At 69.1% G+C, this 56,284-nt stretch carries 52 protein-coding genes and 1 pseudogene (1 of these 53 cut by a window edge); 27 read left to right on the forward strand and 26 right to left on the reverse strand.

Annotation, left to right across the window (positions count from 1 at the left end; all coding sequences use genetic code 11):
- Positions 1–183: 183 nt before the first annotated feature.
- Both sepH and serC read right to left on the reverse strand, forming a co-directional pair.
- Positions 184–1,221 carry a septation protein SepH gene (gene sepH / locus ACL03I_RS05555; RefSeq protein WP_412805270.1) on the reverse strand — a complete coding sequence of 346 codons (1,038 nt, stop codon included), beginning with the start codon at positions 1,219–1,221 and terminating at the stop codon, positions 184–186.
- A gap of 210 nt (positions 1,222–1,431) precedes the next feature.
- Positions 1,432–2,556 carry a phosphoserine transaminase gene (gene serC / locus ACL03I_RS05560; RefSeq protein ID WP_355074939.1) on the reverse strand — a complete coding sequence of 375 codons (1,125 nt, stop codon included), beginning with the start codon at positions 2,554–2,556 and terminating at the stop codon, positions 1,432–1,434.
- Positions 2,557–2,620: 64 nt separating this feature from the next.
- On the opposite strand from serC, the gene ACL03I_RS05565 reads away from it, so the two are divergent.
- Positions 2,621–3,259: a hypothetical protein gene (locus ACL03I_RS05565; protein ID WP_355074937.1), complete on the forward strand. Its 639-nt coding sequence runs from the start codon at positions 2,621–2,623 to the stop codon at positions 3,257–3,259.
- A gap of 25 nt (positions 3,260–3,284) precedes the next feature.
- On the opposite strand, the gene ACL03I_RS05570 is transcribed toward ACL03I_RS05565, so the two are convergent.
- Together ACL03I_RS05570 and ACL03I_RS05575 are read right to left on the reverse strand one after the other, a co-directional pair.
- A complete protein-coding gene (locus ACL03I_RS05570) occupies positions 3,285–4,157 on the reverse strand; it encodes a polysaccharide deacetylase family protein (protein ID WP_364424979.1) in 873 nt (290 codons plus the stop codon).
- Between the two features lie 110 nt (positions 4,158–4,267).
- Positions 4,268–5,416, reverse strand: a complete 1,149-nt coding sequence (locus tag ACL03I_RS05575) for a citrate synthase 2 (RefSeq protein ID WP_356963710.1) — start codon at positions 5,414–5,416, stop codon at positions 4,268–4,270.
- A gap of 121 nt (positions 5,417–5,537) precedes the next feature.
- Between ACL03I_RS05575 and pdxH the strand changes: the two genes are divergently transcribed.
- From pdxH to ACL03I_RS05595, 4 genes are all read left to right on the forward strand, one after another.
- Complete coding sequence (pdxH, locus tag ACL03I_RS05580) at positions 5,538–6,230, forward strand: pyridoxamine 5'-phosphate oxidase (protein WP_355074932.1); 693 nt, start codon at positions 5,538–5,540, stop codon at positions 6,228–6,230.
- Positions 6,231–6,298: 68 nt separating this feature from the next.
- Positions 6,299–7,579, forward strand: a complete 1,281-nt coding sequence (locus ACL03I_RS05585; protein WP_412805271.1) for an MFS transporter — start codon at positions 6,299–6,301, stop codon at positions 7,577–7,579.
- Between the two features lie 191 nt (positions 7,580–7,770).
- Positions 7,771–9,084: a citrate synthase gene (locus ACL03I_RS05590; RefSeq protein ID WP_083880375.1), complete on the forward strand. Its 1,314-nt coding sequence runs from the start codon at positions 7,771–7,773 to the stop codon at positions 9,082–9,084.
- Positions 9,085–9,121: 37 nt separating this feature from the next.
- Positions 9,122–9,481 (forward strand): FKBP-type peptidyl-prolyl cis-trans isomerase, encoded by a 360-nt coding sequence (locus ACL03I_RS05595; RefSeq protein WP_355074928.1) that lies wholly within the window; start codon positions 9,122–9,124, stop codon positions 9,479–9,481.
- 82 nt (positions 9,482–9,563) lie between these two features.
- Here the strand turns inward: ACL03I_RS05595 and ACL03I_RS05600 are convergent, their stop codons facing one another.
- The 5 genes from ACL03I_RS05600 to ACL03I_RS05620 form a co-directional block, all read right to left on the reverse strand.
- A complete protein-coding gene (locus ACL03I_RS05600) occupies positions 9,564–10,733 on the reverse strand; it encodes a YhgE/Pip domain-containing protein (RefSeq protein ID WP_412805272.1) in 1,170 nt (389 codons plus the stop codon).
- Positions 10,734–10,790: 57 nt separating this feature from the next.
- Positions 10,791–12,167, reverse strand: a complete 1,377-nt coding sequence (locus ACL03I_RS05605; RefSeq protein ID WP_355074924.1) for a sensor histidine kinase — start codon at positions 12,165–12,167, stop codon at positions 10,791–10,793.
- Complete coding sequence (locus ACL03I_RS05610) at positions 12,164–12,877, reverse strand: response regulator transcription factor (RefSeq protein WP_355074922.1); 714 nt, start codon at positions 12,875–12,877, stop codon at positions 12,164–12,166. Before ACL03I_RS05610 ends, ACL03I_RS05605 begins: the two co-directional genes overlap by 4 nt.
- 122 nt (positions 12,878–12,999) lie before the next feature.
- Positions 13,000–13,386, reverse strand: coding sequence for a hemophore-related protein (locus tag ACL03I_RS05615; protein ID WP_412805273.1), 387 nt, complete (start codon positions 13,384–13,386; stop codon positions 13,000–13,002).
- A 118-nt stretch (positions 13,387–13,504) separates the two neighbouring features.
- Positions 13,505–15,565: an AMP-binding protein gene (locus tag ACL03I_RS05620; RefSeq protein WP_412805274.1), complete on the reverse strand. Its 2,061-nt coding sequence runs from the start codon at positions 15,563–15,565 to the stop codon at positions 13,505–13,507.
- 320 nt (positions 15,566–15,885) lie between these two features.
- Here ACL03I_RS05620 and ACL03I_RS05625 point away from each other — a divergent pair, with 320 nt between their 5' ends.
- The 6 genes from ACL03I_RS05625 to ACL03I_RS05650 all read left to right on the forward strand — a co-directional run bounded on the left by ACL03I_RS05625 (position 15,886) and on the right by ACL03I_RS05650 (position 23,803).
- The gene (locus ACL03I_RS05625) at positions 15,886–19,818 is read left to right on the forward strand and encodes a sensor histidine kinase (protein WP_412805275.1); all 3,933 of its coding nucleotides are present in this window, start codon (positions 15,886–15,888) and stop codon (positions 19,816–19,818) included.
- The gene (locus ACL03I_RS05630) at positions 19,815–20,228 is read left to right on the forward strand and encodes a roadblock/LC7 domain-containing protein (RefSeq protein WP_011207200.1); all 414 of its coding nucleotides are present in this window, start codon (positions 19,815–19,817) and stop codon (positions 20,226–20,228) included. Before ACL03I_RS05625 ends, ACL03I_RS05630 begins: the two co-directional genes overlap by 4 nt.
- A 7-nt stretch (positions 20,229–20,235) precedes the next feature.
- The gene (locus ACL03I_RS05635) at positions 20,236–20,610 is read left to right on the forward strand and encodes a DUF742 domain-containing protein (protein ID WP_039795171.1); all 375 of its coding nucleotides are present in this window, start codon (positions 20,236–20,238) and stop codon (positions 20,608–20,610) included.
- Positions 20,591–21,193, forward strand: a complete 603-nt coding sequence (locus ACL03I_RS05640; RefSeq protein ID WP_355074914.1) for a GTP-binding protein — start codon at positions 20,591–20,593, stop codon at positions 21,191–21,193. Before ACL03I_RS05635 ends, ACL03I_RS05640 begins: the two co-directional genes overlap by 20 nt.
- Positions 21,194–21,244: 51 nt before the next feature.
- Positions 21,245–22,831 carry a carboxyl transferase domain-containing protein gene (locus ACL03I_RS05645; RefSeq protein ID WP_412805276.1) on the forward strand — a complete coding sequence of 529 codons (1,587 nt, stop codon included), beginning with the start codon at positions 21,245–21,247 and terminating at the stop codon, positions 22,829–22,831.
- Between the two features lie 114 nt (positions 22,832–22,945).
- Positions 22,946–23,803, forward strand: coding sequence for an aldo/keto reductase (locus tag ACL03I_RS05650; protein ID WP_355074910.1), 858 nt, complete (start codon positions 22,946–22,948; stop codon positions 23,801–23,803).
- 22 nt (positions 23,804–23,825) lie between these two features.
- Here ACL03I_RS05650 and ACL03I_RS05655 read toward each other — a convergent pair whose 3' ends face one another.
- Positions 23,826–24,929 (reverse strand): NAD(P)-binding domain-containing protein, encoded by a 1,104-nt coding sequence (locus ACL03I_RS05655; RefSeq protein WP_364424960.1) that lies wholly within the window; start codon positions 24,927–24,929, stop codon positions 23,826–23,828.
- A gap of 89 nt (positions 24,930–25,018) precedes the next feature.
- On the opposite strand from ACL03I_RS05655, the gene ACL03I_RS05660 reads away from it, so the two are divergent.
- From ACL03I_RS05660 to ACL03I_RS05680, 5 genes are read left to right on the forward strand one after another with little or no spacing between them, the layout of a single operon-like run.
- The gene (locus ACL03I_RS05660; protein ID WP_355074906.1) at positions 25,019–25,747 is read left to right on the forward strand and encodes an enoyl-CoA hydratase; all 729 of its coding nucleotides are present in this window, start codon (positions 25,019–25,021) and stop codon (positions 25,745–25,747) included.
- Entirely contained in the window at positions 25,747–26,889 is a 1,143-nt protein-coding gene (locus tag ACL03I_RS05665) for an MBL fold metallo-hydrolase (protein ID WP_412805369.1), read from the forward strand. Before ACL03I_RS05660 ends, ACL03I_RS05665 begins: the two co-directional genes overlap by 1 nt.
- Before the next feature lie 38 nt (positions 26,890–26,927).
- Positions 26,928–27,134, forward strand: coding sequence for an antitoxin (locus tag ACL03I_RS05670; RefSeq protein ID WP_355074902.1), 207 nt, complete (start codon positions 26,928–26,930; stop codon positions 27,132–27,134).
- Between the two features lie 47 nt (positions 27,135–27,181).
- Positions 27,182–29,482: an ATP-dependent DNA ligase gene (locus ACL03I_RS05675; RefSeq protein WP_412805277.1), complete on the forward strand. Its 2,301-nt coding sequence runs from the start codon at positions 27,182–27,184 to the stop codon at positions 29,480–29,482.
- Positions 29,483–29,525: 43 nt separating this feature from the next.
- Positions 29,526–29,702 carry an antitoxin gene (locus ACL03I_RS05680; protein ID WP_355074898.1) on the forward strand — a complete coding sequence of 59 codons (177 nt, stop codon included), beginning with the start codon at positions 29,526–29,528 and terminating at the stop codon, positions 29,700–29,702.
- 42 nt (positions 29,703–29,744) lie between these two features.
- Here the strand turns inward: ACL03I_RS05680 and ACL03I_RS05685 are convergent, their stop codons facing one another.
- Positions 29,745–30,389: a cysteine hydrolase family protein gene (locus ACL03I_RS05685; RefSeq protein ID WP_412805278.1), complete on the reverse strand. Its 645-nt coding sequence runs from the start codon at positions 30,387–30,389 to the stop codon at positions 29,745–29,747.
- A 251-nt stretch (positions 30,390–30,640) separates the two neighbouring features.
- Between ACL03I_RS05685 and ACL03I_RS05690 the strand changes: the two genes are divergently transcribed.
- Entirely contained in the window at positions 30,641–31,909 is a 1,269-nt protein-coding gene (locus tag ACL03I_RS05690) for a lipase family protein (protein ID WP_397275032.1), read from the forward strand.
- A gap of 163 nt (positions 31,910–32,072) precedes the next feature.
- On the opposite strand, the gene ACL03I_RS05695 is transcribed toward ACL03I_RS05690, so the two are convergent.
- The 4 genes from ACL03I_RS05695 to ACL03I_RS05710 all read right to left on the reverse strand — a co-directional run bounded on the left by ACL03I_RS05695 (position 32,073) and on the right by ACL03I_RS05710 (position 37,801).
- The gene (locus ACL03I_RS05695) at positions 32,073–32,726 is read right to left on the reverse strand and encodes an ammonium transporter (protein WP_397074086.1); all 654 of its coding nucleotides are present in this window, start codon (positions 32,724–32,726) and stop codon (positions 32,073–32,075) included.
- Between the two features lie 666 nt (positions 32,727–33,392).
- Positions 33,393–34,130: an energy-coupling factor transporter transmembrane component T family protein gene (locus ACL03I_RS05700; protein ID WP_355074890.1), complete on the reverse strand. Its 738-nt coding sequence runs from the start codon at positions 34,128–34,130 to the stop codon at positions 33,393–33,395.
- Positions 34,130–36,256, reverse strand: a complete 2,127-nt coding sequence (locus tag ACL03I_RS05705; RefSeq protein ID WP_412805279.1) for an ATP-binding cassette domain-containing protein — start codon at positions 36,254–36,256, stop codon at positions 34,130–34,132. Before ACL03I_RS05705 ends, ACL03I_RS05700 begins: the two co-directional genes overlap by 1 nt.
- A 78-nt stretch (positions 36,257–36,334) precedes the next feature.
- Entirely contained in the window at positions 36,335–37,801 is a 1,467-nt protein-coding gene (locus ACL03I_RS05710) for a flavin-containing monooxygenase (RefSeq protein ID WP_356963725.1), read from the reverse strand.
- An 85-nt stretch (positions 37,802–37,886) separates the two neighbouring features.
- Here ACL03I_RS05710 and ACL03I_RS05715 point away from each other — a divergent pair, with 85 nt between their 5' ends.
- A complete protein-coding gene (locus tag ACL03I_RS05715) occupies positions 37,887–38,948 on the forward strand; it encodes an AraC family transcriptional regulator (protein ID WP_412805280.1) in 1,062 nt (353 codons plus the stop codon).
- On the opposite strand, the gene ACL03I_RS05720 is transcribed toward ACL03I_RS05715, so the two are convergent.
- The 3 genes from ACL03I_RS05720 to ACL03I_RS05730 all read right to left on the reverse strand — a co-directional run bounded on the left by ACL03I_RS05720 (position 38,945) and on the right by ACL03I_RS05730 (position 41,085).
- Entirely contained in the window at positions 38,945–39,625 is a 681-nt protein-coding gene (locus tag ACL03I_RS05720) for a phosphodiesterase (protein WP_412805281.1), read from the reverse strand. The genes ACL03I_RS05715 and ACL03I_RS05720 overlap by 4 nt on opposite strands.
- 66 nt (positions 39,626–39,691) lie before the next feature.
- Positions 39,692–40,477, reverse strand: coding sequence for a metallophosphoesterase (locus ACL03I_RS05725; protein WP_355074880.1), 786 nt, complete (start codon positions 40,475–40,477; stop codon positions 39,692–39,694).
- A gap of 170 nt (positions 40,478–40,647) precedes the next feature.
- The gene (locus ACL03I_RS05730; protein ID WP_412805282.1) at positions 40,648–41,085 is read right to left on the reverse strand and encodes a MarR family winged helix-turn-helix transcriptional regulator; all 438 of its coding nucleotides are present in this window, start codon (positions 41,083–41,085) and stop codon (positions 40,648–40,650) included.
- Between the two features lie 51 nt (positions 41,086–41,136).
- On the opposite strand from ACL03I_RS05730, the gene ACL03I_RS05735 reads away from it, so the two are divergent.
- The gene (locus tag ACL03I_RS05735) at positions 41,137–41,739 is read left to right on the forward strand and encodes a TIGR03086 family metal-binding protein (RefSeq protein WP_412805283.1); all 603 of its coding nucleotides are present in this window, start codon (positions 41,137–41,139) and stop codon (positions 41,737–41,739) included.
- Positions 41,740–42,105: 366 nt separating this feature from the next.
- Here ACL03I_RS05735 and ACL03I_RS05740 read toward each other — a convergent pair whose 3' ends face one another.
- The 3 genes from ACL03I_RS05740 to ACL03I_RS05750 form a co-directional block, all read right to left on the reverse strand.
- Positions 42,106–42,873: an RluA family pseudouridine synthase gene (locus tag ACL03I_RS05740; protein ID WP_412805284.1), complete on the reverse strand. Its 768-nt coding sequence runs from the start codon at positions 42,871–42,873 to the stop codon at positions 42,106–42,108.
- A gap of 44 nt (positions 42,874–42,917) precedes the next feature.
- Entirely contained in the window at positions 42,918–43,928 is a 1,011-nt protein-coding gene (locus tag ACL03I_RS05745; protein WP_364424945.1) for an adenylate/guanylate cyclase domain-containing protein, read from the reverse strand.
- 209 nt (positions 43,929–44,137) lie between these two features.
- Entirely contained in the window at positions 44,138–45,406 is a 1,269-nt protein-coding gene (locus ACL03I_RS05750; protein ID WP_412805285.1) for an epoxide hydrolase family protein, read from the reverse strand.
- Positions 45,407–45,544: 138 nt separating this feature from the next.
- Here ACL03I_RS05750 and ACL03I_RS05755 point away from each other — a divergent pair, with 138 nt between their 5' ends.
- A complete protein-coding gene (locus ACL03I_RS05755) occupies positions 45,545–46,363 on the forward strand; it encodes an alpha/beta fold hydrolase (RefSeq protein WP_355074868.1) in 819 nt (272 codons plus the stop codon).
- Between the two features lie 92 nt (positions 46,364–46,455).
- On the opposite strand, the gene ACL03I_RS05760 is transcribed toward ACL03I_RS05755, so the two are convergent.
- From ACL03I_RS05760 to ACL03I_RS05770, 3 genes are all read right to left on the reverse strand, one after another.
- Positions 46,456–47,400 carry a type IV toxin-antitoxin system AbiEi family antitoxin domain-containing protein gene (locus ACL03I_RS05760; protein ID WP_364424939.1) on the reverse strand — a complete coding sequence of 315 codons (945 nt, stop codon included), beginning with the start codon at positions 47,398–47,400 and terminating at the stop codon, positions 46,456–46,458.
- 89 nt (positions 47,401–47,489) lie between these two features.
- A complete protein-coding gene (locus tag ACL03I_RS05765; RefSeq protein ID WP_355074864.1) occupies positions 47,490–48,119 on the reverse strand; it encodes a TetR/AcrR family transcriptional regulator in 630 nt (209 codons plus the stop codon).
- Positions 48,119–48,475, reverse strand: a complete 357-nt coding sequence (locus ACL03I_RS05770) for an SPW repeat domain-containing protein (protein WP_379250569.1) — start codon at positions 48,473–48,475, stop codon at positions 48,119–48,121. The genes ACL03I_RS05765 and ACL03I_RS05770 overlap by 1 nt, the downstream gene beginning before the upstream one ends.
- 216 nt (positions 48,476–48,691) lie before the next feature.
- Here ACL03I_RS05770 and ACL03I_RS05775 point away from each other — a divergent pair, with 216 nt between their 5' ends.
- From ACL03I_RS05775 to ACL03I_RS05785, 3 genes are all read left to right on the forward strand, one after another.
- Positions 48,692–49,888: an NAD(P)/FAD-dependent oxidoreductase gene (locus tag ACL03I_RS05775; protein WP_356963734.1), complete on the forward strand. Its 1,197-nt coding sequence runs from the start codon at positions 48,692–48,694 to the stop codon at positions 49,886–49,888.
- Positions 49,889–50,067: 179 nt separating this feature from the next.
- The gene (locus ACL03I_RS05780; protein ID WP_412805286.1) at positions 50,068–50,829 is read left to right on the forward strand and encodes a glutamate racemase; all 762 of its coding nucleotides are present in this window, start codon (positions 50,068–50,070) and stop codon (positions 50,827–50,829) included.
- Positions 50,830–50,883: 54 nt separating this feature from the next.
- Positions 50,884–51,621, forward strand: a complete 738-nt coding sequence (locus ACL03I_RS05785; protein ID WP_412805287.1) for a DNA alkylation repair protein — start codon at positions 50,884–50,886, stop codon at positions 51,619–51,621.
- Positions 51,622–51,661: 40 nt separating this feature from the next.
- Here ACL03I_RS05785 and ACL03I_RS05790 read toward each other — a convergent pair whose 3' ends face one another.
- Positions 51,662–52,717, reverse strand: a complete 1,056-nt coding sequence (locus ACL03I_RS05790; protein WP_356963736.1) for a ferredoxin--NADP reductase — start codon at positions 52,715–52,717, stop codon at positions 51,662–51,664.
- Between the two features lie 61 nt (positions 52,718–52,778).
- Positions 52,779–53,402 carry a mycofactocin system transcriptional regulator MftR2 gene (mftR2, locus tag ACL03I_RS05795; protein WP_355074852.1) on the reverse strand — a complete coding sequence of 208 codons (624 nt, stop codon included), beginning with the start codon at positions 53,400–53,402 and terminating at the stop codon, positions 52,779–52,781.
- Positions 53,403–53,737: 335 nt separating this feature from the next.
- Between mftR2 and mftA the strand changes: the two genes are divergently transcribed.
- The 4 genes and pseudogenes from mftA to mftF form a co-directional block, all read left to right on the forward strand.
- A complete protein-coding gene (gene mftA / locus ACL03I_RS05800; RefSeq protein ID WP_157170973.1) occupies positions 53,738–53,836 on the forward strand; it encodes a mycofactocin precursor MftA in 99 nt (32 codons plus the stop codon).
- 16 nt (positions 53,837–53,852) lie between these two features.
- Positions 53,853–54,047 (forward strand): annotated as a pseudogene (gene mftB / locus ACL03I_RS05805) (mycofactocin biosynthesis chaperone MftB); the annotation flags it as partial.
- Positions 54,048–54,098: 51 nt separating this feature from the next.
- The gene (gene mftC / locus ACL03I_RS05810) at positions 54,099–55,409 is read left to right on the forward strand and encodes a mycofactocin radical SAM maturase (protein WP_364425208.1); all 1,311 of its coding nucleotides are present in this window, start codon (positions 54,099–54,101) and stop codon (positions 55,407–55,409) included.
- A gap of 231 nt (positions 55,410–55,640) precedes the next feature.
- Positions 55,641–56,284 carry the beginning of a mycofactocin biosynthesis glycosyltransferase MftF gene (gene mftF / locus ACL03I_RS05815; protein WP_355074850.1) on the forward strand. It continues 757 nt past the right edge of the window, so 644 of the gene's 1,401 nt are visible here — the first part of the coding sequence; it begins with the start codon at positions 55,641–55,643; its stop codon lies beyond the right edge, outside the window.

The raw sequence follows: 56,284 nt of genomic DNA on the forward strand, positions 1-56,284 counted from the left end.
TCGGCGCTCGTCGTCGACCACACCGAAATCTACTCGCACCGCGCCGGCCTCGGTGCGGCTTCGCACCGCGAACGCCGGTTCGTGACCACTGATTTCGCGCGCTTACGCGTCCCGCGATGGGTACCTGGAACCGCGCTGACGTGACTGATCGGTACGACGAAGACCCGCGGTGGCGGGCGGCGCTCAGTGACCCGAGCTGCGTACCCCGAGCAGTACGTCCTCCCAGGACGGCATCGGGGCCTTGCCGCGCTTGCTGCGCGTCGGCTTCGCCGGAGCCTTGGCCGCGGGCTTCGCGGGCTCTTCGGGCGCGGCGGGCGTCGGCGCGGGGGTGTCCACGGTGGCGGCCGGTGGCGCGGCGGCACCGGCGGTAGGCGTCGCGTTGGCGGCGGCCGCGGGAGGCGCGGGAGGCGTAGCCGCGGCGGGCGCCGTGGCGTTGCCCGGCGGGATCGCGGCGGCGCTGCCACCGGCCGCGACGGCCCGCTGTTCGTAGTACTCGTCCAGCGTCGGCTGGCTCTGTCGGCTCGCGGTGCGCGCGGGCGGTGCGGCCGGGGCGGGACGCTGTTCGGCCACCGGCTCCGGCTGCGGCGGCGCGGGCTCGGGTTCCGGAGGCACGATCGTGGCCAGTCCGCGCAGCGCGCGCCCGAAATCCGGATCGATCAGATCGGAGGCCGGGTCGTCGAGCGGAGAAACCGAACCCCCGTGCGCGTCGGGCTGGTAGCGCCAGTGCGCGGCGATCTCGGATCGTCCGTTCTGCCACTGCAACTGGGCGACCCAGTACCCCTTCTCGTCCTTCCAGGCATCCCATTCGGCGCCCTCGATGTTGTGCCCGCGCGCGGTGAACGCGGCGGTGACCACATCGATGAGGATGTCGACGGCGGGACCGTCGGGACGGACCGGGTGGGCCTTCTGGGCGAGTTCGGCGGCGCGGGCTCGCTCCAACAGCACCGGATAGGCGAATCGCTCGACGCGACTGGCCGGCATTCCGGATTCTTCGGTGACCTGTTCCACTGAGGCCCCTGCTCGAATACGGGCCTGGATATCGCGGGGACGCATAGTTGCTTCCATTTCGATCTCGATCTGGCCGAATCGGGCAAGGTCTCCGCGCGCGGCGGCTCGCAGTTTGTCGTCGGCGGGCAGCCGGAACTTCTGACCGGACTCGGTGTCGATACACACGATGTGCGTGGAGTCGGGCGTCACCCCGATCACTCGAAGTTCACGCACCGTTACCTCCTTATCGCGTCGACTCGCGACACCGCCCACTTTCCGAAACAGTAGTGCACATCTGAGATTCATGGGGCAGGACACGCGGCACGGAAATCTCCTCGGAGACGTCCGTGCCCCGCTAATCTGCTCTGTTCGTTCCGCTATGGCTAATTCCGCGGCGTGTCGATCCCGGGCGTGTTGCGCACTCCGGACCGAAATAGGCGGCGCTCAGCCGAGATTCTGCACGACCCAGTCGATGGCGCGGGTCAGCTGGCTGACGTCGTCCGGATCGATCGCCGGGAACATGCCGATACGCAGCTGGTTGCGGCCCAGCTTGCGGTAGGGCTCGGTGTCCACGATGCCGTTGGCGCGCAGGATCTTCGCGACCGCGGCCGCGTCGACCGAGTCGGCGAAGTCGATGGTGCCGACCACCTGCGAGCGGTGCGCCGGGTCCGTGACGTACGGGGTGGCGTATTCGCTCGACTCCGCCCAGGAGTACAGGCGCGAGGAGGAGTCGAGCGTGCGCTTGACCGCCCAGTCCAGGCCGCCGTTGTTGTTGAGCCACTCGATCTGGTCGGCGAACAGCAGCAGGGTGCCCAACGCGGGGGTGTTGTAGGTCTGATCCTTGGTGCTGTTGTCGATCGCGATCGGCAGCGACAGGAAATCGGGCGTCCAGCGGCCCGACGCCTTGATCTCCTCGACCCGCGCCAGCGCGGCGGGGCTCATCAGCGCGACCCACAGGCCACCGTCGGAGGCGAAGCACTTCTGCGGTGCGAAGTAGTAGACGTCGGCGTCGGTGATGGTCACCGGGAGGCCGCCCGCGCCGGAGGTGGCGTCGATGGCGATGAGCGCGTGGTCCGAGCCCGCGGGACGGCGCACCGGGATGGAGACGCCGGTGGAGGTCTCGTTGTGCGCCCAGCCGATCAGGTCCGCCGAAGGGTCCGACACCGGCTCCGGCGCGCTGCCCGGCTCCGCCGAGACCACGATCGGGTCACCGATGAACGGGTTGCCCTTGGTGACAGCGGCGAACTTCGAGCTGAACTCACCGTTGGTCAGGTGCAGCGAACGCTCCCGGACCAGGCCGAACGCCGCCGCGTCCCAGAAAGCGGTGGTGCCGCCGTTGCCGAGTACCACCTCGTAGCCGTCCGGCAGGCCGAACAGCTCGCGCAAGCCGGAGCGCACGCGCGCCACCACGTCCTTGACCGGCTTCTGCCGATGCGAGGTTCCGAACACCGAGGCGCCGACGTTCACCAGCGACTGCAGCTGCTCCGGGCGCACCTTGGAGGGGCCGCAGCCGAACCGTCCGTCGGCGGGCTTGAGGTCGTCGGGAATGGTCGGAAACGCAGAGGTCATGGCCAACAGGGTAGTCGGTGGTGTCGCTGTGGCGACGCCCACACTCCGGCTAACGTAAGCGCCCATGAGCATGCCGTCAGCTAACTCGGGGTGGCGCCTGCGCCGGCGGGCGCGGAATCTCCGCCTGCGCGGCGCGACGGTCTCGGACGCGATGCGGCGGGAGTTGTTGATCCGCGGGGAAGCGGGAACCGCGACGATCCTCGGCGTGCGTCCGCGCCGCACCGAACCGGGACACGTGTTCTGGGTCCGCGTGCAGCTGGCCGGCGAGTTCCCCTACGAGAGCCGGGTGCGGCAGCGAGTGCCGGACGCGGACCTGGAATGGATGCGGCCTGGTGACGTGGTGTGCTGCCGGGTGGACCCGCGCGACCGCGATCGCCTGGTCCTGTACGTGCCCGACCTCGAAGAAGCGGGCCGGGCGAGCATCGCGAAGATCCTCGCCGACGGCCGCCGCGCCGACGCCACCGTGCTCGCCGCCGCGCCGGTCGCGGCCGACTACTCCGGTCGTGACGACCCGGTGCTGCGGCTGGACCTCGAACTGCGCGCCTGGGACGAACCCAAGCCGTGGCGGGTACGGCTGGTCCAGCCGGTGCCGCTGCACGCCCTCCGGCTGGTCGACCTGGGCAGGCATCTGGAGGTCGCCTTCTTCGAAGTGGACCGCGGCGACACGGTCGCCGTCGACTGGGTCGCCTCGCTCGAGGAGTAAACCTCTGGCGAATACGGTCGAGCGGCTACAGGTGCACGAAGGTGAAACCCATGGCGCGAATCTTCGGCAGCGCCGCGATCATCCCCGCTCCGGTTCCGGAGCGCGGCCGATGCATATGGGCCAGTGAAATAGCGCCGGGCGCGGCCGCATTCATCGCCGATTGCACTTGGGTGGCCGACGCGGTCGCGCCGAAATCGGCGTTGATACTGAAACCGACCGGGGTTTCGCCCAATTCGTTGACGATGGACACCGCGACGTCGTCGTAATGCGCGGTGCCCGCGCGGAAGAAACGCGGCGGTTTGCCGGTGATCGTGGTGAGCAACTCATGGTTGGCCCACACTTCGTCGGCCGCCTCCCGCGCCGAAGCGGTTCCCGCGATGCCATAGGCTTCGCGGCCGTTCACCGACAGCGGTTTGTGCGCCACACCATGATTGGCCAGTTCGAAGAGCGGATTCGCCGCCAACTGCGCGGTACGCGCGCGGTTGGCATCGATCCAGCGTTTGTTGAGGAACAACGTCGCCGGAATTCGCTCGCTGATCAGGAAGTTCACCAGCGACTCGTCGATGTCGTTGTTGCCGGTCCCGCCGCAGGCGTCGAAAGTGAGCGCCATCTGTTTGCCCGCGGCGGTGAAAGCACTTGTGATTCCCGCCATCTCGACGCCCCACCGCTTCGGCGAGATCCCGGCGTGCCTGGCGGCGACGGCGACCGGTGTGCCCGCGTCCAGGGACGCGGAGACCGGAGCGGCCCGCATCCCGGTGGTGGCGCCGGGCGCGACCGACGCGCGCGCCTGCGTGAGAGCCGTGTTCTGTGTGGTGCCGCACCCGGTGGCGGCGAATCCTGCGGCCAGAGCGGCGCCGACGCCGAGCATCCGCCGCCTCGATATTCCTTCGTCCAGCATCCCTCTAGTCCTCTAGCTTCCCCTCCCGGATGCTACGCGAGCCGGACGTGACGGCGGGACAACAGCTTCCGCCGTCACGTCCGGCTCGCGGTCGTGACGCTGTGGTCGCGCTACGTGTGCGCGATCGTGGCCCAGCCCGCTACGTCCTCGGGCCTGCGCGGGGAGGGGCCGGTGTAGATGGCCGCCGGGCGGACCAGCTTGCCCAGCTGCTTCTGCTCCAGGATGTGCGCGCACCAGCCAGCGGTGCGGCCGCAGGTGAACATGGCGGGCATCATGTGCGCGGGCACCTCGGCGAAGTCCAGGATCACCGCGGCCCAGAACTCCACGTTGGTCTCGATGGCGCGGTCCGGACGGCGTTCGCGCAGCTCCGCCAGGGCGGCCTGCTCCAGTGCGGCGGCGACTTCGTAGCGCGGCGCGGCCAGGCGCTTCGCGGTGGCGCGCAGCACGCGGGCGCGCGGGTCCTCGGCCCGGTAGACCCGGTGACCGAAGCCCATCAGCTTCTCCTTGCGGTCCAGGATGCCCTTGACCAGCGCACGCGCGTCGCCGGTGCGCTCGACCTCTTCGATCATCGGCAGCACGCGCGCGGGCGCGCCGCCGTGCAGCGGGCCGGACATGGCGCCGATCGCGCCGGACAGCGCCGCCGCGACGTCGGCCCCGGTAGAAGCGATCACCCGGGCGGTGAAGGTGGAGGCGTTCATGCCGTGCTCGGCGGCGGAGACCCAGTAGGCGTCGATGGCCTCGGTGTGGCGCGGGTCCGGGTCACCCTTCCAGCGGGTCATGAAGCGCTCGGTGACGGTGGTGCACTCGTCGATCTTCTTCTGCGGGACCGCGGGCTGGTAGATGCCGCGCGCCGACTGCGCGACGTAGGACAGGGCCATCACCGAGGCGCGGGCCAGGTTCTCGCGAGCGGTCTCGTCGTCGATGTCAAGCAGCGGCTGGTAGCCCCAGATCGGCGCGAGCATGGCCAGCCCGGCCTGCACGTCCACGCGCACGTCACCGGTGTGCACCGGGAGCGGGAACGGCTCGGCGGGCGGTAGACCGCGCCCGAACGATCCGTCGACAAGTAGCGCCCACACGTCACCGAAGGTCACCCGGCTCCCGACCAGGTTCTCGATGTCGACTCCGCGGTAGCGCAGCGCGCCGCCGTCTTTGTCCGGTTCGGCGATGTCGGTGGTGAAAGCCACCACGCCCTCGAGGCCACTGACGAAATCGCTGGGAACGGTGGCCTGCCCACCGGAAACCGCGGGGCTGGTAGTCATGTCGCGACTCTCCTTGCACTTGGGTCGCATGTTCTCGCCGATGGGAAGTTGTCGGATTTGACGAGCGCATGCCGATCATCAAAACCTTAGCTCCCCGCTACCGAGGAGTAACGTCTGCCCCATGCGTGACCTGGACAATTCATCGGATCTCGCGGCCATGCGGGTCGACTACGGCGGCCTACCGCACGGCGGCAACGACGACGTCGACTTGGACGAGACCTGGCTCGCCGGCGGCTGGGAGCCGCTGCTGCGACATTGGATCGAACAGGCCACCGCGGTCGGCATCGCCGAACCCAACGCGATGGTGCTGGCCACGGTGTCGCTGGCCGACGGCACGCCGCGGCCGGTCGCGCGGACGGTGCTGTGCAAAGGGCTCTCTCCGGAGGGTGTGATCTTCTACACGAACTACGACTCGGCCAAGGGCGCTCAGTTGACCGCCCTCCCGTATGCCGCGGTCACCTTCGTCTGGCCCGCGCTGGGCAGGCAGGTGCACTTGCGCGGCGCGGTCGAGCGGGTTTCCGCCGAGACGACGGTGGCCTACTGGCGTTCCAGGCCGCGGGACTCGCAGCTGGGCGCCTGGGCCTCGCGCCAGTCCCAGCCGATCGGCTCCCGGGCCGAACTGGATCGCACGCTGGCCGAGACGACCGCGCGATTCGCCGATACCGACGAGATCCCGGTGCCGCCGCACTGGGGCGGTTTCCTGGTCCGTCCCGACGAGGTCGAGTTCTGGCAGGGACGGCGCGGCCGGTTGCACAACCGCATCCGGGTGCGGATCCGGGACGCGGGGACCACGGTCGAGCGCTTGCAGCCCTGACGTATTCCCAGCGCCGGCGTGAGAATTCTCGCGTCGATCCGGAGGGGAGGACTGATTACGCTGCGGCGGTGAAACTGCTCGCCGACACCACTCCGCTGCGCAATCCGGACTTCCGACGCCTCTGGAGCTCGGGCATCGTCACCATGATCGGCGCGCAGTTGTCCGTGGTCGCGGTTCCGCAGCAGATCTTCCAGATCACCGGCAGTTCCGGTTACGTCGGCTTGGCCGGTCTGTTCGGCTTGGTGCCACTGATCGTGTTCGGCCTGTGGGGCGGCGCGCTCGCCGACGTGCTGGATCGGCGCAGGCTCCTGCTGATCACCAACTCGGGCACCGGCCTCACCGCCCTGGCCTTCTGGTTGCAAGCGGTGGCAGGGGCGGACAACGTGTGGCTCGTGCTCGGCCTGTTCGCCGTGCAGCAGGCGTTCTTCGCGGTGAACCAGCCCACCCGCAGCGCCACCATCCCCCGCCTGTTGCCGGAAGGCCAACTGGCCGCCGCGAATTCGCTGAACATGACGGTGATGCAATTCGGCGCCATCGCGGGTCCGGTGCTGGCGGGGGTGCTCATTCCCGTCGTCGGGCTCGCCACGCTCTACCTGATCGATGCGGTCGCGCTGCTGGCCACGTTGTGGGCGGTCTGGCGGCTGCCCGAGTTGCCGCCGACCGGAACGGTGCGCCGCGCCGGATTCCGCACCGTGCTGGACGGTTTCGGTTACCTCGCCACGCAACGGGTGCTGCTGGCGTCGTTCGCGGTGGACGTGATCGCCATGGTGTTCGGCATGCCGCGCGCGCTGTTCCCGCAGATCGCGCACGAGACCTTCGGCGACCCGGCGACCGGTGGCGTCGCGCTCGGCCTGCTGTTCGCCTCGATGTCGGCGGGCGCGGTGCTCGGCGGCGTGTTCTCCGGGTGGATTCCGCGCATCCGCAGGCAGGGCTTCGCGGTGCTGGTCTGCATCGCGCTGTGGGGGCTGGCCATGGTCGGCTTCGGCCTCGCCGTCGGGCTCACCGGCCACGGTCTCGGTCTCGGCGCCGGGCTGTGGATTGCGTTGGTGTGCTCGGCCTTCGGCGGCGCGGTGGACATGGTCTCGGCCGCGCTGCGGGTCACGATGCTGCAGACAGTGGCCACCGACGAGCTGCGCGGGCGGCTGCAAGGGGTGTTCACCGTGGTGGTCGCGGGCGGCCCGCGCATCGGTGATGTTGCCCACGGTTTCGCGGCAGCGAGCCTGGGTACCGCTGTAGCCGCGGCGGGCGGCGGTGCGCTCGTGGTGGTGGGTGTACTGACCGCGGCGGTCGCGTTTCCGGCCTTCACGCGTTACCGTGTCGGTCGCGCTCCTGCCGAAATCGCCGTGTGACGTGCAGTGCTAACGCTTGGCGACCGCGTTTCGCGGTAGCCACCGGACCTCACCGCGCCGGGACGTGTTTGTGAGCCGCCGCAGGACTACCCTCCGGTATTGTCCGCGTCGGCCAACGGCTAGCGTTGAGGCAAGCGCATCGTGCGCCACCGCGCCGGTGCCTGTGGTTCTAGCCTGAGAGGGATCCTTCCGTGCCCGCTGAGAACATCATCAACGTCGACGACGACGCCAAGCCGGTCCTTTCCTACCCCGGCGGCGAGTTCCCGATGACGGTCACCAGGGCCGCCGAGGGCAACGACGGGATCGAGCTGGGAAAGCTGCTGGCCAGCACCGGGTATGTGACGTACGACCCGGGCTTCATGAACACCGCCCCGACCAAGTCGGCGATCACCTACATCGACGGTGAGGCGGGCATCCTGCGCTACCGCGGCTACCCGATCGACCAGCTCGCGGCGGCCTCGACCTTCATCGAGGTCAGCTACCTGCTGATCTACGGCGAGCTGCCCACGCAGGCCCAGCTCGAGGACTTCACCGACCGCATCCGCAGGCACACCCTGCTGCACGAGGACCTGAAGCGGTTCTTCGACGGCTTCCCGCGCAACGCGCACCCCATGCCGGTGCTGTCCTCGGCGGTGAACGCCCTGTCGGCCTACTACCAGGACTCGCTGGACCCGCGCGACCCCGAACAGGTCGAGCTGTCCACCATCCGGCTGCTGGCCAAGCTGCCCACCATCGCGGCCTACTCGTACAAGAAGTCGGTCGGCCAGCCCTTCCTCTACCCGGACAACTCGCTGAGCCTGGTGGAGAACTTCCTGCGGATGACCTTCGGCTTCCCGGCCGAGCCCTACGAGGTGGACCCCGAGGTCGCCGCGGCGCTGGACATGCTGCTCATCCTGCACGCCGACCACGAGCAGAACTGCTCCACTTCGACCGTGCGCCTGGTCGGCTCGTCCGACGCCAACCTGTTCACCTCGGTGTCCGGCGGCATCAACGCGCTGTGGGGCCCGCTGCACGGCGGCGCGAACCAGGCCGTGCTGGAGATGCTCGACGGCATCAAGGCCAGCGGCAGCGACGTCAAGGAGTTCATCCGCAAGGTCAAGAACAAGGAAGACGGGGTGAAGCTCATGGGCTTCGGTCACCGCGTCTACCGCAACTACGACCCGCGCGCCTCGATCGCCAAGAAGCACGCCGACGCCATCCTGAGCAAGCTCGGCGGCCACGACGAGCTGTTCGACATCGCCCAGGCCCTGGAAGAGGCCGCGCTCACCGACGACTACTTCATCGAGCGCCGCCTGTACCCGAACGTCGATTTCTACACCGGCGTCATCTACAAGGCGATGGGCTTCCCGACCCGCATGTTCACCGTGCTGTTCGCGATGGGCCGGCTCCCCGGCTGGATCGCGCACTGGCGCGAAATGCACAGCGAGCCGCTGAAGATCGGCCGTCCCCGGCAGATCTACACCGGCTACGGCGCTCGCGATTACCGCGAGATCAACAATCGCTGACGAAATCCATCCACCATCTATCGAAGGGGATAGCCGAATGACCAAACCGGAGATCGAGTTCCAGGCAGGGCCCGCGCCCACCGAGCTGGTGATCAAGGACATCATCGAGGGCGAGGGCAAAGAAGCCGTGCCCGGCGGCACCGTGGAAGTGCACTACGTGGGCGTCGAATTCGAATCCGGCGAAGAGTTCGACTCGTCGTGGAACCGCGGCGAGTCCATCACCTTCCCGCTGCGCGGCCTGATCCAGGGCTGGCAGGACGGCATTCCCGGGATGAAGGTCGGCGGTCGTCGTCAGCTGACCATCCCGCCGGAGCTGGCCTACGGCGGGGCTGGCGGCGGTCACCCCCTGTCCGGCAAGACGCTGGTCTTCGTGATCGACCTGCTGAACGCCAACTAGTCTGGCGGCGCCGCGTGTTCGCGGCCCTCTTATCGCTCGCGTATGGCCCGTCTTCTTAGAAGAAGACGGGCCATCGTCGTATCTACTTCCTGACGATCTCGACCGGGTCGGTCAGGGCCGCTGCCAGCGCTGCTTGCTGGGTGCTGCTGCGTTGCGGCAGCGCGGCCACCGCCTTGTCGGTTTGCGTGCTCAGGTTGCGCACGATGTTCTGTAGCTGGCTCACACCGCCGGTGAGCTGGCCGATGGCGCCGACCAGTTGAGCGCCGCCCTGTTCGGCGAGCTGCGGCAGGCCCTCGGCGAGTTTCGCGCCTTCGGACAGTTGCGCGCTCGCGCTGGTCAGGCGGTCGACGACGGTGCGGAGCAGGGTGCCGAGATCGGTGTCGGGGTCGACCGCGCCGCCGACGAGCGAGCCGAGGCCGGTCAGCTGGGATCCCGCTTGCGCGGACACGCCGCGCAGCGCTTCCAGCTTCCCGATGATGTCGGCGAGTGCCGGGTCGCTCGCGAACGGCAGCGCGCGCAGCAGCGGCAGGATCTGGTCGAGTCCGCCGCTCACCGTGTTCGCCGTTCGTTCCACCTGCGCGATCGTGATTCCGGTCGAATCGAGGGCCGCGGCGAGCCGGCCCGCTTGCGCGGCGGCGCCGTCGACGGTGGAGTTCAGCAACGCGATGGCCGAAGTGAGTTGCGTCGATCCGGATTTCGCGAACTCCAGGAAGCCGAGCAACTGATCGGCGCCGGAGCTGAACTGGTCGGCTCCCGCGGCGGCCGCCTCGACGCCCGCGTTGAGCAACTGTGCGCTGAACTGCACCTGCGACATCTGCGACCTGGCCTGTGCGACGGCGGTGAGCGCGGCGTCGACGCCTGCCGCGCCGATCCGGTGCGTCACCGCGGTCATCGCGCCGTGCACCAAGTCGGCGTCGGCGTGTTCGTTCGTGTCCACGGTGACCTTGGCCCGCTTCGGTTCGGGCCCGGCCAAAGTGCCCATAGACGCCGTGAGGTCGGCGGGCAGCGTGATCACCGCGGCGTAGTCGTCGGTGTTCGCCTCACCCGGCGCCGCGGCGGTCCATTCGTAGCCGCCCGCGTCCTGTAACGCCTTGACCACGCGCGCCCCTGTCGGCCCGGCATCGGCATTGACCAGCGCGATCCCCGTCGGCCCCCGATCCGTCCCGGTCCATGCGGTGAGCCCGGCGCCGAGCGCTCCAGCTGCGACGAGGGCGACGACGAGAAGGCCACAGCGGGCGCGTTTTCCGATCACGCCGCAGACCCTAAACGCGAGTTATGGCGCCCCCCTTGGCGTTTCTCTGAGAGTTGTCTAAGTTGCCGACCGCTCTGGTAAGTCCAGGACCAAGCGGATGCCGCCGAGCGTACCCGCGTCGAAATAGGCCCGGCCGCCGTGGAGTTGGGCCTGCTGAGCGACCAGAGCGAGGCCGAGTCCGGACCCACCCTTGCTCGCCTGGCTGCCGCGGAAGAAGCGGTCGAAGACGGCCTCGCGCTCCTGCGGCGGGATGCCGCGCCCGTTGTCATCGATCGAGATCACGATGTGGCCGTCGGGCGCACGGTGCGCCGAGACCAGGGCCTCGGTCGCTCCGCCGTGTTTGACCGAGTTGGCCAGCGCGTTGTCCACCGCCAACCGCAGCCCGGCGGGCAGGCCGCGGGTGACCAGCTCGGCGTCGGAATCGATGCGCACGACCAGGCCGGGGAAGTGCCGCATGGCATCGTGCGCGGCTTGGTCGCACAGGTCGCCGACGTCGGTAGCGACGTGGTCGCGCTCATTGGTCAGGTCGCCGGTGGCCAGCCGCTCCAGCGCCGCGAGCGTGCTCTCCACCCGGCCCTGGCTGCGTTGCAGGTCGCCCAGGATCTCCGACCGCTGCGACTCGTCCAGGTCGAGTGTGCGCAGTACCTCGAGATCGGTGCGCATCGCGGTCAGCGGGGTGCGCAGTTCGTGGGCGGACACGGCGGCGAAGTCGCGGGCGGTCTCCAGTGCGGCGGCGGTCTGCGCCTGCGCCTGGTCCACCCGCTGCAACATGGTGTTCACCGCGTCGGCCAATTGCTCCGCCTCGTGCACGCCCGCACCCTCCACCGGCGCCTGCGGATTGCTCGGATCGGGAAACGCGCTGCGTGCGCCCACCTGCCGAGTGAGCCGGACGATCGGGCGCACCGCAGCGCCCGCGAGCAACCAGCCGAGCCCGGCGGCGGCGGCGATGGCCAGCAGCGCGCCGCCGAGCACCCATCGTTGCTGCTCGGCGGTGGCCTCGGCCGCGTCCGCGGCGGGTATGCCGATTGCGACCACGCGGCCCGCGGGCTGCTTCTCGGTGGTGGTCAGGATCCGGTAGGGGGTGCCGCCCACCGGCACGGTGCGGGAGCCGGTGGGCAACTCGGGTAGTTCCGTGGGCGTGCTCGCGACCACCTCGCCGTTGTCCCGGACGGTCACCGCCATGTTGTTGTTCAAGCCGGTCAGGCTGATGAACCGGACGGCGATCTGCGGCTCGATCAGCACGATTCGCGCCGCGACGTCGAGTTGCTGGTCGGATTGCCGCACGTTGTTGCGCTCGATGGCGCGGATGCTGATCAGGCTGATCAGCGTCACGATGATGATCGCGCCCGCGGCTGCCGCGCCCGCGACGCGGGTGCGCAGCGAAAACGATCGGCGCCGACGGGTTTTCGGCGGTGCGGCGGCGGGCACCGTCATTTCGGCGCTCGCAGCACGAACCCGACGCCGCGGATCGTGTGCAGCAACCGGGGAGTGCCGTCCACCTCGAGCTTGCGGCGCAAATAGCCGACGAAGACGTCCACCACATTGGTGTCGGCGGCGAAGTCGTAGCCCCACACCAGTTCCAGCAGACGTTCCCGGCTCAGCACCACTCCGACGTTCCTGGCCAGCGTCGACAGCAGTTCGAATTCCCGCTTGGTGAGTTCGATCTCGCGGCCGTGCAGCAGCGCGCGGTAGCCGGCGACGTCCACCTCGAGCGGACCGATGGCGACCGCTCCCGGGGTCGCGGGGGCTGGTACGTCCGACCGCCTGCGCAGCAGCGCCCTGATCCGGACCACCAGTTCCTTCAGCACGAATGGTTTGACCAGGTAGTCGTCGGCGCCGGACTCCAGCCCAGCGATGCGGTCGTCCACCGACGCGCGGGCGCTGAGCACACAGATCGGCACCTCGTTGCCCATCGCGCGCAAGGCGGTCACCACGCCCGCGCCGTCGAGCACCGGCATGTTCATGTCCAGCACGATGGCGTCGGGCGCGTTCTCGTTCACACTGCGCAACGCCTGTGCGCCGTCCCTGGCCACCAGGACTTGGAAGCCGGACAAACGCAGCCCGCGCTCGACCGAGGCGAGCACGTCCTCGTCGTCGTCGACGACGAGAACCGTCGGGTTCGAGGTCGAGGTCACGTCGTCCATTCTGCTCCCCGCCTCCGTGAATCTTCGGTCGTGCGAGTCGGCGCGCGGACTCGCGTTCGGAACCAGGGGATGACCCGCCGGAATACGGAAATGCCCGGCGAGTCACCCATGTTTCCGCGGGATCAGTAGTTGTGGCAGGTCTCCGCCACGACGCGGATGGTGTCGCGCAACTGCGCGGTCCGCGGGTCGTTCTCCGCCTGGCGCGCCGCGTCCGGGTTCTCGTCGATGGCCCGCCGCAATTCGGCCCTGCGCTGCTCGACCGGCTGGTCGAACTTGCGTTGCAACTCGGCCTTCTGGTTCGGGTTCGCGTCGAGCATCGCGGCCAGCTGCGGCGCCTTGACGTGCAGGGCCGCGTCGACCTGGGCGAACGAGCAGTCCGAGGTCAGCAGGGGCTCGGCGTATTCCATCGGGCCCGCGGCGGCGATAGCGGGGCTCAGTAGCAACGTGACCGTGGCGATTCCACCTGCTGCCGCGGCGCCGACGGCGGGGCGGCCTACGGAACGTTTCATGTCTCTGCCTCCAGATCATCGAGGGGTTTCGGGCGGTCTCGAGGCTATTTCGAACTGCTGGCACCGCCATGAACATCCTCTGAGGAAACTCTGAGGACGTTAACGGCGGTGCGGAAACTCAGGACGGCGCAACCGGATCCACGTCCGGCGCCACTACGTTGTCGGTGTTCTCCGTGCTGTGCGCCGGGTCCCGCCATTCGGGACGCGCCGCGCGGATCTGCTGCTCCAGCGCCACCAGCACCGCCGGATCCTCGATGGTGGAAGGCACCTCGAAAGTCTCGCCGGAGGTGATCTGCCGGATGGTCTTGCGCAAGATCTTGCCGGACCTGGTCTTGGGCAGCGCGGTCACGACGATGGCGTCGTGCAGCGTGGCGATCGCGCCGACGTGGGTGCGCACTCGCTCGATCAGTTCGTCGCGCAGCCGGTCGGGATCGATGTCGACGCCGGACTTGAGCACCACGTACGCCAGCGGCCGGTGCCCCTTGAGTTCGTCGGGCAGCCCGATGACGGCGCATTCTGCGACGGCCTCGTGCCCCGCGATGGCCGCCTCGATACTGCCCGCCGAAAGCCGGTGCCCGGCCATGTTGATCACGTCGTCGCTGCGGCCGAGGACGTACAGGTAGCCGTCCTCGTCGAAGTAGCCGGAGTCGCCGGTGAGGTAGTGGCCGGGATACGCGGAGAGATAGGAGCGCTCGTACCGGGCCTCGTCCCGCCAGAGGCCGGTCAGCGTGCCGGGCGGCAGCGGCAGACCGATGACGATGTTGCCTTCGGTGTTCGGCGCCACCGCGTTGCCGGAGGAATCGAGCACGCGTAGTCGATAGCCGGGCACCGGTACCGAGGCCGAGCCCGGTTTGATCGGCAGCTGCTGCAGGCCGAGCGGGTTCGCGCAGACCGGCCAGCCGGTCTCGGTCTGCCACCAGTGATCCACGACGGGGCAGTCCGAGCGGCCCGCGAGCAGGGTTTCGTCGGCCCAGGCGTAGGTGGCCGGGTCCAGGCGTTCGCCCGCGCAGAACAGCGCGCGCAGGGAGGACAGGTCGTGGCGGTGGGCCAGCTCGGCCTCGGGGTCGGCCTTGCGGATGGCGCGTAGCGCGGTCGGGGCGGTGAACAGCACGTCGACCTTGTGCTTGTCCACCACCCGCCAGTACGCGCCCGCGTCCGGGGTGCCGACCGGCTTGCCTTCGTACAGCAGCGTGGTGGCTCCGACCAACAGCGGCGCGTAGACGATGTAGGAGTGCCCGACCACCCAGCCCACGTCGGAGGCGGCCCACATCACCTGGCCCGCGTCGACGTCGTAGATGTTGCGCATCGACCAGGCCAGGGCGACCGCGTGCCCGCCGTTGTCGCGGACCACGCCCTTCGGCTTCCCGGTGGTGCCGGAGGTGTAGAGGATGTAGAGCGGATCGGTCGCGGCGACCGACACCGGGTCGGCCCGCGGCGCGTCGCGGACGGCATCGTCCCAGTCGAGCCACTGCGCGGCCACGGTCTCCGCCGAACTCGGCAGGTACTCGGTGGCGGGCTGCGGCGCGGGAAAGTGGATCGTGTCGAACTGCGGCCGCTGCTTGACGATCACCGTGCGCGGCGCGGTCGTCTCGGCGAGATCCAGCGCGTGCAGCACGATGGGCGGGTATTCGATCTGCTTGCCCGGTTCCAGGCCACCGGACGCTGTGATGATCAACACCGGCTCGGCGTCATCGATGCGCGCGGCCAGCTCCGGGGCCGCGAAGCCGCCGAACACCACCGAGTGCACCGCGCCGATGCGGGCGCAGGCCAGCATCGCGATCACCGCTTCGGGGATCATCGGCAGGTAGATCACCACGCGATCGCCCGCGGCGACGCCCAGCCGCGCCATCGCCCCCGCGAACCGCGACACCTCGTCGAGCAGCTCGGCGTAGGTGTAGACAACGGTGGCGTCGGTCATAGCCGAGTCGTATATCAGTGCGGGCTGGTCGGCGCGGCTCGGCGAGTCGGGGGTGGTGGGGTGGACGTGGCGGTCGAGCGCGTTGAAGGAGGTGTTGAGCCGGGCGCCGGAGAACCACCTGGCTACCGGGCGGGCGCCGCTGTCGACGATCTGCGTCGGCGGCACGTCCCAGTCGATCGCTTCGGCCGCGCCGGCCCAGAACTCGGCTGGATCCACCAAGCTGGTCTGGTAGGCCGGTCGGTACTCGTGCCGCACGTTCAACCCCGTGACTCCCTAGCCTCGCCTCGATGCCCGCCTCGATAGATCTGGTTGATTGTGGCAGACTTCACGCGACGCCCGGGTGGGTGCCGCTACCTTTGGTTTTGCCTGGAACCGGCAGGTCAATGATCGCGACATCACGCCCCGTCACCCAAGAAGTTATTGATCCGTTAGAATCTGATGTCACTTATTTGGGCCGTCGTAGACGCAATTTCTCGGCCAGCCGCAGCTCTCGGCCAGCTCCACCTGTCGAGCCAAGCACGCGATTGTGGAGGTTCGGTTGATGGCGCGTGGTAGAGGCCAGTTTGGAAAGTGAGTGGGAGATGCGTGACGCCGCTAGCTCCGGCAGTAGCCGCTGGGCGCTGGGCAACTGGGACCTGCGCTGGAAGGTGACGGCGGTCCTCGCCGTGCCTCTCGCGGTCGCGGTCGGCCTCGGCGTATCCAGGATCTCGTCGGAGTTCGCGGACTCGAACCGGCTCGCCGACATCTCGGACAACGTCGCCGCCATCCCCTCGGTCACCGCGCTCAGCGCGCAGACCGCCACCACAGCGGGCTCGCAGATGATCTCGCTGGGGTCCAACCAGTCCGTGGTGACCGACCAGAACCTGGCGGACCTGGACAAGGCGATCGCCAACGCCGAGAAGGCGGTCGGCAAACTCGACGGCGTACCGGGCGCGCGCGCGGCCATCGACAGCATGCTCACCCAGGCCAAGGGGGTGCGCGCCCAGGGCAAGTCGGTCTCCACCGGACCGCCGTCGGACACCCTCGCGCTGATCGACCGGGTCCGCAGCGACAGCGTCCGGATCGTCGAGACGACGGTCGGCCAGGTCAGCGACACCGCGGTGGACGCGGCCAAACTGCGGCTGGTCGACTCGCTCAACACCCGTGCAACCCTGGTCAGTGAGCTCGCCGCCTTCCCCGAGGTGCTGCGCGCCCAGCAGTCCGGCGTCCAGAACTTCCTCATCGCCTCCAACACCGAGCGCGCGCTGCTCAACGTGCTCGCGCACCGCTTCGCCGACGGCGACACCTCGATCGCCGACCTGCGCGCGGGCATCGACACCAGGATCGCGCTGCTGACCAGCCCGCAGTCGCAGGCGGGCCAGCTTCCGGTCGGTGACCTGAAGAAGTCGCTGACCGACAGCCTCGCGGTGTACGAGCACGTCGTCGGCAAGGCGACCAAGGACATCGACTCCGCTATGGACTCGCTGGTGACCACCGCCCAGCGGGACGCGTGGACCTATACCGCGGTCGTCATCGCGACCATCCTCGCCGCGCTGCTGCTCGCGGTCTTCGTGGCCCGCTCGATGATCGTCCCGCTGCACCGGCTGCGGTTGGCCGCGCTGCGCGTGGCCGAGAGCGACCTGCCGCACGAGGTCGCCCAGCTCCGCACCGGCGCCTCGCCGGAAGAGGTGCCGCTGGAGCCGATGCCGGTGCGTAGCACCGAGGAGATCGGTCAGCTCGCCCGCGCGGTCGACGACATCCACGGCCAGGCGCTGCGCCTGGCGAGTGACCAGGCGAAGATGCGTTCTCAGGTCAACGACATGTTCGAGACCTTGGCGCGGCGGTCGAAGTCGCTCGTCGACCATCAGCTCACGCTCATCGAGGCGATGGAGTACGACGAGAAGGACCCGCGCCTGCTGGAGAACTTGTTCCGGCTGGACCATCTCGCCGCCCGTATGCGCCGTAACGGTGACAACCTGCTGATTCTCGCGGGCACCAGGCAGCGCCGCGCCAAGTCCGCCCCGGTCGAGATCGCCGACGTGCTGCGCGCCGCGATCTCCGAGGTGGAGGACTACGAGCGCGTGAAGCTCGGCGCCACGCCGCGCGGTTCGCTGAAGGAACCCGCCGCCTCCGACCTCGCGCATCTGTTCGCCGAGCTGCTCGACAACGCGCTGCGCGCCTCGCCGCCGGAGACCGACGTCAAGTTCACGTTCGCGCAGGCGCACGATCAGGGACTGCTCATCGAGGTGGCCGACCGCGGCATCGGTATGCCGCCCGCCGAGATGGCCGATATCAACCGCCGTCTGGAGCAGACCGCCGAGCCGGGGCCGGACACGGCCCGGCACATGGGTCTGTTCGTGGTCGGCAGGCTCGCCGAGCGGCACGGTCTCACCGTGCGGCTGCGGCCGACCTTCGACACCGCGCGCGATCCGGGCGTGACGGTGACCGTGCACGTGCCCGTCGGACTCATCGTCGCGGGCAAACCGAGCGCGGGGCAGCCCGTCACCCCGCAGCCTTCGCCGCAGGCCGCCGCTCCACAGCGTCCGTCGGCGCCGTCGTCCATGCAGATGCGGGCCGTCCAGCGGACTCCTGGGGGCAATGTCATGGTCACCGTCGATCCCGGGGTGAGCGGCCCGATTCCGGCCGTGAGCGCCAAGCCCACCGCTTCGTCCAGCGGACCGATCCCCACGGGACCGGGTGGACTGCCGCAGCGGCAGCCGGGTTCGGCGATGACGTCGTCCGGTATGCGCTCGGAGAACCAGCAGTCGGCTACGAGTCTGCGGCCCACGCCGGGGCAGCCCGCGCCGAGTGGTCCGCAGCGTGGCAAGCTCGCCGCGGCCAGCCTGCCCAAGCGCAACCTCAGCCCCGGCGGTCCGCCGCCGCGCCAGCCCGGTGGGCCCGCCGAGTCGTCCGGTACCGGCCTGCCGTCGCGTGAGCCGAACTCGGGCGAGCTACCGGTGCGTCAGCCGGGCGCCAACGGCGTGCCGCAGCCGAGCACCGGTCTGCCGCAGCGCCAGCCGGGCACCAACGGCGTGCCGCCGCGAGACGCTTCGAAGGGCATGCCGCAGCGGGAATCCGGTTTGGGCGGTCTACCCCAGCGTGAGTCCGCCTCCGGCGGTCTGCCGCAGCGGGAATCGGCCGCAGGTGGTTTGTCGCAGCGCGACTCCGGTTTGGGTGGCTTGTCGCAGCGCGACTCCGGTTTGGGCGGCTTGCCGCAGCGTGAGTCCGCATCTGGCGGCCTGCCGCAGCGTGAGTCGGCGGCGGGTGGTCTGCCGACGCGTGAGCCGGGTGTGACGCGTCTGCCGTCGCGTGAACCGGGCGCCACCGGCCTACCGCAGCGGCAGCCGGGTTCGAACGGTGTGCCGCAGCGTGAGTCGGCGGCGGGAGGTCTGCCGACGCGTGAGCCGGGTGTCACGGGTCTGCCGTCGCGTGAGCCGGGTGTCACGGGTCTGCCGTCGCGTGAACCGGGCGCCACCGGCCAGCCGTCGCGTGAACCGTCCATCGGCCTGCCGTCGCGTGAGCCAGGTGCTACCGGCCTGCCGTCGCGTGAACCGTCCATCGGCCTGCCGCAGCGTGAGCCAGGTGCTACCGGTCTGCCGCAGCGTGAATCGGGCGCGACGGGTCTGCCGTCGCGTGAGCCGGGCGCTACCGGCCTGCCGCAGCGTGAATCGGGTGCTACCGGCCTGCCATCGCGGCAGCCCACGCCCAGCCTGCCGCAGCGCGATGCGGCGCCCACCGGTCTGCCGCAGCGTGAACCCGGCAACGGTCTGCCGCAGCGGGATGCCGGTGCTCACCGTCTGCCGCAGCGTGAGTCCGCCAACGGCTTGACGCAGCGGGAGCCGGGCTCCGGCGCGCTGCCTGCCGTCGGCAACGGTCTGCCGCAACGAGATGCGACGGCGAGCGGTCTGCCGCAGCGTCCGCCAGCGCCGTCGAGCCTTCCGCAGCGCGAGAGCGGGCTGACCGGTCTGCCGCAGCGGCAGCCGGGCGCTCAGGCGCCGCAGCGCCAGCCCGTGCCGCCGGGTATCGCGCTCCCGCAGCGCGATCGCGGTGGCCAGCACGCCGCGAGCCCAGAGCAGCCTGCCGCCTCGCCGGGGCGCGATCCCGGCAAGCACAGCTTCCGGTCCAACCCGGCCAAGACGGCGTCGTTCTTCCAGACCAGGTTGCAGCCCGCGGACGAGTCGGGAGCGTCGATGGGCGGAACGCCGATCTTCGCCGAGATGATGTCGGCGTGGCTGTCGGATCCCAACACGGATAGGTCCCAGGTGGCTGCCTCCTTCGAATCGCCGGGTGACGAGGGTTGGCAAGCGGCTCGCCGGGCCAGCGAGGCGCAGCCGGAGACGAAAACGGCGGCGGGGTTGCCGCAACGCAATCCGGGCGGAAGGCTTGTCCCCGGCGGCGTCAGCGGTGCGGCGGATCGGGCGCCGCGCCGCGACCCAGAAACGATCAGGTCCAGCTTGAGTCGTCACCAGCAGGGCGTCCGGGATGGCCGCGCAATGAGAGCAATGAACCTAACCGGAGATAAAGGAGACCGATGAACCCCGATCTAGGTGGTACGAATCGTCAGCTGGATTGGCTGGTTTCGAACTTTGCCAACGAGGTTCCTGGCGTAGCCCATGCTGTCCTGGTCTCGGCTGACGGCCTACTCATGGCCGCGAGTGCCCAACTGCCCGTCGACCGCGCCGAACAGCTCTCGGCCGTCACGGCCGGTCTGGCCAGCCTGTCAGTCGGCGTCTCGAACCTGTTCGAGGGCGGCACCGTGCTGCAGTCCGTCGTCGAGATGGAGCACGGTTACCTGCTACTCATGGCTGTCGGCGACGGTTCCTATCTCGCTGTGCTGACCAACACTTCGTGTGACATCGGTCAGGTCGGCTACGAGATGGCTCTGTTGGTCGAGCGGGTTGGCCAGACTGTTCAGGCCACACCACGCGTCACGATGGGTTCCTGATGGTGGGATGGACATAGAAGATCACCGCGTGGGAAGCGTCGAGCCCAGCCTCGTACGGCCGTACTCGCTGACCGCAGGCCGCACCAGGCCCGCGGTCGAGTTGGCGTTGGAGGCTCTCGTCGCATCGCATCCGGTCGCCCTGGAGCGGCAGTTCGAACTGACCAACATCGAGACGTCAATCGTGGAGTTGTGCAGAGAATCGCCGTCCGTTGCCGAGGTAGCAGCCCGATTGGGTATCCCTATCGGGGTGGCCCGTGTGCTCGTGGCCGATTTGATCGAGGCCGGGCACGTGCGCGTTTCGGCGACTTTGAAAGACGATTCCAGCGACGATGAGCGTCGCGAGCTGATCGAAAGGGTTCTCAGTGGACTCCGGCGTATTTGATTCGACGGCGCAGGTCGACACTCGTACCAGTAAGCCAACATCGGCGAAGATCGTGGTCGCGGGTGGCTTCGGCGTCGGGAAGACCACGTTGGTCGGTGCTGTCTCGGAGATCGTTCCGCTGCGCACCGAGGCATTGGTGACCAATGCCAGCGCCGGGATCGACAATCTGACCGGCATCCCGATGAAATCGACCACCACCGTGGCGATGGACTTCGGCCGGATCAGTCTCGCCGACGATCTCGTGTTGTACCTGTTCGGCACGCCCGGCCAGTACCGATTCTGGTTCATGTGGGACGACCTGATCCGGGGCGCCATCGGCGCCGTCGTACTGGTCGACACCCGCAGGCTGGAGGACAGCTTCGCGGCCGTCGACTACTTCGAAGCGCGCGGCCTACCGTTCCTGGTGGCGCTCAACGAATTCGACGACGCGCCGCGTTACCCGATCGAGGACATCCGGCAGGCGCTCGCCGTGCCTGCCGATGTGCCGATCATGTCCATCGACGCCCGTCGCCGGGAGCCGGCCAAGCAGGCCCTGGTCGCGCTCACGGAGTACGCGCTGCGCAAGGTGATGCAGGGCTACTGAGTGCTCGCGCGGCTCGCCGGAGCATTGGGTAGGGCCGGATAGGCTCGCCCGGTGCGTACTTCGGCGCGAGAGTTACTCGAGCAACTGCTCGACAAGGACTCGTTCGTCAGCTGGGACCGGCCGCCGGTGACGGTGGCCGTTTCTCCGCGGTACCGCGATGCCTTGCGGAAGGCGGCCGTCGCGGCGGGCACCGACGAATCGGTGCTCACCGGCGAAGGGCTGCTGCGTGGTCGGCGCGTGGCCGTGATCGCCTGCGAGTTCGGATTTCTGGCCGGCTCGATCGGTGTCGCGGCGGCGGAGCGGATCGTCTCGGCGGTCGAGCGCGCCACCGAACTCGGGCTGCCGTTGGTCGCTTCGCCGACCTCCGGCGGGACCAGGATGCAGGAGGGCACCGTCGCCTTCGTGCAGATGGTGAAGATCGCCGGTGCGGTGGCGGCGCACAAGTCGGCGGGGTACCCCTACGTCGTCTACCTTCGCAACCCGACGATGGGCGGCGTTTTCGCGTCGTGGGGTTCGTTGGGGCACATCACTTTCGCCGAACCCGGGGCGCTCATCGGGTTTCTCGGCCCTCGGGTCTATCAGGCCCTGTACGGCAGACCTTTCCCGGAAGGCGTGCAGACCGCGGAGAACCTGTATCGGCGCGGCGTAATCGACGGCGTTCTGACGATTCCGGTCTTCCGCCGTATCGCCCATCGCGCGTTGAGTGTGTTCAGCGGCATCGAATTGCCGGATTCGGCTGCTGGACGGAGTTCCGAGCAGATCGCGGCATCGGAGCCGCACCGGCCGGTATCTGCTCCGCATTCGAACGACGTTGCGACAGAGTCGATTCAGTCCGATGTCGAATGTGATCGCGCCGCGGACGATCGCGTGTGGCGGTCGGTCCTCATCTCCCGCCGCCCGGAGCGTCCCGGCATTCGGGATCTCCTTCGTCATGTGACGCAACGAGTTCCGCTCAGCGGCACCGGTCAGGGCGAGTCCGATCGCACCGCCGTGCTCGCTCTCGGCCGTTTCCGTGGGCAGCCGTGTGTGGTGTTCGGGCACGATCGGCGAGGACAGCAGGGTGAGAACACCATGGGTCCGGCGGCGCTGCGCGAGGCGCGGCGCAGTATGGCGCTTGCTCAGGAGTTGCGGCTGCCTTTGGTTCTGGTCATCGACACCGTAGGCGCGGCGCTGTCGAAGGAGGCCGAGGAACGCGGGCTGGCGCCCGAGATCGCTCGCTGCATAGCCGATCTGGTGACGTTGGATACCCCGACCGTCTCGGTGCTGCTCGGCCAGGGCACCGGCGGCGGCGCGCTGGCGCTGCTGCCCGCCGACCGGGTGCTCGCCGCCACACATGCGTGGCTGGCCCCGCTGCCGCCGGAGGGGGCGAGCGCCATCGTCTTCCGTGACACCGATCATGCTGCGGAATTGGCTGCGGCGCAACGGATCAGCGCCCCTGACCTGCTGGCCGACGGCGTGGTCGACCGGATCGTGCCGGAATTGCCCGACGCGGCGGACGAGCCGGTGGACTTCGCCCGCCGGATGGTCGCCGCGATCGCGCACGAACTGGCGGCCTTGCGCGCCCGTCCGAAATCGGAGTTGCCGACGGCTCGGCAGACGCGGTACCGGCGGCTCGGGTTGCCCGGCTCGACGAGCTGACCGCGGTGAACGCGGAAAGTCCGCGGTCCGCAAGCCCCCGTTCCCAGCAAATTACAAGCCAACACACCCGAGTGCGTGATTGACGGTTCGCCGCCACACTTCTACCGTCGGAATGTGACCTTCAAAAGCGAGACCAGCACCGTTCCCTCGATCGTGCTGAACGACGGGAACGTGATCCCGCAGCTCGGCTTCGGCGTGTTCCAAGTGCCCTCCGAGGACGTCTTCTCGGCCGTCACCACTGCGCTCGAGGTCGGCTATCGCAGTATCGATACGGCCGCGATCTACGGAAACGAAGAGGGCACCGGCCGTGCGATCAGGGAATCCGGCCTGCCCAGGGATGAGATCTACGTCACGACCAAGCTGTGGAATGCCGAGCAGGGCTACGACTCCACGCTGCGCGCGTTCGACGCGAGCCTGCAGCGGCTCGGCTTGGACTACCTCGACCTGTACCTCATCCACTGGCCGGTGGCCGAGGCCGACCGCTTCGTGGACACCTTCCGTGCCTTCCAGGCCCTGAAGTCGCATGGCCGGGTGCGGTCGATCGGCGTCTCGAACTTCACGGTCGCGAACATTCAACGGCTCATCGCCGAGACCGGTGAGATCCCGGTGGTGAACCAGGTCGAGCTGCACCCGAGGCTGGCACAACGCGAGCTGCGCGAGTACCACGCGGGCAACGCGATCGCCACCGAGGCGTGGAGCCCGCTCGGGCAGGGCACCTTGCTCGACGAGAGGACCATCTCGGCGGTGGCCGCCGAGGTCGGCCGCACCCCGGCGCAGGTGATCATCCGCTGGCACCTGCAATTGGGCAACATCGTCATTCCCAAGTCGGTCACACCGTCGCGGATCGCCGAGAACTTCGACGTATTCGGTTTCGAGCTGACGCCGGAGCAGATGGACGCGATCAACGGCCTGGATGCCGGTGCGCGCATCGGTCCGGACCCGGACCGGTTCACCTACGGCCTGATCGACTGATCGCGGGAATCGCCGGGGCCGGTCAGCGCAGTCCGAGGTATTCGGTGAGTTCGAGGGCCGCCGCGCGCCCCGCTCGATTGGCCCCGATCGTGCTGGCCGACGGTCCGTACCCGATCAGGTGGATGCGCGGATCGGCGGCCACACGGGTGGCCAGCCGTCCCGACATGGTGATGCCGCCGCCGGGACCGCGCAGCCGCAGCGGCGCGAGGTGGTCCAGCGCGCTGCGGAAGCCGGTGGCCCAGAGGATCACATCCGCTCGCTGAAAGGTTCCGTCGGCCCACCGCACCCCGTCGGGCTCGATGCGTTCGAACATCGGCAGGCGGGTGAGCGCGCCGCGGGCCCGCGCCGCCCGTAGCCGGTCATCGAGCGGTAGCCCGGTGACCGAGACCACCGATCCCGGCGGCAGCCCACGCCGCACCCGGTCTTCGACCATTGCTACCGCGGCGCGGCCGGCCGCTTCGGTGAAGGTGTTCTCGCGGAAGCGCGGCGGTGTCCTCGTGACCCAGGTCGTCGTGGTGACACGGGAGATCTCGTCGAGCAGCTGGACCGCCGAGATGCCGCCGCCCACCACCACGACGTGCTCGCCCGCGAACTCCTCGGCAGTGCGGTAGTCGTGGGTGTGCAGCTGGCGTCCGGCGAAGGTCTGCGCCCCGGGGTAGTGCGGAACGAACGGACGCTCCCAGGTGCCGGTGCAGTTGATCAGGCCGCGTACCCGGATCGTGCCCGCCGTATCGGTCTCCGCGTTGAGCACCGCACCCCGCTCGGCGGGGGCGCCTTCCTCGGTCCGGTCGCAGACCACGGTGACCGATACCTGCCGGTGCACGCGCAGGTCGAATCGTTTCTCGTACAGCTCGTAGTAGTGCGGCACGGCGGTCGCGGCGGGCACGGACGACGAACCGGGCGGCAAGGTCTCGGCGAACGACATACCGGGCAGATCGTGCACACGGTTGACCGTGTCCAGGGTGAGGGAGGGCCAGCGGAACTGCCAAGCGCCGCCCGGGCCGGGCGACCGATCGACGAGCAGAAAGTGCCGCTCGGGACGCAGTCCGAGGCGCTGGAGGTGGTATCCGGCCGAGAGCCCCGCCTGACCAGCGCCGATCACCAGGATGTCGAAGTCGGTCGGCACAGCCGGTGATCGTATCGCCCGGCGTGGAACGGGTAGTCCGCTGTGGCAGAGTGAAGAGAACAGACGGACCGTTCAGTCGGGGAGGTCGCATGCTCGGGGTCAGCCGCGATGGTGACGTGGTCACCATCGAACTTCAGCGGGAGGAGCGCCGCAACGCGCTCAATCACGAACTCGTGACACTGCTGCGCGAGGCAGTGCTCGCCGCGGTCGCCGACCAGGCCCGGGCCATCGTGTTGACCGGGCGGGGCCCGGTGTTCAGCGCGGGCGCCGACTTGTCCGGGGTGTATTCGGACGATTTCCTGTCCGGATTGCTGGAAATGTTGCACGCTATCGAATCGGCCCCGGTCCCGGTGATTTCGGCGATCAACGGCGCCGCGATCGGCGCCGGTGTGCAGTTGGCGCTCGCTTCCGACCTGCGGGTGATCGCGCCGGAGGCGTACATCGCGGTCCCCGCGGCGAAACTGGGCATCACCGTCGATCGGTGGACCGTGCGCAGGCTTGCCGCTTTGATCGGCGGCGGTCCGGCGCGGACGGTGTTGCTGGGGGCCGAGCAGATATCGGCCGACGACGCCTACGCGTTCGGGTTCGCCAACCGGATCGGCACCGTGGCCGACGCGCAGGCTTGGGCCAAGCACATCGCGGCGCTGGCCCCGCTGTCCCTGCGGCACATGAAGCTGGTGCTCAATGACGACGGAACGCGCGATCCGGAAACCGCGCAGCAGCGCGCGGCACTGGAGGCCGCGTGGACGAGCGAGGATGCCAAGGAGGGTCGTTTGGCCAGGCAGGAAAAGCGCCCCGCGAAGTTTGTGGGGCGATGATGGACATCAGACGGATCGCGGGCGCCGCGGCAGGCGCGCTCGGCCTCACCTGGGTGGTGCGGGCGGTGTGGGACATCCCATCGGCGATGGGCGCTTCGATCTCGGCGATCCAGCCGTACGCGGTGGGTGCGACCACCTATCGCGATCGACAGTTCCACAACACCGAGCCCAGTAGCCAAGTGGTCGCCGGTTCGGCTCCCTCGCTGCTGGTCTCGGCGCTGACCCAGCGCAACGTGGGCCGGCCGCGGGGCAGCATCCCATTGCGGACGCCGCAGCAACCGGACACGGCGGCCGCTCTCGCCGTCACCTGGTACGGCCACGCCACGACGTTGATCGAGGTCGACGGGTACCGGATCCTCACCGATCCGGTGTGGAGCGAGCGCGTTTCGCCGTCGCCGCTGGTCGGCCCGGCGCGCATGCATCCCGTGCCGCAGCCGCTGGCCGACCTGCCGCCGATCGACGCGGTACTCATCTCCCACGACCACTACGACCACCTGGACAAGGAGACCGTCCGGGAGTTGGTGGCCCGCCAGAGCGCACCGTTTCTGGTGCCGATCGGTATCGGCGCGCACTTGCGGCACTGGGGTGTCCCGGAGGATCGCATCGTCGAATTGGACTGGGGCGGTTCGGTGACGCTCGCCGAGCTCGGCCGGGACCGCGACGGCGTGGATCTGGCGATCACCTGCACGGAGGCACGGCATTTCTCCGGGCGCGGACTGCTGCGCAACACGACGTTGTGGGCCTCGTGGTCGATCGCAGGTCCGACCCGGCGGGCCTACTTCGGCGGCGACACCGGCTTCACCAAGGCGTTCGCCGAGGCGGGTGCGGCGCTCGGCCCGTTCGATCTGACGCTGCTGCCGATCGGCGCCTACGACGAGCGCTGGCCGGACGTGCACATGAATCCCGAGGAGGCGGTCCGGGCACACGCCGACCTGTGCGGCGGGAATCCCGGCCACGGGTTGCTGGTGCCCATTCACTGGGCCACCTTCAATCTCGCCTTCCACGGCTGGTCCGAGCCGGTCGCGCGCATGGTGGCCGCGGCGCGGGCGGCGGGCACCGACGTCGCGGTGCCGATGCCGGGACAGCGTGTGGACCCGTCGAGCGCCCCACCCGCGGATACGTGGTGGGAGAATATCGGCTGAACGACTCCGGACAATCGGCGACAGGAAGGATCACGGCGATGAGTTTCGCGGATACGGTCAAGGGCCTGGTCGACAAGGGGAAGGACGCGGCGGCCAAGAACGCAGGCAAGATCAATCAAGCGGTCGACAAGGCCGGTGACTTCATCGATCAGAAGACGCACGGCAAGTACTCGGACCAGATCGCCAAGGGCAAAGAGGCCGCCAAGAAGGTGGTTCCGCCGGATCAGTCCGGACCGCACGCCTGAGCCCACGGCGGAGGCCGCACCGCGGCCTCCGCCGCTACACTTCGGATATGGCGGCCCGCCGCGAGTTCGGTGGTATCGAGGTTGACCTGAGCAACCTCGACAAGGTGCTGTACCCGGCCACCGGAACGACCAAAGGCGAAGTGATCGCCTATTATTCGGCGATCGCGCCCGCCATGCTGCCGCACATCGCCGGGCGGGCGGTCACCCGGAAGCGCTGGCCCAACGGGGTGGACGAACCCTCCTTCTTCGAGAAGAATCTCCCGTCGCACGCGCCCTCCTGGATCGAGCGGCGCACCCTGCGCCATTCCGATCGCAAGGTCGTCTATCCGCTGATCGATTCCGAAGCGGGGCTGGCCTGGCTGGCGCAACAGGCCGCGCTGGAAGTCCATGTGCCGCAGTGGCGTTTCGACGACGACAGCATGGGCCCGGCGACCAGGTTGGTGTTCGACCTGGACCCGGGCAAGGGCGTCGGGCTCGCCGAATGCGCCGAGGTGGCGCTCGCGGTGCGCGAGATGGTCGAGGGCATCGGGCTGCACGCGTTCCCGGTGACCAGCGGCAGCAAGGGAATTCACCTGTACGTGCCGTTGGATCGCGCGCTCAGTTCGGGCGGCGCGTCCACGGTGGCGAAACAGGTGGCCACGAATCTGCAACGGCTGCAACCGGACCTGGTCACGGCGACGATGGCGAAGGCGGCGCGCGGCGGCAAGGTCTTCCTGGACTGGAGCCAGAACAACCCGGCCAAGACCACCATCGCGCCCTATTCGATGCGGGGACGGACCGAGCCGAACGTCGCGGCGCCGCGCACGTGGAAGGAGATCGAGAACCGGAAGAAGCTGCGGCACTTGCGGTTCGACGAGGTACTGGCCAGGTACCGGTCCGACGGCGATCTGCTCGCCGAGCTGGATCCGCGGATCGCGCCGGACGACTCGTCCTCGCCCGACGCGTTGACCAAGTATCGGTCGATGCGCGATCCGGCCCGCACGCCCGAACCGGTACCCGCCGAGTCGCCCGCGCCGGGGACGAACAACCGCTACGTCGTGCAGGAACATCATGCGCGACGCCTGCACTGGGACGTGCGGCTGGAGCGCGACGGGGTCCTGGTGTCCTGGGCGGTGCCGAAAGGGCCGCCGATCTCCACCGACCAGAACCGTCTGGCCGTGCACACCGAGGACCATCCGATGGAGTATCTCGACTTCCACGGCGCCATCCCGAAAGGCGAGTACGGCGCCGGGGAGATGACGATCTGGGACTCCGGCACCTACGAGACCGAGAAGTGGCGCGACGACGAGGTCATCGTGCGATTCCACGGCAAGCGGCTCAACGGCTGGTACGCGCTGATCCAGACCAACGGCAACCAGTGGCTGATGCATCTGATGCGCGCGCGGAACGGCGCCGAACCGCGGGAGGAGCCGGACGAGCCGCCGGGGCGGATCATCCGTCCGTCGAACGGGCCCGCGACGCTTCCGCGCGGTCTGGCGCCGATGCTCGCGACGCACGGCGAGGTCGCCGAGCTCGGCGCCGACGAGTGGTGCTTCGAGACGAAGTGGGACGGCTTCCGGCTGATCGCCGAGATCGACAACGACGCGCTGACTTTGCGCAGCCGGGCGGGGAACGTGGTGACCGATCGCTACCCCGGTATCGCGGCGTTGCGGCGGGAACTGTCCGCACACCAGGTGGTGCTGGACGGCGAGGCCGTCGTCTTCGACGATCACGGCGTCGCGAATCTCGGTCTGCTGCAAGCCGACGCGGCGCGTGCGGTGTTCGTCGCGTTCGACGTGTTGTACCTGGACGGTACGTCGCTGCTGCGCAAACGATATGCCGATCGCCGCAGGGTCTTGGAGGCGCTCGCGGCGAACGCGCCGTCGCTGGTGGTGCCGCCGCGACTGGACGGCTCGGGCGCCGATGCCCTGCGCTACAGCCAGGAGCACGGGCTGGAGGGCGTGGTCGCGAAACGCAAGGACTCGGTGTACCTACCTGGCAAACGCGGGCACGCCTGGGTGAAGCAGCGCAATTGGCGTACCCAGCGGGTGCTGATCGGCGGGTGGCGGCGCAGCGCGGCGCGGGAGTTCAAGTCGCTGCTGATCGGCATTCCCCACGACGGTCTGCTGTACTACGTCGGCCGGGTCGGGACCGGGTTCAGCGAGCCGGACATGCGGGAGCTGGCCGCGCGGCTGCGCAAGCTGGAACGCAAGACCTCGCCGTTCGACAACGAACTCACCGCCGAAGAACGCAAGGAAGCGGTGTGGGTGACGCCGAAACTCGGTGGCACCGTGCGGTTCATGAACTGGACCGAGATGGGTCGTTTGTGGCATCCCGCATGGCTCGGGCCCGCGCCCGGCGCTGGGTAGGGTTGGGGCGCGGTTGTTCCCAGCTCGAAACGAGGAGTGCACGGTGGACTTCAAGAACCTGGCGGGTAAGGCGATGGACCTGGCCCAGAAGAACGCGGACAAGCTGGACGCGGTCATCGACAAGGCGGGCGACCTCGTCGACGAGAAGACGGGCAACAAGTACTCCGGCCAGGTGGACGCCGCCCAGGACGCGGCCAAGAAAGCCCTGCGGGAGCAGTGATCTTCGAACGGGACCCGGCACCGGCCGGGTCCCGTTCGCGGCTCAGCCCGCGCCCGTGAGCAGCGGGGTGATGGTCGCGATATCGGTGACGAGCGCGTGGCCCTGGAACTCGAAATCGTCGTAAGCCCGCGCCATGGCTTCCTTGTCCCGGCCGCCGACCGCGTCGCTGATCACCACGGGCACGAATCCGAGATCGGTGGAATGCGTGACCGTGGGCGCGATGCCGATCTCCAGCGCGACGCCCGCGATCGCGTAGGCGCCGATGCGCAGGTCGCGCAGCATCGAGGCCAGCGGAGTGCCTTCGAAGGCCGACATCGACGTCTTGTCGAACACCACCTCGTCGGCGCGCGGCCGCAGTTCGGGCACGAGCTCGAAGGCGGGGGTGTCGCGCTGCAGGATGAAGCGCACCTTGTCCACCGAATCCACCTGCTGCCAGCTCATGGCCATCCGCAGCGCGAAGGTTCCGCTGAGCCGCTCGGGCAGGAAGAAATGGCGTAGGAACACCACCGGGTAGCCGCCGGAACGCGCCGCGTCGACCACCCCCACCACCCGCTCGATGATCTCCGGGCCGTCCGGCAACTGGCTGAGCACACCGACCTGCATGTCGTAGACGATCACGGCCATCCGGTCCGGGGCGCACAAATCGGCGAGTCCTTCAGGGATGTCCAGTCCGTTGCCATGCCGCATGCTCGGCTACTCCTCTTCGTTGCGCTCGCGCTGCGGGCGGGGTCGCGCCGGACAGCTATTCGCTTGCGCTGGGGGTGTTTTGGCCAACACTGTAACCAGCCGCACGGACAGCGGCGGCGGTGGGTGTGACCTGCGATAGACCGTTGCCGGGTCGGTCGGCCCGGCAGTACCGTGGAAAGCCTGGAGGTCAGGTGAGCCGCCGCTGACCGCGCCGGGACATCTGCCGCCTCGCCGGAACTGGGGAGGCTCTGATGAAGGACGCCGATGCAGTGCCTGTCATCGCGCAGGCGCGCGACCGATCTGTGTGCACGACGATCCCGCGGGTTCTGCTGGCCGCCTTGCTCGTGCTGGCCGCCTGTCTGGCCGCCGCACCTGCGGCACACGCCGAGCTACCACCGCCGGATCGCGACCCGTTCTACGCCGCCCCCGCGGATCTCGCGCGCTACCACGACGGCGCCGTGCTGGATTCCCGGCCGATCGCGTTGTTCGGGTTGCCCCTGCCGATTTCGGCATGGCAGGTGAAATACCGCAGCACCGACTCGAGCGAAGATCCCGTCGCCGACGTGGCGACCGTGCTGGTCCCGATGCTGCCGTGGTTCGGGCCCGGCTCCCGGCCGCTGCTGTCGTACCAGGTGGCCGAGGACAGTCTCGGCACGCGCTGCGCGCCGTCGTTCGCGCTGCGCGGCGGCTGGGATTCCGGCGCGGTGAACACGCTGATCGACACGCCGTTCATGGCGGAGGCGTTACGCCGCGGGTGGGCGGTGGTGGTCAGCGACTACGAGGGGCCGCGGTCCCGCTTCCTGGATGGCGTCAACTCCGGACGCGGCGTGCTGGACGGCATCCGGGCGGCCCGTGATCTCCCGCAAGCCGGGCTCGGGCCCGCGACGCCCATCGGCACTTGGGGCTACTCCGGCGGAGCGTTCGCCACGCTGTGGGCCGCGCAGCTGCAGCCGTGGTACGCGCCGGACGTCCGGTTCGCGGGCATCACTTCCGGCGGGATCCCCGCGGATTGGCCCGCCATAGCCGCCGACGCGGACGGCACTATCCAGACCGGGCTCGCTTTGCTCATCCTGTTCGCGCTCGCCCGCAACGATCCTGCCGGGGGCGTGCTGGACTTGCTCAACGAGCAGGGGCTCGCGGCGCTGGTGGAGAACGGCGCGGCCTGCGGGTCCGATCTGGTGCCGATATACGCGGGTGCGCAGGTCGCCGACTTCGCCGCTGTGCCCGATGTGTTCTCGCACCCGGCATTTCGCGCCGCCACCGAAGTCGAGGAACTCGGCGGCAGCGCGCCGGAGGCGCCGATGTACCTGTACCACAGCCGCACCGACGACGTGATCCCCGTAGCGGGTTTCACCGACTTGGTCGGCCGGTACTGCGCCCTGGGCGCGACCGTCACCTCGGTGCACTCGATGCTGCCCACCCACAACCCGACGGCGATCGGTGAGGCGCCGGGCGCGATGAACTTCCTCGCCGACCGGTTCGCCGGTCTGCCGGCGGCTCCTGGATGCCATGAGCGGTAGGTGGACGACCGCCTCGAAGATCGACCGCGGTACTCCCGGCGATGGAGCCGGATGTGTGATCGCGAGTCGCGGCATCGCGTCCGGGCGGCACCGACTGGTGCGCACAGACGAGAGCGCACCGGATCCCGGCCGATTCGGTGCGCGTCGTGCTCGCTGGCGTCGGTCAGTTCTGCGAACGCCCGGTGGTGTCCATCCACTTGGTGGTGCCGGGCTGGGCGGCCAGCGTGCTGATCAGATCGATGCCCGCGATGATCAAGGCCGGACCGCCGACGACGATCGTGCCGATGATGCCGCCGATGCCCGCACCGGCGACCACGGTGCCGATTCCGATGGGACCGCCGATGAGGCCGGTCAATCCGACGAGCGCGCCGATGACCGTGCCGATGAACCCGCCGACCGCGGTGGCGATGCCGAATTGCGACAGGAAGGCATCCATCGCGCGCTGGTTCTCGAACGGCGACGCGACCGGCGTTGCCGCCGGGTGAGCCTGCGCCGCGTCCTTGACGACGGTCAGTTCCAGTACGCGGCCCGCGTCCCGCACGAGGTGGGGCATGGGGTATTCGAGCCCGTCCTGGCGGAAGGCGAGCGGCAGCGTGACCGCGACATTGCCTGCGGCGTCTTTGATGTCCACGGCGTCGCCGCGCACGTCGAACGTGCCTGCGGTGAGTGTCGTGACGATCTTGTCGCCGACCAGCTGGGCTTGGTACCCGATATCCGGGACCGGTGCCGCAGCCGGTTCCGCGTGCGCGATGCCTGCCCCGACCGTGAGTGCGGCGACGAGTGGAGCGGCGGCGGCGGTGACTCTCCGGAGAATCATTCTCGGTATCCAATCTTCATCAGGTTACAAGCATTAGAGAACGCGACACACGCCGAAATTCCTTCCCCCGCCGACGTGTCCATCCGTGATGTGATCCAAAAGACAGTTACTTCCGAGTGATAACTGTACTGTGGCCCTTGGGGTTTGGGACACGATTTCAGAGGGTATTCTTTCGACTTTTGCCACCTGATGAGTTATAGCTATCGGCTATTCATTCGCGCGGGTCCGGGGTGCTCTGATCGCACCGGTCGGTTCCGCGCGGGTGGATGAAGGTGTAATGCGCCGAATCGGGGCATCGATTCCGAGCCTTTCACATCGCGTCGCCGATAGGTGTAAGCCGCAGTACCACAAGGGCTTTCGCTGGTGTCGCACTGGGGCGTGGCAGCACGTCCTGGTCGCGGGGGTGCGACTGCGAACCGGGTGACCCAGCCGGTGGTACTGATCGGTGCTCTGTGCGCCGTATCGGAACCGGCTGCTATGCGTTCGAGACGTATGCGTTGTGCGCGAGGCGCATCCGGGGTTCCCTGCGGGGTCTTTTCGAGAGGTACCAGTCGGTCTGCAAATGGTCAGCGAATTGACCCGCCGGAATTCCACCGACGGCCATCAGGGGCAGCAACCGACCAGGATCCCGTTCGACCCCGCATTTACGCCCACCTTTCACCGCGCTCACAGCACCACGTGCAGCGCGATGGAACCGAGGCAGACGCCGACTACCAGCACGAGCGCGACAGCGTCGCGCAGGCCGGGTGCGCTGGGACGGGCGGTGAGCTGCCCGGTGCCGCCGCGTGCGGTGATCGCCTCACCCAATTCACCGGCGCGGCGGGTGGATACCGCCATGGCGGCGGTGAGGATGTCGATGAGCGGGTTGTCGGCCGCGCGGGCGATCATGCCGTCCTTGGGGCGCAGCCTGCGAGCGGCACGTAGCACCCGGATCTCCTCCATGAGCAGCGGCAGACCGCGGAAGGTGAGCGCGACGACGACAGCCCATTCGTCCACCGGAATCCGGAGCCGGCGCAACGGCGCGCCCAGCTTGGCCAGGGCGGGCGCGATGTCGCCCATCGGCGTGGTCCACGCGATGAGGAACGAGGCCGCCACCAGGATCAGGCCGAAGGCCAGAACCTGGGCATAGCGCAGCACCGCCGTGCCGCCGACCGGCACGTTGATCAGGGCTCCCGCGCCGAGCAGCGCCCAGAACCACCACGGCAGCCGCGGCAGAGTGCCCAGCGGCAACCGGGCGACCGCGCCCACGAAGACGAGGAACGCCGCCATCACACCGAGCACCGGCCAGGACGGCAGGAACATCAGCAGCAGGCTGATCAGGAACACCCCGATCATCTTGGTGCCCGCCCACAACCGGTGGACCGGACTGTCGACCGGGACCTGACGCAGCAGAACGGTGCTCATCATCGACCTCCGTGCTCGAGCCGCCACGCGGTCTCTCCGGGCGCGCGCACCGGGTTCCGTCCGGAATCGGCTCGCGTGGCGGAGTCACTCGGCACCGGCGCTGTCTGCCGCGCCGATTCCGCGCCCAGAATGCGTCCCGACTGCAATCGCACCGTCCGGTCGCACACCGCCGCCATGTCGGCCACGTCGTGCGAGATGACGATCAGCGTCAAGCCGGAATCCCGTAACCGCGCGAGCAGTTCCACGATGTCGGCCCGGCCCTCCGGGTCGAGACCGGCCAGCGGCTCGTCGAGCACGACCACTTGGGGATGGCTGGCCACGATCGCCGCGAGCACCACTCGCTTGGCCTGGCCGCCGCTGAGTTCCTCGACCGAGCGCGCGGCCAGCGAACGGTCCAGCCCGACCGCGTCCAGCGCGCGGCCGACCGCGCCAGAGCCGGTCGCGCGACCGCCCCAGTCCGCGATCTCCGCGCCGACGGTCTGCTTCTGCAGTTGCAGCCGGGAGTGCTGGAACGCCAGCCCGACCCGGCCGATCTGCTTGCCGATCGGCTTTCCGCGCAGCTCGCACCGACCCGAACTCGGTTCGATCAGGCCCGCCATGATCCAGGCCAGGGTCGATTTGCCCGATCCGTTCCCGCCGACGATCAGCAGCGCCTCGCCCTGGCACACGGACAGGTCGACGCCGTGCAGGGCGGGCGCCTCCCACGGCGTCGCGCGGTTGTAGGTGTGCCGGACGTCGCGCAGTTCGAGGACCGGCGCGCCCATCGGCCTGCGTCGCGTGTCCTGCGCCGGACGCGGCCACGCGGGCAGATGCGCCACGGTGCGTCCCCCGGCCAGGTGCACCACCCGGTCGGCGACCGCGGCGTCGGCCTCGTGGTGGGTCACCAGCACCACGGCCATCGAGTGTCGTTTCGGCAGCGAGGCAAGCAGCTCCACCAGTTCCCGCCGCCCGTCCGGATCGATCATCGAGGTCGCCTCGTCGGCGATCAGCAGCGCGGGCCGCCGGGCCAGCGCGGCGGCGACCGCCAACCGCTGTTGCTGTCCGCCCGAGAGCGTGGCGGTCTCCTTCGCCCCCATTCCGGCGAGCCCGACCTCGCCGAGCAGTGCGTCGACATCCACCGCGGCGGCGAGATCGGCGGGCAATCCCCACACGACGTCATCGGCGACGAGCACGCCCAAGGTCTGGCTCTCCGGCCGCTGCAACACCAGCGCCGTCCCGCCGAGTTTGCCGAGTCCGGCCGACCCGGGCCGCTGCGCCGACCCCGAGGTGGGCGGCAGCCCGGCCAGCAAGCGGGTCAGCGTGGACTTGCCCGAACCGTTGTGTCCGACCACGGCGACGAATTCACCGACCCGCACGGTCAGATCGATACCGCTCAGCGCATCGCGCGCCGCTCCGGGATAGCGGAAACCCGCGTCGCGCAGCGTGACCGGAAGCGGATCGACGGGCCGGTCGTCTTGCGGCGCGTCGAGCCGGTCCCGGCCGGGCAGCCAGGCCAGCCGGTCCAGCACCGAGCCGAGTACGTACCAGGAGAAGACGCCGGTGGCCGCCATGCCGAGCGCGACGCTGCCGCCGACCCACGCCCACCACCAGCGCAGCACCGAGTCGGTCAGGTCCGCGGCGAGCTGCCCGAGCGGGGCAAGCTGCTCTTGGCGCGCCGCGAGATCCTGGAAGCCGCGCGACGCGTTGCGGATGTTGTCGAACAGCAGTTCGCGGGTGGTCGACAGCAGGGCAAGCGATCCGACGGCGAACGCGGCCCAGGCCAGCCCGGCGAGCAAGGAGAGCCCGAACGCGGCGACGACACCGCCGCCACGCCGCTTCACGGCGCCGATGATCCCGCCCACGGTGGCCGAGGCGACCAGCGCCGTCGCGGACGCCATACCCGCGGCGACGAAGGTGACCAGCGTCGCCGCGATCGTCGCGGTGACCAGGGCGCGCAGCCGGAAACGATGCGCGATCAGCCCGATCGGGACCGCGCCGACCAGCTGGAGCGCGGCGGCGAACGGGATGACCGATCCGATGGTCACCAGCCCGACGGCGGCTCCGCCCAGCACGGCGCCGGTGGCCAACTCGATCGGACGCAGCGGGCCGCGCACATCCGATCCGCCCGGACGGGCCAGTTCATTCACAGCACAAGTCTGCCAGCCCGGCGGGCGGCGGCGGGTCGAGGCGAATCCGGGCGGGCCCGCTCGCCGAGGCGCGCTCCGTCACGCGACGGGGGTGAGGGTGTAGGCGCTGGGGTCGAAGCGGCGGGTGCGGCGACGATAGCTCGTCTGCGATCCCGGCCAGTTGTTGGTGATGCGGCCCGCGGAGTTGCGGTACCAGCTCGAGCAGAAGTTCCACGGAGTGCGGGCCAGACGCTGCTGGAGCGCGGTGTTGTAATCCTCTTCCAGGTCGGCGCGGACTTCGGCGCAATGACCGGGGTGGTCGGCGAGCCATTGCACGGCCTGGCGGATGTAGCGGGCCTGCGATTCGATCATGTAGATGATCGAGCCGACGCCGAGATTGGTGTTCGGCCCGTAGACGAGGAAAAGATTCGGAAAGTCCGGCACCGTCATGCCGTAATACGCGTGCGCGCCGTCGGCCCATGCGTCGGCCAGCCTGCGCCCGCCACGACCCCAGATCTCCATCGGCCAGAGGAACTCCGTGCCCTTGAAGCCGGTGCCGTAGATGATCACGTCGGCTTCGTGCGTCGTCCCGTCGGCGGTGCGTACGCCTTGCGGGGTGATCTCGGTGATGGCGGTGGTCTCCACCCGCACGTTGGGCTGGGTGAGCGCGGGGTAGTAGTCGTTGGAGAACAGCGCGCGCTTGCACCCGATGGGGTAGTCCGGGGTGAGTTTGGCTCGCAGCTGCGGGTCCTCGACCTGTTCGGCCAGGTGCCGGGAGGCGATGCGGGCCACGAACCGGGCGATGGCGGGAACCTCGACCAGCCCGAGCGAGATGAACTCCGCGATCGACCACCACCCGAACCGCTCCACCAGCAGCGCGCCCGGCACCCGCGCGAACAGGTTGTGCTGGACCGGCGAGTAGTCGGTGTCGAACTTCGGGACCACCCAGGCCGGTGTGCGCTGGAACAGTGTCAACCGGTCGACTTCGGGCTGGATCTCCGGGATGTACTGAACGGCGCTCGCCCCGGTGCCGACGCAGGCGACGCGTTTGCCGTGGAGGTCGACCTCGTGGTCCCACTCGGCCGAATGGAACGACGGGCCCGCGAAGGTGTCGATGCCGGGTATGGCGGGCAGGGACGGACGCGACAGCTGGCCCACCGCCGAGATCAGCACGTCGACGATCCAGCTCTTGCCGTCGGTGGTGCGCACGGTCCACCGGCCGGTGGCGTCGTCGAATTCGGCGTCGCTGACGCTGGTGCCGAAGCGGATCGCCGAGAGCACGTTGTGACGTTCGGCGACCGCGCGCAGGTAGGCGTGGATGGCGGTCCGTCCCGAGTACCGCTGCGGCCAGTCCGGCTTGGGTTCGAACGAAAACGAGTACAGCGGTGAGGGGACGTCGCAGGCCGCGCCGGGGTAGGTGTTCTCCCGCCACACCCCGCCGATGTCGGCGGCCCGCTCCAGGATGGTGATGTCGTCGAAGCCGTTGCGGCGTAGTTCGATCGCCATGCCGATGCCGCCGAAGCCCGCGCCGATGATGAGTATGGATGGCCGATTGCGCGCTGTCATGTGAGACTCCTCACTACGACCGTAGATGACTCCACTGTAGGAGCCGCGGTGCCGTCGTATAGAGAATTTCGGCCATAATGTCCGCGTGGAGCGGATACAGGATCCGGATATCCGCGATTGGAACTTTCCGCGCGGCGTGGCCAGCGTGGCGCTGATGGTCGGATACGCGGCCGAACACGGCGTGTCCTCGGCGCGCATGCTGCACGGCACCGCGCTCGGTGAGCAGCAATTGCGCGATCCGGACGTCCAGATCGACGCGCACACCGAACTGGCGGTCATCCGCAATCTCGTCCGCGAACTCGCCGACCGGCCCGCGCTGGGTGTGGAGGTCGGTCGCCGCTACCGGATCACCACCTTCGGCATCTTCGGCTTCGCCTGCGTCAGCAGCCCGACACTCGGGGAGGCGATCAGCTTCGCGCTGCGTTATCTGGACCTCAGCTTCACCTTCTGCATCCCCGTGGCCGAGTGGGGCGCCAGCGAGTTCGTCGCGGTGGTGCGCGACGAGGCGGTGCCGACGGACGTGCGGCAGTTCCTCGTCGAACGCGACGTCACCGCGATGCACCAGGTGATGAGCGATCTGCTCGGCACACGCCTGCCGCTGACCAGGGCGGAATTCCGTTTTCCCGATCCCGGCTACGCGGAGCGGATCGCCGAGGTGACTCTCGTGCCGCCGCGTTTCGGCATGCCGCACAACCTGTTCGCGATCGAACCGATGCTGCTGGAACAACCGTTGCCGCAGGCCAACGAGCAGACCTGGGCGATGTGCCTGGCGCAGTGCCGGGAACTGGTGCACCGCCGCAGGGCGCGCACCGGCATCGCGGCCGAGGTGCGCGAACGTCTTGTGCCGCGCGGCGGCGCGGACGGATTCGCCGCTCCGCCCGGCATCGACGCCGTGGCGAACGATCTCAACATGAGCACCCGCACGCTGCGGCGGTACCTGGACGCCGCGGGTACCAGCTATCGCGCGCTGCTGGACGAAGTGCGTCGTGCGCTGGCGGAGGAAATGCTCACCGCCACACCGCTATCGGTGAGCGACGTCGCCATCCGTCTCGGCTACGCCGAAGCGTCGACCTTCATCTTCGCCTTCAAACGCTGGACCGGTAACACCCCGGCGGCCTATCGCCGCGAACGCGCCGTCCGGCGTTAGCCGCCCTCTTCGCCGCGGCCGCTCCTGCTGCCGATGTATGCCAACTCGCGAATCTTGCCGACAGCCTTGGGAAACAACTCCACCTCGGCCGGGTGATTGAGCATCGGATCGAAGTAATCCGTGCGGTATTCGGCGGAGTCGGCGGGACGCAGAGTGAGTTCCGCGACTCGCCAAGTCGGCCCGCCGAGGCGGCCCGCGGTGAGGGTGAAGCTGACCAGATCCTCGTCGAGGTGGGCTTGCATCGCCTCCAGCGACGCGGACGCGGGCTGCACGCTGTCCGGCTCGGCGAAGAACCAGGTGGGCGAGGAGTTGCTGATCCGATAGGGCATCAGGCAGCCGTACCGGGCGCTGGCCCAACCGCGCGCGGGGGTGATCACCAACCGGCCCAGCGGTCCCCGGCCGGTGGTGGCCAGCGCGAAATCCCAAGGCTGCTCGTCGCGATCGAGCACGCGGAACGCCAGGCCGAGCACATCGGGCAGGCCGTTCGGCAACCCGATGCCCTTGGACACCCGTGCGATGACCGCGCGATCGCCGCTGCCGAACAGCGGCTCGAATTCGGGCTCCGCGTGCAGACGGCCGGCCAGGTGCAAGCCCGAGGGGTGGAATACCCGCGCGTGCCGGATCCGGGCTCCGGCCGCGAACGCGTTCTTCACCACTGCGGCTGGTAGATCGACCATGGCGGATCCTCCCGGTAGGCGTCGTGTGCCTCCCGATTGCCCCGGCACGTGCCGGGTAAACCGCTGTCAGACCGGTTGCACGCCGATCCGGCCGCCCATCGGAACCGCCCGGAAATGGCTGGTGAGGCGGTGGTCGTCACCGATGACGTGCAGCGCCACCGCCGGGTCAGGCGCGTAGTCCATGACGTGGTCGGGCAGGTCGAGTTCCCACTCGCCGCTGAGCACCGATGCGGTGCTGGGGGCCACCAGCAGCGGGCGTCCCCCGAAGGTGGTCGTCGCGGCGGAGTGCGCGTGCCCGGTGAGTACGCCGACGATCCGGTCGTCACCGGCCACGAGGTCGGCGAACCGTTGCGGATCGGCCAGGGAGATCACGTCGACGATCGGGCTGAACAGGTGCGCGGGCGGGTGGTGCAAGGCGAGCAGGATCGGCTTGCCCGCGGGCGCCGCGTCGAGGACGCCGCCGAGCCAGTCATAGGTCTCGTCCGCGAGCTGCCCGCCCGGCTGCCCCGGAACGCTCGAATCCAGCAGCGCGACGGTGAGATCGCCGATGCGATGCGCGTGGTTGATCGGGGCATCGGAGGCGGGCTCGCCGAGCAGGCTGGTGCGGAAGCCCGCGCGGTCGTCGTGATTGCCCGGGATCGCGTACACCGGGATCTCGCCGTCGAAAGCGGCCTTGGCCTCCGCGAACTGCTCCGGTTTGCCGGAATCGGTGACGTCGCCGGTCACCAGGATGGCGTCCGGCTTGCGGCGCAGCCCCGCGACGAAGTCCATCACCCGCCGCACACGCTGGGCGTTACGGGTGCCGAGATCGAAATGGGTGTCGCTGACCTGAGCAACCAGGATCATCGGCATTCGCTTTCGCTAGGGGTTCGCTGCATTGCGTCAGATTGCGCGCGCGTCGCGTCCGCGGCACCTCATAAGGCTAGTTGACCTGCGCATTACGCGTCGTCATGACGCTCGCCACCGTACGAGCGGTACCCATCGTATTGTGTGCTGGATCACATTGCGTGGACTCGTCGGAGTCAAGTGGCGGGGCGGTCGGACACCGTGTCGGAGAGGGTGCGCAAAGCGCGCAGGAACGCGCTGCGATCCGGCGCGGGCAGCCGCTCGAGCAGTCGGTCCTCCCCGGCCTGGATGTCGCGCTGGGTGCGGTCGCGAAGGGCGCGGCCCGCGTCGGTGAGCGACAGCAGGTTCACCCGGCGGTCCGCGGGGTCCGGTTCGCGGGTGATCAGGCCGCGGCGCTGGAGTTCGTCGAGGACGCCGATGATGCGGGTCTTGTCCGCGCCGATCGCCTTGGCCAGCGCCGCCTGGGTGTAGACGGGTTCGGCGTCGAGGCCGAGCAATACGGAGTAGCCCCACATGGACAGTTCGTGCCGCTCCAGGATGGGCAGTTCGAGGGCCATGAGCGCCCGCCCGAGCGGCACGATCATCGCGGCGAGATCGGGGCGGGCGTTGGACATGGATCGACGATACTGCTTTGCAAATCGTAAGCTGGCGCATATGATAATCTCATGCTTACTGAATCTGCCGAAGGATTGCGCGACCGGCATGCCCGTTCTGTCCGACTGGGCGTGGACGTCGTCGACCGCGTCCGTCCCGATGCGCTGGACGCCGAGACACCCTGCGCGGGTTGGCGTCTTCGTGACCTGCTGGAACACATGATCACGCAGAACCACGGCTTCGCCGCCGCCGCGCGGGGCAGCGAGGATCTCGATGTCTGGACCGTGCGCGCGTCGGCCGATCCGGTCGCCGACTATCGCGCCTCCGCCGACGACGTCCTCGCCGCGTTCGCCGCCGAGGACGTGCTCGAGCGCTCGCTGCTGCTGCCGGAGATCTTGCCCGACCAGGGGATTCCCGCCGTTCGCGTGATCGGCTTCCACCTCGTTGACAGCGTCGTGCACGCCTGGGATGTCGCGCGCTCGATCGGCGAGACCATCACACCCGATCCCGACGTGGCCGAGGCGGCGCTGGCCATCGCCCTCGCCGTCCCCGATGGTCCGGAGCGCTCCGTCCCGGGCGCGGCTTTCGCACCGGCACTGTCCGTTCCGGAACACACTCCGACCCTCGACCGCATCCTTTTGCTCCTCGGCCGTGCGCCGAGCTGGCCGAACTGATCTGCTCGAGGGGCCCGATAGACCGTTTCCACCTGGTGCATCGGCTCTGTGCACACGGGCAGACCGCCTGGGGATGACTGTGGACGAACAGCGAGCCGGTATCTGCCGCCGAGCGAGCGCGACGGAGCGGCGACGGTTTGCGTGCTTCGCGATGGCGCCAGTGGTGAGCAGCGACCTCGATGGCACTCGCGCGCTGTTTGCCGCTCTATGCGAGCGCGCCCCATAGACGCCGGCTGTGGGGCCGATTCCCGTACGGCCCTGGCCGAGATTCGGCGCGGTTATCGTGCCGGGGCACAGTGTCGACGTTCTTCGCAGCGGTCGACGCCCAGGCAACGGGCTGTGCGAAGACCGCATCGGGCGGCCCGGCTAGGCGAGAGTCCGCAACAGGTCGGTTGCGCGTTCCAAGGCCGCCGGGTCGGCGGATTCGTGCAGCGGGCCCCAGAAGCCCGCGTCGGGCTCGGCGGCCAAGACCAGTTCCCGCGGGGTGCGCCACGAAGCGGTGAGGCCGAGACGCCAGGAATGCAGGTAGGTCCGCGAGGGGGCGCCGGAGCGGTCGAACAGGGGATCGCCGACTATCGGATGGCCGGTCCAGGCCAAATGGACGCGAATCTGGTGGCGACGGCCGGTCACCGGGCGCAGCGCGAGAACGGTGTGCGCGGGACCCCGCAGCACCGTCGCGAACCGGGTGAGCGAGGGGTAGTTCTTGGCGGGCAGCAAGTCGGCGTCGTCCACGAACCAGCGGCCCGCCTCCTGACGGATGCTTTCGCGCGGCGCCGCGATCCGCACCCGGTTCTTGCGCCCCACGCTGAGCGGCAGATCGAATACGCCGGTATCGGGCAGGCCGGTGGCCGCGACGACGGCCAGGTACGCCTTGTCGGCGGTCTGCTTGTTGAACTGCCTGGTCAGCTCGCCGTGGGCGGACAACTCCTTCGCGAAGAGGATCAAGCCGGAGGTCACCTTGTCGATCCGGTGCACCGGATACAGCGTTTCTCCCTCGGCCGCCGCCAGCTCGACGAGATCGGTGTCGTGGCGCTCGCCCATGACGGAGATCCCGGCGGGTTTGTGCAGGGCGAGAATCGCCGCGTCCTCCTCGACGAGGCAACGCGCGCGCAGCTGTGACCAGTCCTTGTCCACCGGACGAGCCTAGGGCGGCCGTCGGCGTCGGGCGGAGATCGGGGCTATCCGCCGTTCCTGCCGTTGTGGCGCAGCAGGTGCGGACGCAGGCGATTGAAGCCGCGCACTCGGACGCTGCGCAACTGCTTGATCGCGAATGCCGGGTCGCCGTTCAACTCCGTGGCGGCGTGGTCATCGATCAGGACCGTGCCCGGCCGCGCGACGCCGGTGAGCCGGGAGGCGATGTTCACCACCGAGCCGTACAGATCCCCGAACCGTTGCAATACCGGGCCGTAAGCGAGGGCGACGCGCAACTCCGGCGTGCCCCCGACCATCATGGTGGACTCCTGGATGGCCAGCGCTATGCGCGCGGCTTCGGCGGCGCTTTCCGTGGCGAACATGACTTCGTCGCCCACGTTCTTGATCACCCATCCGCCGTTCTCGGTGATGGCGGCGGTGGTGGTGGACTCGAACGCCTCGAGCAGCATGGACAGCTCGTCGGGATGCAGATGCCTGGTCAGCCTGGTGTAGCCGACCATGTCGGCGAAACCGACGGCCAGTTCGCGCACCGACTCGCCCGCGCTCGTCCCCGGGTCGAGCGACCGCGACAGCGACGCGGCCAGGTGCCGCCGCCAGGCATAGGTGTTCAGCTGCTCCAACGTGGCTATGGCGCCCTCGGTGGCGGTGCGCACCGTCTCTTCGGGGTCGGCGCCGGGATCGGCTCGGGCGATGCGCTCCTCGATCTCCGCGAGCACCAGGTCGACCTGCCACTCCGCCAGGCGCGCCATCCCTTGGCCGAGCGTGCGCGCGGTCGCCGACTGCTGCCGGGTGTCGGCCGAGGACAAAACGGTCAGCTGCTCGAAGTTGCGCACCGCCGCGACGTCGGCGTCGGTGTAGTCCACCGCCTCGTCACCGATGCTCGACGGAAAACCGAGCGCCATCCACAATCGACGGGTGAGCGCCGTCGTCGTCCCCGACTGTTCGGCGACCTCGGTGCGGTTGTACCGGCGCGCACCGTCGAGCAGATAGGACTCGACGACCGCTTGCACCGACTGGGACCTCTCGCTGGGCACCATGATCGGTACCTTACGGCCCGGATCCGACGAGGCGGCTTCCATTGGGCGAGTTCACATACCTCTCCTACGCCACGTCGATTCCGGTGCCGCGCCGATAACACGCACGCCCCCCGCGATCCAGCCGGACTGCCGCCGCCGTAACGCGCGGGTTCGGTCCGTCCGGCCGCGTTCGCATCCCGGCGAAGGCCGTCCGCGCAGCGCGTGGCTGCTCACCCGGCAGTGGACGGGGTGCGGCCGCGGAAGGTGCGGCGCAGATCGTCGACCCACTGGGCCGGAATCTCCCACGGGATGAAGTGACCACCGTGGTCGTGGGCGGTGAGGTTGACGTGGTTGTACCAATCGCCGCGGTCGCTGTCGAGGAACGCTTGCACGCGCCGGTCGGTGTCGACGCCCGGCGGGTTCTCGTAGCCGACGAAGGTGATGCCGGTCGGAGCCTCGATGGGCGGCTGCCGGTCGTGCGACGGCGTCCAGGGATAGCGATTGTTGTTGGCATAGGTGCGGATGGACGTGCCGATGGAATTGGTGACCCAGAAGATCATCGCGTGGGTGAGCAGGTCGTCCTTGCCGAAGACCGACTCGATGTCGCCGCCGTTGTCGCTCCAGCTCACCCAGCGCTGCAAGATCCAGGCCAGCAACCCGGCGGGTGAGTCGGACAGCCCGTAGGCGAGAGTGCTCGGTTCGAGCACATGTGCGGTCAGGTGGACGGCGAAACGTCGTTCCAGTTCGAGGATCCGGTCGTGCACGGCGGCGGGCAGGCCCTCCGGGATGGGATTGCCGCCGGTGATGTCCCAGGCACGGTCGCCGCTGAACAGGGTCAGCTTCTGACCGGAGCCGATATGGATGCCGTACAGCTCGTCGGCGTACTTGTGCCCGAGTTGCCCGGTGACCAGCGCGCCGACGTCACAGCCCGCCGCGGCGTACTTCGCGTGCCCGAGGGTCTCGGTCATCAGGACGTGCCAGAGGTCGGCGACCTTCCAGAAGTTCATGTCCGGGTTCTTCGGCAGCGGTGCGGAGAATCCGAATCCGGGGAACGACGGGACGATCACATCGAAGGCGTCGGCGGGGTCGCCGCCGAACGCCGCCGGGTCGGCCAGCGGGTCGATCACCTTGGCCCAATGCCAGAAGGTCCATGGCCAACCATGGGTGAGGATCAACGGCGTCGGGTCGGGTCCGACGCCCGGCTTCCGCAGGAAATGCACCGGCACCCCGTCGATCTCGACGAAGTAGTGGTGATAGGCGTTGAGTGCGGCCTCGGCCGCACGCCAGTCGTAATCGGTGCGCCAGTACTCGACCAGCTCCTGCAAATAGTCGCGGGACACGCCGTAGGACCAGTCGTCGTTTTCCGCGTCGACCGGCCAGCGGGTCAGTTCCAATCGCCGCCGCAGGTCGGCGAGCACGTCGTCGGATACATGAATAGGCGTGGGATCCAGCGGGAACGGCCGCGTCTCGGCTCCACGCGAAGAGGGCTCCTGACTCACCGGGCCAGTATGCTCCGTGCGCTGTTCCGCGAGGCTGTGCAGAACATCACGGTGGGATTTGACCACCGAGGTAATCGCGCCTCGCGGCAGGCTCCGCTAGCGTCGGGAAGACGGACGGAGATCTGAGCGGAGGGCGTTGTGGTCGGGACCGGGCGGGCTGCGCGGCCCGAGATCACCGAAGGCGTGCTCGAGCACGGCATGCCGTACTTCGCGATCGGTTCCGGTCGGCCGCTGGTCTTTCTCCGGTGGTTCAGTCCCGACCACGCGAATCCCCGCGGTCGGATGCTCGACTCCGAGGTGAGAGTTCTGCGGCCGCTGGCGCGGAGCTTCCGGGTCTACGCGGTGGGCCGCGCGCCCGGCATGGCCCAGGGCATCACGATGGCGGAGATCGCGGCCGAGCACGCCGACGCGCTGCGCGCCGAGTTCGGCGAGCCGGTCGACGTGCTCGGCATCTCCTCGGGCGGGTCGGTGGCGCTGCAACTCACCGCCGACCATCCCGAGGTCGTGCGCCGCCTCGTCGTCGCGTCGTCCGGATGCCGTTTGGATCCGGTCGCCAAGGAAGGCCAGATGCGTTACGCCGAAGCGGTTCTGCACGGGCGCCGCGCGATGCACCACCTGGCGTCGAGCAGCGTCTCCTCGCCCGCCGCCGCTCGTCTCGCGGCGGCCGCCATGTGGTTGCTGGACCCGTTGAGCCGCCCGCGCGACCCTGCCGACACGTACGCCTTTCTCCGCGCGGAGGACGAATTCGACATCACCGAGCGCCTCGGTGAGATCCAGGCCCCGACGCTCGTCATCGGAGGCGAACGAGACGCCGCCTACAGCCTCGCCACTTTCCGCCGCACCGCCGACGGCATCCCCGATTCCCACCTCGCCATCTATCCGGGCGCGGGGCACGTGAGCGCGCTCAGGCGCCCCCGCTTCGCCATCGACGTCGTCAACTTTCTCGACCAGCCCTGACTCGCCACCGCTGTGCGCCTGGATAGTCGTCGGCTGTTCCTCTCGGCTGGGTCGGGTGACGGCCCGCGGGACGCTGAAAGGGTTCGGCGCGTTCACGGTTCGGGGGTAGGAGTCCAGTAGCCGGCACGGTGGTGTACCGCGGCCGTGCGGATCGCCGCGCGGAGACGATCGGTCAACTGGGCGGGAGCGGACAGATCGCCCCAGGTCCAGCGCACGACCACCCAGCCGAGTGCGCGGAGCCGATCCGCGCGGACGTTCTCCGCCGTGACCACCCGAGCGGCGGGCGGCGCGGCTCGGCGGTGATCGCTTCCGTCGAATTCGCCGATCACACCGAGATCGGGAAACAGGAAATCGACACGGCCGACACAGATCTCGTCATCGGAGAAGACCCGAGCCTGCACTTCGGGAGCCGGAAGACCCGCCCGGTGCAGCAGGATCCGGCTCAGGGACACGCCGACGTTCGCGCTGCGCCCGTCCAGGAAGTCCAGGACGAGAGCGGCACGGCGGCATCCGGGCCTGCGCCGGGCCCGGCGCAGGTGTTCCCGCAGTTCCGCCGTGGTGGTCAAGCCCTGGCGTAGCGCGGAATCCCCGAGAGCGACGGACTGTTCGAATCCTTCCGAGCGCGCGATGTCCAAGACCGTCCGCGCCGGGGTGGTCACCCGTATGTCGTCGACCAAGGTGATCTCGTCGGGCTCCATCCGAGCCGAATGGACTACCACCCGTCGGCTCAGCCGGCCGCCGTTGATCCGGTTCCTGGTCAGATGGACCCGGTCGAGCGGAATGCCCCAGGTCGTCATCCCGTGCAGCACCGCCGCCGAACAGTGGCTCGTGACGGCGGAGTCGGACGTGGACTCCGCGGTGGCCAGCGTCATCAGCAGATGCCTGCCGGTGGCGCCGAGACCGGAGCCCGGCGCGCTCAGATAGTGCCCGGCGCGCAGGCGCTGCCATTTCCCGGTTCTGCACAGCCGGTGCAATGTCTTGTCGGACAGACCGGATGCCAGCGCCTGCTGACGCGAGATCAGTTGCGGTGCTTCCATACCGACGATCGTGATCGACCGGCGATCCGGGAAACCCCCGCGCGGCGGCGCATGTGGACAACGCGCGGGCTGTGGACAACTCCGGGGAGTCAGCCCATCTGGGTCATTCCGGCCGCGACCACCTGGGCTACGTTCAGCACTTCGTCGGCGGTGGGCAGCGGCACGCCGTCGAGCGCGTGCAGCCGGTCGGTGCTGGCGATCGCGAACATCGCCGAGACCCAGGCCGCGGCGCACGCGCGCAGGGTTCCGGGACGGACCGGGCCGGGGGCGCTCGCCTGGAGCACCTTCGCGGTCACCTCCAGCATCTGGTCGCGCAGGCGGCGCAGTTGCCGCCGCACGTCGGGATGGGTGTCGGCCTCCCGCCACAGGATCACCCGCAGTACCGACGAGTGGTGGTCGCGCAGGTTCAGCGCGGCGTCGAGGTTGACCAGGCTCGCCGCCGGATCTCCCGGCGTAACCACGGTGCCGATGTCGTCGATCGGCCGCGCGGGCACCCGCTCGGACATCAAGGCGGACAGGATCGAATCCTTGGTCGGGAAGTAGTAGAAGACGAGTCCTTTGGGGACGCAGGCCGCGGCGGCGATGGCCGCCGTCGCGGTGGCGTCGTATCCCTGTGCCGCGAAGAGGTCCTCCGCGGCGTCGAGGATCAACTGCCGAGCGTCGCCGTCGGCTTTCGCGCTGCGGCGGCGTCCGGCGCGCCGGGTTCCCGGTCGCTGCATCAGTGATGCGGAGCCATGTCGTGCAGACGCCCCGACACCGTCGGCAGCGCCGCGACCGCGACCACCGCCGTCACCACCCCGACTACCCATGCGGTCCAGGATGCGCTGCGGTACGCGGTGAAGTCCATGGCCCACGGCGAGATGAACAACAGCAGGCCGCACAGGCCCATCGCGTAGTCCGCCGCCGCCATGTCGGGGCGGGCCATCTGCGCCAGACCGGTGAGCGCGATGAGCACGCCGAGCACGATCAGCGCCCACATGGCGTTGTTGTTGTGGTCGACCCACAGGGGTGACAGTGCGGCGAAGGCTCCGAGCACGACGGCCAGGAGATCCTGCGCGCGGCTCTCGGTGAACATGTGTACCTCCTCAGGCTGTGCGTATGTCCTGACCTCGGTCTAGTCCTGATTGACCGCCCGATCAACATCGGAACGGACACGGTTGTGCGACGGTTGACCGGCCGCTCCGCGTGACGGCCCTCACAGAGGAATGAACCAAGCAGAGGTTAGGGTGAGCTTCGTCGCACCGCCGGTTCCGCGGAATCGGCGGCCGGATTCCACTGAAGGGATGGCCGCATGACCGCGCCGATCGTGATCGTCGGAGCCGGCCTCGCCGGCCTGCGCACCGCGGAGGAATTGCGCCGCGCGGGCTATGCGGGCGACCTCGTGCTCGTCGGTGACGAGTCGCGGTTGCCCTACGACCGGCCGCCGCTTTCCAAGCAGTTCGTACGCGGCGAAACCGATGACACCACACTGCGTCCGAGCGAGTTCTACGCCGAGAAGCAGATCGATCTGCGCCTGAGCACCGAAGCCGTCGGGGTCGACACCGGTGCGCGCCGCGTTCGCCTCGCCGACGGCGCCACGCTGGACTATGACCAGCTGATCATCGCCACGGGGCTGCGCCCGCGCCGTCTGCCCGGCCTGCCCGAGTTGCGCGGCGTGCACGTGCTGCGCGGCCATTCCGACGCCGTCGCCCTGCGCGCCGATCTGAGCGGCGCGAGCACCGCGCTGGTCGTCGGCGCCGGCTTCATCGGCTGCGAACTCGCCGCGAGTTTCCGGGCGGCGGGAGTGGATGTCGTGCTGGTCGAACCGCAGGCGACGCCGCTGGCCTCGGTGCTCGGCGAAGCGGTGGGCGAACTGGTCGCGCGGATGCATCGCGCGGAAGGGGTGGATCTGCGCTGCGGCATCGGCGTGGACACCCTGTTCGGCGACGAGTCGGGGCGGGTGCGCGGTGCGCGGCTGTCCGACGGTACCGAGATCGCCGCCGACCTCGTCGTGATCGGCGTGGGTTCGCGGCCGGTGACCGAATGGCTGAGCGATTCCGGGATCGCGCTGGCCGAACCGTCGGCCGGTGGCGGCGTGCTCGCCGACGAGGTGGGACGGACCTCCGCCGACGGCGTCTGGGCGGTCGGCGACGTGGCGGCCTGGCTGCACGAGACCGGACTCCGCAAGCGTGTCGAACACTGGACCAACGCCGGTGAACAGGCCAAATTGGTCGCCTGCGCGCTGCTGGGCGCCGAACCGCCCACGGCGGCGCGCGTCCCGTACTTCTGGAGCGACCAGTACGACGTCAAGATCCAGGCCCTCGGCACTCCCGGCGCGACCGACGAGGTGCACATCGCCTCCGACGACGGCCGCAAATTCCTCGCCTACTACGCCCAGGGCGGCAACCTCACCGGCGTCGTCGGCGCGGGCATGACGGCCCAGGTGATGAAGGCCCGCGCCAAGATCGCGTCCGGTGCGCCGGTGACCGAGTTGCTCGCACCCAGCTGAGGGCGCGCCCGGCGGGAGCCGCGGAATGGCGGCTACGGCATCGAGCAGGTACGGGTACCGGTCGCCGAATCCTCCGCGACTATGGCCGCCGTGGCCCGCGTGCGCGCGCCGGTTGCGGAGCGTGCGCCGCGGCGCGCACGGCGTGTGGGGGTGTCATGGGGCTGTAATACGGTGGTGCGGTGATCGTCGCGCTCATCGACTCGGGTCTGGGGTTGCTGCCCACTGCCGCTTGGTTGCGCAAGTTGCGGCCCGACGTGGATCTGCTGCTGCAGCTGGATCCGGACGGGGCGCCGTGGGGGCCGAAGCCGGAGGACTGGGTGGTCGAGCGGGTGGTGAACGCCGCGCGGACCTCGCTTCGTTCGGGCGCGGAGGTGATCGTGCTGCCGTGCAACACCGCCAGCGTGACGGCGCTGGAGCACGTGCGCGCGGAGGTCGGGCCCGACGTGCCGGTGATCGGCACCGTGCCCGCGATCAAGCCCGCGGCGGCCGTGTGCCGGTCGGTGGCGGTCTGGGCCACCGCGGCGACCACGACGAGCCGGTACCAGGCCGATCTGATCGCCAAATTCGGCGGCGACGCCGATGTGGTCGGGGTGGCGTGTCACGGGTTGGCGGACGCGATCGACCGTGGCGACCTGACCGCCGCCCACGAAGCGATCGGCAGCGCGGCGGAGCGGACGCCGCCCGGCGTGGAAGGCGTGGTGCTCGGCTGCACGCACTACCCGCTGGTGACCGACGCGATCGTGGCCGCGTTGCCAAACGGCGTCCGGCTCTTCGACAGCGCGCAAGCCGTTGCCGCGCAGACCATTCGGCGCATCGAGGCGCTGGGCCGCCCCACCACGGGTACCGGGGTGATCCGGGTGCTCAACAGCGGTCGGCCCGGTGCGCTGCCCACCAGCGCGGCCGCCTTCGAGTCCGGCCGCGTACTGGGCGCGCAAGGGTGAACCGCTGCCCGGCGCGGGCGCGTCCGCCACTTCTCGGAACAGGAGCATGGTTCGATGACCGACTCGGTGACCGCGGCCGACGTGCGGGCGGCGTTGCGGGAACTGGCGAATCCGGCTGATGCGACGCAGCTACAGCGGTTCTTCAAGACCGGTCCCGGCGAATACGGCGAGGGTGACGTGTTCCTCGGCGTCCGGGTACCGGCGAGCCGCCGGGTCGCCAAGCGCTTCGCGACACTTCCGCTCGACGAGATCGACCGGCTGCTCGACAGCGACGTGCACGAAGACCGGTTCGCCGCGCTGGTGATCTTGAACGCGCGATTCGCCAAGGCGTCCCAGCCGCGCTCCTTCGACGACGCCGCCCGCGCCGCCATGGTGCGGTTGTATCTGGCGGCCGTGCGCCGCGGACGGGTGAACAACTGGGATCTGGTGGACGTGTCGGCGGAGAACATCGTCGGCCCGTGGCTGCTGGACAAACCGCGTGACCTGCTGTTCGAGCTGGCGGCCACCGAGTCGCTGTGGGAGCGGCGGGTGGCGTTGCTGTCCACGTTCGCGTTCATCAAGGCGGGTGATGCCTCGACCACCTTCGCGCTGTGTGAACTGCTGCTCGACGACCGGCGCGACCTGATCCAGAAGGCGCTGGGCTGGATGCTGCGCGAAGTCGGCAAGCGCGTCGACCGCGGCCTGCTGACCGGATTCCTCGACCGGCACGCCCCGGCCATGGGACGCACCGCGTTGAGCTACGCGACCGAGCATCTGCCGCCCGGGGCTCGCGCGGAATACCGCGCGCGATAGGCGAAGCAAACGATCGGCGAATTATTTCAGGCGAGCGCGCTCAGAACTGGATCTTCAGGTGGTCGGTCACCGGGTGCGCCTGGCAGCCGAGGATGTAACCGTTCTCGATATCCTCCGGGTCGAGAATTTCGGCGTTGTCCATTTCGACCTTGCCCTCCAGCACCGTGCACGCGCACGAGCCGCACTCGCCTTCCTGGCAGGAGTAGGGCACGTCCAAGCCCTTGGCCAGCATGATGTCCACCAGCGTCTGCTTGCGCGGCCACTTCAGTTCGTGCACTTCGCCGTCGAGTTCGACTTCCACGGTCGCCGCGTCGGCCGCCTCCTCGTCGGAGACCTCGACCGGCGCCTGATCGGCGAACGGATCGCCGGCCAGCGAGTTGAACACCTCGGCGTGCGTGCGCGTGCGCGGCACGCCCAGTTGCCCGAGCGCGTCGTGCACCCGGTCCATGAACGGCTTCGGCCCGCACATGTACGCGTCGTAGCCGCGATACGGGGCGACGAGGGTGGCCAGCGCGTCGGCCGTCGGCAGGCCCTGCAGGTATTCCAGCCAGTGGATCACGGTGAGCCGCTGCGGGTGCTTGTCCGCCAGATCGCGCAGCTCACCGGCGAAGATCACGGACTCGTGGTCGCGGTTGGCGTAGACCAGCACGATGCGGCCGTTTCCGCGGGCCAGGGCCGACTTGAGGATGGACATGACCGGCGTGATGCCGCTGCCCGCGCCGAACAGCAGCAGGTCGTCGTCGAGATCCTTCGGGGTGAAGACGCCGGAGGGCGGCAGCACCTCGATCTGGTCGCCCTCTTTCACGTTGTCGCACACCCAGTTCGACCCGTAGCCGCCCTCGGTCCGCTTGACGGTCACCTTCGGACGGTCGTCGGTGTAGGGCGAGCTGGCCAGGGAGTAGCACCGCGCTACCGAGCCGGTCCGGTCGCTGGGGATGCGCAGGGTGAGGAACTGTCCCGGCTGGTAACGGAACTTCTCGGCCAGCTCGTCGGGAACGTCGAAGACCAGCGAGCGGGTGTCGGCCGTCTCGGCGATGACCGCGGACACCCGCAGCACGACCGAGCGCGAGCCGTGGGGAACCTCGACTGTGGTCATGTCGTCCTCTCGAACCTGGCACGGGCAACCCGCGACGCAAAAACTAGAACGTGTTTCAGTTTCATCGTACGTCGGTCGTCGCCTGGCGGACAAGCTGGGCTTCCAGACCGGCGATCAGTACCTCCATGCCGAAGTCGTAGGAATAGCGTCCGCGCAGGTCACCGATGTACCGGGTGGCCCGATCGACAACCGGTGGCAGCGTGACATCGGCAGGCGCCGAGCGGTCGCGCGGGTTCACCCGGCTGCGGCCGAACAGGTAGGTGTGGATGGTGGCGTAGGCGGCGAGGATGTTGCGATCGCCGAACCCCGCGTCGTCGAGGATGTCCATGATCGCGGCGATCAGGTCCAGCTGTTTGCCCAGCATCTGCTCGATCAGGATGTCGCCGAGGCCGGGATGCTTGCGCAGCTTCTCGTCGATCTGGTCGACGAGATCGCGCAGCCGATGCTGCCACGTGCCGGATTCGGCCGGTGGCGTGCGCACTCCGGTGAGGGCCGCGCTGGCGACCAGATCCAGCAGCTCGCGCTTGTCGGCGACGTAGTAGTAGGGCGCCATCGGGGAGACGCCGAGTTCGCGGGAGAGTCGCCGCATCGACAGTTTCTCCACGCCGTCCTCGCGTACTACCCGCAGCGCGGCCTCGACGATCTCGGACTCCGACAGCGTGCTGCCGCCCCCGTTCGTCTGCATTCGTCCGACTCCCATGCCACCTCTACCACTGCGGGCGTGCTGCCCGTCACATTCTGTTCAGCTGCTTGCCACCCGCAGTCTAGAGCGCCGGGCATCGGTCCCGTCGCCGCCTGTTCCACTCGGCTCGCGGCGGAATCGGCTCCTCGCTCGGCGCGCGCGGCGGCCGAGGACCTCCCGGATCGCCGGATAAGTGAAACCTGTTGTTTTGTCAGTTTATGACGTTATTGTGTGAGCACGGACTGCACCGGGCAGTTCGCACACGGATCGTCCTCGCGGAGGTAGCCATGCCGGAATACGGGTCCACCGGACACGCAGACACCGACAACACCGGACGGATGGAGGCCGCCGCCGCGCGGTCGGCCGAAGAAGCGCCGCTGGTCGAGGAGAGCCTCATCGAAGAGGTGTCCATCGACGGCATGTGCGGCGTCTACTGACGGGCGGTCGATGACGATGCTCGATCTCGATACCCGCTGGCAGCTGCATCCGCGAGTGGCGCTGCGTCCGGAGCCGTTCGGCGCGCTGCTCTACCACTTCGGCACGCGCAAGCTCTCTTTCCTGAAGAATCCGCGGATCGTCGAGATCGTCCGGTCGCTGCCGGAGCACACGTCGGCGCGCACCGCCCTGCGCGCGGCGGGCGTGCCGGAGAAGAACGCCGCGGCTTACGTCAAAGCGCTGACACAGCTGGCCGAATCCGACATGATCATCGGCGCGCCGGCCGGCGCACCGACGGCGCCCTCCGTCGCGAGCGCGGCCACGGCGCCGCCGTCGACGGCGGGGGTGGTCCCGCCGTCGGACGCGGCGGTTCGCCTGGTGGACCGCTTCGAGTCCGGTCTCGCCGCGCCGATCTGTCTGACCTGGGAACTCACCTACGCCTGCAACCTGTCCTGCGTGCACTGCCTGTCGTCTTCGGGGCGCAGGGATCCGCGCGAGCTGAGCACCGAGCAGTGCAAGGCGCTGATCGACGAGTTCGAACGTATGCAGGTGTTCTACGTGAACATCGGCGGTGGCGAGCCCACCGTGCGCCCGGACTTCTGGGAACTGGTCGACTACGCGACCGCACACCATGTGGGCGTGAAGTTCTCCACCAACGGAGTGCGGATCACGCCCGAGGTCGCGGCCCGGCTGGCCGCCAGTGACTACGTCGACGTGCAGGTGTCGCTGGACGGCGCCGACGCCGAGGTCAACGACGCCGTGCGCGGGCCTGGCTCCTACGCCATGGCCATTCGCGCGCTGGAGAATCTCGCCGCGGCGGGTTTCCGGGACGCGAAGCTGTCGGTGGTGGCGACCAGGCACAACATCGCACAGCTCGACGAGTTCCGCGCCATCGCCGAAAAGTACGGTGCCACCTTGCGTTTGACCAGGTTGCGGCCGTCGGGCCGGGGTGCGGACGTGTGGGACGACTTGCATCCCACGCCCGATCAGCAGCGCGTCCTCTACGACTGGCTGCTGCGCAACGGGGAGGGCGTGCTCACCGGCGACTCGTTCTTCCACCTGTCGGCGTTCGGCGCGGCGCTGCCGGGGCTGAACATGTGCGGTGCGGGACGGGTGGTCTGTCTGGTCGACCCGGTGGGTGACGTCTATGCCTGCCCGTTCGCCATTCACGATCGGTTCCACGCCGGAAACGTCGTGGCCGACGGCGGTTTCGAGGCGGTATGGCGATCCTCTGAACTGTTCGGGGAGCTGCGCGAGCCCAGTGGCGGCGGCGCGTGCGCGTCGTGCAGCCATTACGACGCCTGCCGCGGCGGCTGCATGGCGGCGAAGTTCTTCACCGGGCTGCCCGCCGACGGGCCTGATCCGGAGTGCGTCCAGGGGTACGGCGAAGCGGCGCTGGCCGACACGGCGCGGATGATCCCACGTTCGTCGGTCGACCATTCCCGCCGGGTCGCCCCGCGCGCGGGCGGGCGCAAGGGCGGACCGGTTCCGCTGACGCTGAGCGCGACGCGCCCGGCCGGATTCACGCCGGAACGCCGCCCGGCGCGGGCCTGCGACGAGAGCCCGCTGGCATGAAGCCATGAAGTTTGCCAAAAGTATGCTGAGAGCACGGGTGTGGCTATCGTCCGGTCGTCGACCGGGCGATAGCCGCTCCGTTGCCGGATGCTGGGAAACGGGTGCGAGCGAACACTCGGCATCGGGTACGGCGCGCGGCCGTTCCGGTGGCGGGCCGGTTTCGCCCGGAAATCTGCCGTTTTTTCCGGACTGTTGATGTCTACCCGCGAAACTCCGCCTAGCATGCCAGGAATGCGCCATGATCGCCTGCCCGATGGATTCGGGGTGCGGATCGATCCCCGGGTACGCGCATACTCCGGCGGGCGGGTTCTGATCGGCGGTTCGCCGGCCAGGTTGCTGCGACTTGCCCCGGAGGCCGCCGAGATGATCGGCGACGGGTACCTCGAGGTGACCGGCCCGAAGTCCGCCGTCGTTGCCAGACGGCTGCTCGACTCCGGAGTGGCCAACCCCCGCCCCCGGCTGCTGCCTTCGCCGGACGACGTCACCGTCATCGTGCCGCTGCACAACAACGCCGAGGGACTGGCGCGGCTGCTCGCGGCGTTGCGCGGGCACAACGTCATCGTGGTCGACGACGGGTCCGACCAGCCGGTGCGGATACCGCGCAACCGTGGCACCAGGTGCCGGGTGACCGTGCTGCGGCACGACCGCAAGCAGGGACCCGCGGCCGCGCGCAACGCCGGCTTGCGGGCGGCGACAACCGACTTCGTCGCATTCCTGGATTCCGACGTGGTGCCGCGCAGCGGGTGGCTGGAAGTGATGCTCGGCCATTTCAGCGACCCCGGGGTGGCGCTGGTCGCCCCGCGGATCGTCGCGCTGGACCCGGAGTCCAACGCGCTGGCGCGCTACGAGCACACCCGCTCCTCGCTCGACCTGGG

This window comes from Nocardia sichangensis (assembly GCF_047200615.1).
GTDB lineage: Bacteria > Actinomycetota > Actinomycetes > Mycobacteriales > Mycobacteriaceae > Nocardia > Nocardia sichangensis.

What these genes read in the sequence shown, in the direction of transcription:
- serC (WP_355074939.1), bottom strand. Translation starts at nt 2,556, where the DNA reads ATGACCTCTGCGTTTCCGACCATTCCCGACGACCTCAAGCCCGCCGAC.
- ACL03I_RS05565 (WP_355074937.1), top strand. Translation starts at nt 2,621, where the DNA reads ATGAGCATGCCGTCAGCTAACTCGGGGTGGCGCCTGCGCCGGCGGGCG.
- ACL03I_RS05570 (WP_364424979.1), bottom strand. Translation starts at nt 4,157, where the DNA reads ATGCTGGACGAAGGAATATCGAGGCGGCGGATGCTCGGCGTCGGCGCC.
- ACL03I_RS05575 (WP_356963710.1), bottom strand. Translation starts at nt 5,416, where the DNA reads ATGACTACCAGCCCCGCGGTTTCCGGTGGGCAGGCCACCGTTCCCAGC.
- pdxH (WP_355074932.1), top strand. Translation starts at nt 5,538, where the DNA reads ATGCGTGACCTGGACAATTCATCGGATCTCGCGGCCATGCGGGTCGAC.
- ACL03I_RS05595 (WP_355074928.1), top strand. Translation starts at nt 9,122, where the DNA reads ATGACCAAACCGGAGATCGAGTTCCAGGCAGGGCCCGCGCCCACCGAG.
- ACL03I_RS05605 (WP_355074924.1), bottom strand. Translation starts at nt 12,167, where the DNA reads ATGACGGTGCCCGCCGCCGCACCGCCGAAAACCCGTCGGCGCCGATCG.
- ACL03I_RS05610 (WP_355074922.1), bottom strand. Translation starts at nt 12,877, where the DNA reads ATGGACGACGTGACCTCGACCTCGAACCCGACGGTTCTCGTCGTCGAC.
- ACL03I_RS05615 (WP_412805273.1), bottom strand. Translation starts at nt 13,386, where the DNA reads ATGAAACGTTCCGTAGGCCGCCCCGCCGTCGGCGCCGCGGCAGCAGGT.
- ACL03I_RS05625 (WP_412805275.1), top strand. Translation starts at nt 15,886, where the DNA reads ATGCGTGACGCCGCTAGCTCCGGCAGTAGCCGCTGGGCGCTGGGCAAC.
- ACL03I_RS05630 (WP_011207200.1), top strand. Translation starts at nt 19,815, where the DNA reads ATGAACCCCGATCTAGGTGGTACGAATCGTCAGCTGGATTGGCTGGTT.
- ACL03I_RS05635 (WP_039795171.1), top strand. Translation starts at nt 20,236, where the DNA reads ATGGACATAGAAGATCACCGCGTGGGAAGCGTCGAGCCCAGCCTCGTA.
- ACL03I_RS05660 (WP_355074906.1), top strand. Translation starts at nt 25,019, where the DNA reads ATGCTCGGGGTCAGCCGCGATGGTGACGTGGTCACCATCGAACTTCAG.
- ACL03I_RS05665 (WP_412805369.1), top strand. Translation starts at nt 25,747, where the DNA reads ATGGACATCAGACGGATCGCGGGCGCCGCGGCAGGCGCGCTCGGCCTC.
- ACL03I_RS05670 (WP_355074902.1), top strand. Translation starts at nt 26,928, where the DNA reads ATGAGTTTCGCGGATACGGTCAAGGGCCTGGTCGACAAGGGGAAGGAC.
- ACL03I_RS05675 (WP_412805277.1), top strand. Translation starts at nt 27,182, where the DNA reads ATGGCGGCCCGCCGCGAGTTCGGTGGTATCGAGGTTGACCTGAGCAAC.
- ACL03I_RS05685 (WP_412805278.1), bottom strand. Translation starts at nt 30,389, where the DNA reads ATGCGGCATGGCAACGGACTGGACATCCCTGAAGGACTCGCCGATTTG.
- ACL03I_RS05690 (WP_397275032.1), top strand. Translation starts at nt 30,641, where the DNA reads ATGAAGGACGCCGATGCAGTGCCTGTCATCGCGCAGGCGCGCGACCGA.
- ACL03I_RS05695 (WP_397074086.1), bottom strand. Translation starts at nt 32,726, where the DNA reads ATGATTCTCCGGAGAGTCACCGCCGCCGCCGCTCCACTCGTCGCCGCA.
- ACL03I_RS05700 (WP_355074890.1), bottom strand. Translation starts at nt 34,130, where the DNA reads ATGAGCACCGTTCTGCTGCGTCAGGTCCCGGTCGACAGTCCGGTCCAC.
- ACL03I_RS05710 (WP_356963725.1), bottom strand. Translation starts at nt 37,801, where the DNA reads ATGACAGCGCGCAATCGGCCATCCATACTCATCATCGGCGCGGGCTTC.
- ACL03I_RS05720 (WP_412805281.1), bottom strand. Translation starts at nt 39,625, where the DNA reads ATGGTCGATCTACCAGCCGCAGTGGTGAAGAACGCGTTCGCGGCCGGA.
- ACL03I_RS05725 (WP_355074880.1), bottom strand. Translation starts at nt 40,477, where the DNA reads ATGCCGATGATCCTGGTTGCTCAGGTCAGCGACACCCATTTCGATCTC.
- ACL03I_RS05730 (WP_412805282.1), bottom strand. Translation starts at nt 41,085, where the DNA reads ATGTCCAACGCCCGCCCCGATCTCGCCGCGATGATCGTGCCGCTCGGG.
- ACL03I_RS05735 (WP_412805283.1), top strand. Translation starts at nt 41,137, where the DNA reads ATGCTTACTGAATCTGCCGAAGGATTGCGCGACCGGCATGCCCGTTCT.
- ACL03I_RS05745 (WP_364424945.1), bottom strand. Translation starts at nt 43,928, where the DNA reads ATGGTGCCCAGCGAGAGGTCCCAGTCGGTGCAAGCGGTCGTCGAGTCC.
- ACL03I_RS05760 (WP_364424939.1), bottom strand. Translation starts at nt 47,400, where the DNA reads ATGGAAGCACCGCAACTGATCTCGCGTCAGCAGGCGCTGGCATCCGGT.
- ACL03I_RS05765 (WP_355074864.1), bottom strand. Translation starts at nt 48,119, where the DNA reads ATGCAGCGACCGGGAACCCGGCGCGCCGGACGCCGCCGCAGCGCGAAA.
- ACL03I_RS05770 (WP_379250569.1), bottom strand. Translation starts at nt 48,475, where the DNA reads ATGTTCACCGAGAGCCGCGCGCAGGATCTCCTGGCCGTCGTGCTCGGA.
- ACL03I_RS05775 (WP_356963734.1), top strand. Translation starts at nt 48,692, where the DNA reads ATGACCGCGCCGATCGTGATCGTCGGAGCCGGCCTCGCCGGCCTGCGC.
- ACL03I_RS05785 (WP_412805287.1), top strand. Translation starts at nt 50,884, where the DNA reads ATGACCGACTCGGTGACCGCGGCCGACGTGCGGGCGGCGTTGCGGGAA.
- ACL03I_RS05790 (WP_356963736.1), bottom strand. Translation starts at nt 52,717, where the DNA reads ATGACCACAGTCGAGGTTCCCCACGGCTCGCGCTCGGTCGTGCTGCGG.
- mftR2 (WP_355074852.1), bottom strand. Translation starts at nt 53,402, where the DNA reads ATGCAGACGAACGGGGGCGGCAGCACGCTGTCGGAGTCCGAGATCGTC.
- mftA (WP_157170973.1), top strand. Translation starts at nt 53,738, where the DNA reads ATGGAGGCCGCCGCCGCGCGGTCGGCCGAAGAAGCGCCGCTGGTCGAG.
- mftC (WP_364425208.1), top strand. Translation starts at nt 54,099, where the DNA reads ATGATCATCGGCGCGCCGGCCGGCGCACCGACGGCGCCCTCCGTCGCG.